The 57,671-nt window shown below is 56.4% G+C and carries 46 protein-coding genes and 1 pseudogene (1 of these 47 running past the window's edge); 21 read left to right on the top strand and 26 right to left on the bottom strand.

The window, feature by feature from the left end:
* From BM151_RS20680 to BM151_RS20670, 3 genes are all read right to left on the bottom strand, one after another.
* A protein-coding gene (locus tag BM151_RS20680; protein WP_177213243.1) for an OmpP1/FadL family transporter crosses the window boundary here: on the bottom strand, window positions 1–692 show its 5' portion. It extends 487 nt beyond the left edge of the window; the window shows 692 of its 1,179 coding nt (coding positions 1–692); the start codon lies at window positions 690–692; the stop codon falls past the left edge of the window.
* Between the two features lie 63 nt (window positions 693–755).
* Window positions 756–1,511, bottom strand: coding sequence for an SDR family NAD(P)-dependent oxidoreductase (locus BM151_RS20675; RefSeq protein ID WP_090063128.1), 756 nt, complete (start codon window positions 1,509–1,511; stop codon window positions 756–758).
* A gap of 51 nt (window positions 1,512–1,562) precedes the next feature.
* Window positions 1,563–3,050, bottom strand: coding sequence for an aldehyde dehydrogenase family protein (locus tag BM151_RS20670; protein WP_218151395.1), 1,488 nt, complete (start codon window positions 3,048–3,050; stop codon window positions 1,563–1,565).
* Between the two features lie 1,019 nt (window positions 3,051–4,069).
* Here BM151_RS20670 and BM151_RS20665 point away from each other — a divergent pair.
* Together BM151_RS20665 and BM151_RS20660 are read left to right on the top strand one after the other, a co-directional pair.
* Window positions 4,070–5,359, top strand: a complete 1,290-nt coding sequence (locus BM151_RS20665) for a cytochrome P450 (RefSeq protein ID WP_090063125.1) — start codon at window positions 4,070–4,072, stop codon at window positions 5,357–5,359.
* Between the two features lie 84 nt (window positions 5,360–5,443).
* Complete coding sequence (locus tag BM151_RS20660; RefSeq protein WP_090063221.1) at window positions 5,444–6,688, top strand: NAD(P)/FAD-dependent oxidoreductase; 1,245 nt, start codon at window positions 5,444–5,446, stop codon at window positions 6,686–6,688.
* An 18-nt stretch (window positions 6,689–6,706) separates the two neighbouring features.
* Here BM151_RS20660 and BM151_RS20655 read toward each other — a convergent pair whose 3' ends face one another.
* Window positions 6,707–7,492: a MerR family transcriptional regulator gene (locus BM151_RS20655; protein ID WP_218151394.1), complete on the bottom strand. Its 786-nt coding sequence runs from the start codon at window positions 7,490–7,492 to the stop codon at window positions 6,707–6,709.
* 161 nt (window positions 7,493–7,653) lie between these two features.
* Between BM151_RS20655 and BM151_RS20650 the strand changes: the two genes are divergently transcribed.
* From BM151_RS20650 to BM151_RS20620, 7 genes are all read left to right on the top strand, one after another.
* A complete protein-coding gene (locus tag BM151_RS20650; RefSeq protein ID WP_177213242.1) occupies window positions 7,654–8,727 on the top strand; it encodes a nitroreductase family protein in 1,074 nt (357 codons plus the stop codon).
* A 103-nt stretch (window positions 8,728–8,830) separates the two neighbouring features.
* Complete coding sequence (locus BM151_RS20645; protein WP_090063117.1) at window positions 8,831–10,498, top strand: GMC family oxidoreductase; 1,668 nt, start codon at window positions 8,831–8,833, stop codon at window positions 10,496–10,498.
* A 71-nt stretch (window positions 10,499–10,569) separates the two neighbouring features.
* Complete coding sequence (locus BM151_RS20640; RefSeq protein ID WP_090063114.1) at window positions 10,570–12,066, top strand: aldehyde dehydrogenase family protein; 1,497 nt, start codon at window positions 10,570–10,572, stop codon at window positions 12,064–12,066.
* A gap of 114 nt (window positions 12,067–12,180) precedes the next feature.
* On the top strand, window positions 12,181–13,221 hold the full coding sequence (locus BM151_RS20635) for a TRAP transporter substrate-binding protein (RefSeq protein WP_090063111.1): 1,041 nt from the start codon (window positions 12,181–12,183) through the stop codon (window positions 13,219–13,221).
* 54 nt (window positions 13,222–13,275) lie between these two features.
* Complete coding sequence (locus BM151_RS20630) at window positions 13,276–13,764, top strand: TRAP transporter small permease (RefSeq protein ID WP_090063108.1); 489 nt, start codon at window positions 13,276–13,278, stop codon at window positions 13,762–13,764.
* A gap of 3 nt (window positions 13,765–13,767) precedes the next feature.
* Window positions 13,768–15,078 (top strand): TRAP transporter large permease, encoded by a 1,311-nt coding sequence (locus BM151_RS20625; RefSeq protein WP_090063106.1) that lies wholly within the window; start codon window positions 13,768–13,770, stop codon window positions 15,076–15,078.
* 94 nt (window positions 15,079–15,172) lie between these two features.
* A complete protein-coding gene (locus BM151_RS20620; protein WP_177213241.1) occupies window positions 15,173–15,931 on the top strand; it encodes a FadR/GntR family transcriptional regulator in 759 nt (252 codons plus the stop codon).
* Here BM151_RS20620 and BM151_RS20615 read toward each other — a convergent pair.
* Window positions 15,916–17,331, bottom strand: coding sequence for a hypothetical protein (locus BM151_RS20615; RefSeq protein ID WP_177213240.1), 1,416 nt, complete (start codon window positions 17,329–17,331; stop codon window positions 15,916–15,918). The genes BM151_RS20620 and BM151_RS20615 overlap by 16 nt on opposite strands.
* 85 nt (window positions 17,332–17,416) lie before the next feature.
* On the opposite strand from BM151_RS20615, the gene BM151_RS20610 reads away from it, so the two are divergent.
* The 3 genes from BM151_RS20610 to BM151_RS20600 all read left to right on the top strand — a co-directional run bounded on the left by BM151_RS20610 (window position 17,417) and on the right by BM151_RS20600 (window position 20,590).
* A complete protein-coding gene (locus tag BM151_RS20610) occupies window positions 17,417–18,139 on the top strand; it encodes a FadR/GntR family transcriptional regulator (protein WP_090063096.1) in 723 nt (240 codons plus the stop codon).
* Between the two features lie 142 nt (window positions 18,140–18,281).
* Window positions 18,282–19,436: an acyl-CoA dehydrogenase family protein gene (locus BM151_RS20605; RefSeq protein ID WP_090063093.1), complete on the top strand. Its 1,155-nt coding sequence runs from the start codon at window positions 18,282–18,284 to the stop codon at window positions 19,434–19,436.
* 11 nt (window positions 19,437–19,447) lie between these two features.
* Window positions 19,448–20,590, top strand: a complete 1,143-nt coding sequence (locus tag BM151_RS20600) for a CaiB/BaiF CoA transferase family protein (protein WP_090063090.1) — start codon at window positions 19,448–19,450, stop codon at window positions 20,588–20,590.
* Window positions 20,591–20,756: 166 nt separating this feature from the next.
* On the opposite strand, the gene BM151_RS20595 is transcribed toward BM151_RS20600, so the two are convergent.
* From BM151_RS20595 to BM151_RS20565, 7 genes are all read right to left on the bottom strand, one after another.
* A complete protein-coding gene (locus BM151_RS20595; protein WP_090063087.1) occupies window positions 20,757–21,722 on the bottom strand; it encodes a PDR/VanB family oxidoreductase in 966 nt (321 codons plus the stop codon).
* A 73-nt stretch (window positions 21,723–21,795) separates the two neighbouring features.
* Complete coding sequence (locus BM151_RS20590) at window positions 21,796–22,989, bottom strand: CaiB/BaiF CoA transferase family protein (protein ID WP_090063084.1); 1,194 nt, start codon at window positions 22,987–22,989, stop codon at window positions 21,796–21,798.
* Window positions 22,986–24,221 carry a CaiB/BaiF CoA transferase family protein gene (locus BM151_RS20585; RefSeq protein WP_281245341.1) on the bottom strand — a complete coding sequence of 412 codons (1,236 nt, stop codon included), beginning with the start codon at window positions 24,219–24,221 and terminating at the stop codon, window positions 22,986–22,988. Before BM151_RS20585 ends, BM151_RS20590 begins: the two co-directional genes overlap by 4 nt.
* Complete coding sequence (locus BM151_RS20580) at window positions 24,218–25,543, bottom strand: Rieske 2Fe-2S domain-containing protein (RefSeq protein WP_090063080.1); 1,326 nt, start codon at window positions 25,541–25,543, stop codon at window positions 24,218–24,220. Before BM151_RS20580 ends, BM151_RS20585 begins: the two co-directional genes overlap by 4 nt.
* A 53-nt stretch (window positions 25,544–25,596) precedes the next feature.
* Complete coding sequence (locus BM151_RS20575; RefSeq protein ID WP_090063075.1) at window positions 25,597–25,923, bottom strand: hypothetical protein; 327 nt, start codon at window positions 25,921–25,923, stop codon at window positions 25,597–25,599.
* Between the two features lie 12 nt (window positions 25,924–25,935).
* Window positions 25,936–27,069, bottom strand: coding sequence for a thiolase family protein (locus BM151_RS20570; RefSeq protein WP_090063072.1), 1,134 nt, complete (start codon window positions 27,067–27,069; stop codon window positions 25,936–25,938).
* On the bottom strand, window positions 27,066–27,488 hold the full coding sequence (locus BM151_RS20565; protein WP_090063069.1) for a Zn-ribbon domain-containing OB-fold protein: 423 nt from the start codon (window positions 27,486–27,488) through the stop codon (window positions 27,066–27,068). Before BM151_RS20565 ends, BM151_RS20570 begins: the two co-directional genes overlap by 4 nt.
* A gap of 138 nt (window positions 27,489–27,626) precedes the next feature.
* Here BM151_RS20565 and BM151_RS20560 point away from each other — a divergent pair, with 138 nt between their 5' ends.
* The gene (locus BM151_RS20560) at window positions 27,627–28,655 is read left to right on the top strand and encodes a CaiB/BaiF CoA transferase family protein (RefSeq protein ID WP_177213238.1); all 1,029 of its coding nucleotides are present in this window, start codon (window positions 27,627–27,629) and stop codon (window positions 28,653–28,655) included.
* Complete coding sequence (locus tag BM151_RS20555; protein WP_090063063.1) at window positions 28,652–29,836, top strand: MFS transporter; 1,185 nt, start codon at window positions 28,652–28,654, stop codon at window positions 29,834–29,836. Before BM151_RS20560 ends, BM151_RS20555 begins: the two co-directional genes overlap by 4 nt.
* Here BM151_RS20555 and BM151_RS22035 read toward each other — a convergent pair.
* Both BM151_RS22035 and BM151_RS20545 read right to left on the bottom strand, forming a co-directional pair.
* Window positions 29,805–30,320, bottom strand: a pseudogene (locus BM151_RS22035) (transposase); the annotation flags it as partial. The gene BM151_RS20555 and the pseudogene BM151_RS22035 sit on opposite strands and share 32 nt — an antisense overlap.
* Before the next feature lie 115 nt (window positions 30,321–30,435).
* A complete protein-coding gene (locus tag BM151_RS20545) occupies window positions 30,436–31,443 on the bottom strand; it encodes an IS30 family transposase (protein ID WP_090063058.1) in 1,008 nt (335 codons plus the stop codon).
* Window positions 31,444–32,027: 584 nt separating this feature from the next.
* Between BM151_RS20545 and BM151_RS20540 the strand changes: the two genes are divergently transcribed.
* Together BM151_RS20540 and BM151_RS20535 are read left to right on the top strand one after the other, a co-directional pair.
* Entirely contained in the window at window positions 32,028–32,552 is a 525-nt protein-coding gene (locus BM151_RS20540; RefSeq protein ID WP_090063056.1) for a hypothetical protein, read from the top strand.
* On the top strand, window positions 32,549–33,823 hold the full coding sequence (locus tag BM151_RS20535; protein WP_218151393.1) for a DNA phosphorothioation-associated DGQHR protein 1: 1,275 nt from the start codon (window positions 32,549–32,551) through the stop codon (window positions 33,821–33,823). The genes BM151_RS20540 and BM151_RS20535 overlap by 4 nt, the downstream gene beginning before the upstream one ends.
* Before the next feature lie 127 nt (window positions 33,824–33,950).
* Here BM151_RS20535 and BM151_RS20530 read toward each other — a convergent pair whose 3' ends face one another.
* From BM151_RS20530 to dndB, 11 genes are all read right to left on the bottom strand, one after another.
* On the bottom strand, window positions 33,951–34,913 hold the full coding sequence (locus tag BM151_RS20530; RefSeq protein WP_177213237.1) for an HNH endonuclease: 963 nt from the start codon (window positions 34,911–34,913) through the stop codon (window positions 33,951–33,953).
* A 34-nt stretch (window positions 34,914–34,947) separates the two neighbouring features.
* The gene (locus BM151_RS20525) at window positions 34,948–36,798 is read right to left on the bottom strand and encodes a DUF262 domain-containing protein (protein WP_090063048.1); all 1,851 of its coding nucleotides are present in this window, start codon (window positions 36,796–36,798) and stop codon (window positions 34,948–34,950) included.
* On the bottom strand, window positions 36,795–37,295 hold the full coding sequence (locus tag BM151_RS20520) for a hypothetical protein (RefSeq protein ID WP_090063046.1): 501 nt from the start codon (window positions 37,293–37,295) through the stop codon (window positions 36,795–36,797). Before BM151_RS20520 ends, BM151_RS20525 begins: the two co-directional genes overlap by 4 nt.
* Window positions 37,292–39,235, bottom strand: coding sequence for an AAA family ATPase (locus BM151_RS20515; RefSeq protein WP_090063043.1), 1,944 nt, complete (start codon window positions 39,233–39,235; stop codon window positions 37,292–37,294). The genes BM151_RS20520 and BM151_RS20515 overlap by 4 nt, the downstream gene beginning before the upstream one ends.
* Window positions 39,232–39,432 carry a cell division FtsX domain-containing protein gene (locus BM151_RS21495; protein WP_143093137.1) on the bottom strand — a complete coding sequence of 67 codons (201 nt, stop codon included), beginning with the start codon at window positions 39,430–39,432 and terminating at the stop codon, window positions 39,232–39,234. Before BM151_RS21495 ends, BM151_RS20515 begins: the two co-directional genes overlap by 4 nt.
* Complete coding sequence (locus BM151_RS20510; RefSeq protein WP_218151392.1) at window positions 39,416–41,302, bottom strand: DEAD/DEAH box helicase family protein; 1,887 nt, start codon at window positions 41,300–41,302, stop codon at window positions 39,416–39,418. The genes BM151_RS21495 and BM151_RS20510 overlap by 17 nt, the downstream gene beginning before the upstream one ends.
* 241 nt (window positions 41,303–41,543) lie before the next feature.
* Window positions 41,544–42,707 carry a cysteine desulfurase family protein gene (locus tag BM151_RS20505; RefSeq protein ID WP_090063040.1) on the bottom strand — a complete coding sequence of 388 codons (1,164 nt, stop codon included), beginning with the start codon at window positions 42,705–42,707 and terminating at the stop codon, window positions 41,544–41,546.
* 4 nt (window positions 42,708–42,711) lie between these two features.
* Window positions 42,712–43,086: a DNA sulfur modification protein DndE gene (gene dndE / locus BM151_RS20500; protein WP_090063038.1), complete on the bottom strand. Its 375-nt coding sequence runs from the start codon at window positions 43,084–43,086 to the stop codon at window positions 42,712–42,714.
* Window positions 43,076–45,031, bottom strand: a complete 1,956-nt coding sequence (dndD, locus tag BM151_RS20495; RefSeq protein ID WP_090063035.1) for a DNA sulfur modification protein DndD — start codon at window positions 45,029–45,031, stop codon at window positions 43,076–43,078. Before dndD ends, dndE begins: the two co-directional genes overlap by 11 nt.
* On the bottom strand, window positions 45,028–46,494 hold the full coding sequence (dndC, locus tag BM151_RS20490; protein WP_090063032.1) for a DNA phosphorothioation system sulfurtransferase DndC: 1,467 nt from the start codon (window positions 46,492–46,494) through the stop codon (window positions 45,028–45,030). Before dndC ends, dndD begins: the two co-directional genes overlap by 4 nt.
* Window positions 46,491–47,597 carry a DNA sulfur modification protein DndB gene (gene dndB / locus BM151_RS20485; RefSeq protein ID WP_090063029.1) on the bottom strand — a complete coding sequence of 369 codons (1,107 nt, stop codon included), beginning with the start codon at window positions 47,595–47,597 and terminating at the stop codon, window positions 46,491–46,493. Before dndB ends, dndC begins: the two co-directional genes overlap by 4 nt.
* An 857-nt stretch (window positions 47,598–48,454) precedes the next feature.
* Between dndB and BM151_RS20470 the strand changes: the two genes are divergently transcribed.
* The 3 genes from BM151_RS20470 to BM151_RS20460 all read left to right on the top strand — a co-directional run bounded on the left by BM151_RS20470 (window position 48,455) and on the right by BM151_RS20460 (window position 54,205).
* Window positions 48,455–52,384, top strand: coding sequence for an NACHT domain-containing protein (locus BM151_RS20470; RefSeq protein WP_143093136.1), 3,930 nt, complete (start codon window positions 48,455–48,457; stop codon window positions 52,382–52,384).
* A gap of 214 nt (window positions 52,385–52,598) precedes the next feature.
* Entirely contained in the window at window positions 52,599–53,195 is a 597-nt protein-coding gene (locus BM151_RS20465; RefSeq protein ID WP_090063022.1) for a DUF6088 family protein, read from the top strand.
* A 2-nt stretch (window positions 53,196–53,197) separates the two neighbouring features.
* Window positions 53,198–54,205: a nucleotidyl transferase AbiEii/AbiGii toxin family protein gene (locus tag BM151_RS20460; RefSeq protein WP_090063021.1), complete on the top strand. Its 1,008-nt coding sequence runs from the start codon at window positions 53,198–53,200 to the stop codon at window positions 54,203–54,205.
* A 17-nt stretch (window positions 54,206–54,222) separates the two neighbouring features.
* Here the strand turns inward: BM151_RS20460 and BM151_RS20455 are convergent, their stop codons facing one another.
* The gene (locus BM151_RS20455; RefSeq protein WP_090063018.1) at window positions 54,223–54,462 is read right to left on the bottom strand and encodes a WGR domain-containing protein; all 240 of its coding nucleotides are present in this window, start codon (window positions 54,460–54,462) and stop codon (window positions 54,223–54,225) included.
* A gap of 574 nt (window positions 54,463–55,036) precedes the next feature.
* Here BM151_RS20455 and BM151_RS20450 point away from each other — a divergent pair.
* Together BM151_RS20450 and BM151_RS20445 are read left to right on the top strand one after the other, a co-directional pair.
* A complete protein-coding gene (locus tag BM151_RS20450) occupies window positions 55,037–55,405 on the top strand; it encodes a hypothetical protein (RefSeq protein WP_090063016.1) in 369 nt (122 codons plus the stop codon).
* Between the two features lie 124 nt (window positions 55,406–55,529).
* On the top strand, window positions 55,530–57,395 hold the full coding sequence (locus BM151_RS20445; protein ID WP_090063013.1) for a ParB/RepB/Spo0J family partition protein: 1,866 nt from the start codon (window positions 55,530–55,532) through the stop codon (window positions 57,393–57,395).
* Window positions 57,396–57,671 lie beyond the last annotated feature (276 nt).

The raw sequence follows: 57,671 nt of genomic DNA, 5'->3' as shown, positions 1-57,671 counted from the left end.
TCGGCAAGGTGATTCTCGTAGCCTTCGAGATCGCCCATGTGGATCTGGCTGAAATAGCTCGCGGACACCCGGAAATCTTCGTTCAGATTGCCCATGTAGCCGATGCTGAAACCGACGCCGAAAGAGCCGGTGTCGCCTTCGTCGGGCGCCCCGTAAGCCTGAAGGCCGGACAGTTCGAAATACTGTCCCGCCAACAAAAGCGAAGCGCCAATGGCATGATCTTCGTTCAACTTATAGGCCACAGAAGGTGCCAGGACAAGTTGCATCAGCGTGGCGCCCGTGTCGGTCACGCCGGGCGCTGGCGGGATCGGTTCGCCGTAATCCACCATCACGCCAACGCCATAGGTCGAGAGGCCAAAGGCCCATTGGTCGTTGAATTGATAGGACACGCTCGGAAGCGGGGCCGCAATGATGGGATCATCGCTATAGTCCCCGCCCAGAACGGTCGAATTGATGTCCACCGAAAGGGCGACCCCGGTGAGATCGACGCGGTTACCGGTAAAGGCAAAGCCCGCCGGGTTGAGCGCCCCGATCTGGGAATCCGTCGGATGGGCGGCCCCGGCCCCGGACATGCCCAGCGTTTTTGCGCTGTAGCCCGAGAACATGAGACCGTCATTGGCCAGCGCGGCCATCGGCGTGGCGAGCGTCAGGCCTAGAACGCCAAAGGCGCGATATGCGTTAAGTTTTGTCATTTTTCCTCCCTGATTTAAACCCCGACCGCTCATTTCCTCCTTTGAGCGGTCGGGGGAAACGCTTTACTGGCTGAAGAAAATGCCGCCATCGACGATGATGTTCTGGCCGGTGATGTAGCCGCCTTCGTCGGAGGCGAGGAAGGCCACCGCATTGGCGATGTCTTTCGGCTCGGAGGCGCGTTCAATCAGGCGCATGGAGCTTGCGACGCCTTCAAAGGCTTCGTGCTGATCGGTGTTGGCCTTGGCGTTTTCCGAATGGGTGTAGCCGGGGGAGACGGCGTTCACGAGCACACCGCTTTTGGTCACGGCCATTTCGCGTGCCATGGCGCGGGTCATGGCGGCAACGGCGCCTTTGGAACTGACGTAATGCAGCATCATCGGAATACCCAGATGCGCAATCACGGAGGCGATGTTGATGACACGACCAGCTTCGGATTTGCGCAGCGCCGGCAGACAGGCGGAGGTGGCGATCCAAGGGCCCATGACGTTGACGTCCATCAGCTTGCGCCAATCGGCCTCTTCGATGGCTTCCATCGGCGTGTAGTTCAACCCGGTGAAAATGCCCGCGTTGTTGACCAGAATGTCGATGCCTCCGAATTTTTCCTCGGCGGTGGCTGCGGCTGCGGCCATGGAGTCCTTGCTGGTCACGTTGGCCTCGACACCGATGGTGTTGCCGCCCATTTCAGCGGCGGCTTCAGGCGCACCTTTGATGTCGGCGATGACGACATTCGCGCCTTCCTTCTGGAACAGCTCGGCGATGGCGCGGCCGATGCCTGTTGCGGCGCCGGTGATGATGGCAGTTCTGCCTTGAAGTTTCATGCGGTTTCTCCTGATTTTCGCAAGTCTTTGGGTTTTGCAAATCTGTTGTGATCAGCCAAATTGTGCGTCTTCGAGGGCGATGACGACGGATTTGGTTTCGGTGTAGAGGCTGACGCCCTCTTCGGCGACTTCGCGGCCCCAGCCGGATTCCTTGAATCCGCCAAACGGCATGGACGGGTCCACGATCCCGTGGCAATTGACCCAGACCGAGCCCGCGTTGAGTTTGTTGGCGGTGATATGCGCGGTGCGCAGGTCGTTGGTCCAAAGGTTGGCCGCAAGCCCGTATGCGGAATTGTTGGCCTCCTTGACCACCTCATCCATGTCCTCAAAGGCGGCAACCGACAGAATCGGGCCAAAGATTTCCTCTTTGACGATGGACATGTCCGCCGTTGTGTTGCCAAAGATTGTCGGCTTCACGTAATAGCCTTCGTCGCCCGCGGTCTCGCCGCCACAGACAAGATCGGCGCCCTCGGCCTTGCCCTTTTCGACATAGCTCATCACGCGGTCTTGCTGCGCTTTGGACACAAGCGGCCCAAGCATATTGGTTTCGACCCGACCATTGCCCATGGGCAGGCTTTCGGCCACCTGCGCCAGGCCCTCGACGACGGGTTCGTAAACCGATTTGTGCACATAGAGGCGGGTGGCGGCGAAACAGATCTGACCGGAGTTGAAGAAACAGGCCAGAGCAGCCCCGGGAATGGCCTGGGACAGGTCGGCATCGGCGCAGATGATCGAGGGCGATTTTCCGCCAAGCTCAAGCCCCACACGTTTCATGTTGCCGAGGGCCGCGGTGGCGATTTTCTTGCCAGTGGCGGTCGAGCCGGTAAAGGCGATCTTGTCGATGCCCTCGTGTTCGGCCATGGCCTGACCCGCGGACTGACCGTAGCCCGTAACCACGTTGACCACACCTTCGGGCACGCCCGCCTCATGGATCAACTGCACCAGACGCAGCGCGGACAGGGACGTCATCTCGGCCGGTTTCAACACGACCGTACAGCCCGCCGCCAAGGCCATCGCGATTTTCCACGAGGCCATCGCCAGCGGATAGTTCCACGGCGTGATCGCGCCGACGACCCCCACGGGCGCGCGTTGGGTATAGGCGTGGAACAGGCGGCCATCGCCTGAGACCGGCACCGTCTTGCCGCCCAGTTTGGAACACCAGCCGCCCATGTAGCGGAAAATTTCGGCTGAAGCGGGCAGGTTGACCATCATCGCCATGCCGACCGGCATGCCGTTGTCATAGCTCTCCAGAAGCGCCAGCTCCTGGGCGTGCTCTTCGATCTTGCGGGCGATGTCTTCCAACAGCCTGCCACGATCAATCGGGCGCATCCGGCTCCAGGCGGCGCTCTCAAGCGCGGTACGGGCGGCGGCAACGGCGCGGTTCACGTCCTCTTTTCCGGCGGCGGCAATGACCGAAATCTCCTGGCCGTTCGAGGGGTCCTCGACGGCGATGGTTTCCTCGGATGCGGATTTCACCCAGACGCCATTGATCAGCATTTGGCCAGTCGGGGTTTGGATCAGGTCCTTGATATCAGTCATGTGATGGTCTCTTTTTAAAGTGGCACCCGTGAAGCGGGCAAAAACCGGGCGACCCATTCGCGAAGCGAACAGGCATACCCTTGCGACAGAGCTGAGGGCGACGCGAAGGCCGACCTCACATCAAGTGATCAGATGTGGAAACCCGCTGATACGAGCGGTTGTGTTCATTGTGCATCCTCCCATCGCGGCCCGATGCGACCTGCATGACGCGCTCTCCCGTGCGCTTTTCTCTGCCATGCGATCAGGTGTCGGGCCTGTCACTGGACATGAACCTAGGCGGAGGGCTCCGGATATGTCAATCATTTTTGCGTAATGGAAAAACGCAAAATTCGAGGGCGTTCTGTCTCGGGGTCGTTCTGATTTTCTTTGCGCCCGCAGCAAGACATTGGAATAAAATGGATTGTTCCGGCATATATCAGGATTTTCCCGGCTTGCGGGCCGGTTTTGCCGTTTTATACAATTCCCCATGGAATATCCGGCAGGGTCGCGGGGGCGATTCTGTTGTCGGTTTCCATGTGTTCTCGGGGGGCATTTCCGATAAAAGGAGGTGCCATTCAATATTTTGATTCTTTCGTGCAGCTTGCGTGACGCGGAGTGTGAAATGTTTCATTTTCGCGCCTCATCCGTTTTCAGGGCACCAAAGGTGAATTCCTATAAAAACAAAGTAAAACAGCATGTTATTTGGGGTATGCCACATTATTTTGCCTCAGATTTTGCCTTCGATCAGGGTCCGTGATATGAGGGGTAATCTTGTAAATCATGTATTTTGTACAAAAAATGTTGACGTGAACTCCGTGACGATCCTAATTTGCGTATGCTTATATCGCAAAATGTTGAGGAGCATTTGCTGAAGCTCTGGGAGGAGAAATAATGCACATAACCGCGAAAAAATGCGGAGCGCGTCACGTCTGAGACGGGTGATCCGCGCGAAACAGGGGATGTTTCGCGTCTCTTCTTTCCTGCAATCGAAATGGGCCTCAGGCAAAAGCTTGGGGTCGCTCTAGATATGGAGTAAACACATGGCTCAGACCATACCCACCGAACTGGTTGCCCCACTTTTCAATCCGCTGACCTTCGGCGAGGGGAAACGTGACAAGGCGCATGAAATTCTGCGCAAAATCCGTGCGGACTATCCTTTGGCGAAAGCGGAAGTGCCCGGTTTCGATCCAATGTGGATCGTGTCCCGCTACAAGGATGTGCGCGAAGTGCTGCGCAATGACGATGTGTTCCGCTCGGCCATCGAATCCAAAACCCTGGTGCCCCAGAGCGGCAAGCAGCTTGTGGCCGAATTTACCGGCGGCGAAAAGAACATCCTGAAAACGCTCGTTCATATGGATGGCGAAGAGCATATTCGCCACCGCAAGCTGACAGCCCCGGAATTCTCCCCGGCCGGGCTTTCCAAATTTGTTCCGCAGGTGCAGGAAAGCGCAGATCGCTGGATCAAGGTGATGGAAGAGCAGGGGCCGGAAATGGATTTCGCCAAGGAAGTGGCCTTCCGCTATCCGCTTGAAGTCATGATGGATATCGTGGGTGTGCCGCGCGAAGAGCACCCGCGTATCCTGGAGCTGGTGCAGTGGTTCTTCAACTTCGCCGATCCCGACCTGATGCGCCCCGGCGCCGACCCCACCGATCCCGATGAGCTGGTGAAAACCTGGAACCTCGTGAACCAGGAATTCGGCAAATACTATTCCGGGATCATCGAGGATCGTCGGAGCTGCCCGGTCGATGACGTGGCCTCCATCCTGGCCAACAGCGAAAAGCATGGCTGCCCGATGGACCCGCGCACGATGATCTCGTATTTCCTGATCTTCTCTTCGGCCGGGCACGATTCGGCTGCGGCCACGACGGCGTCGTCGATGTGGTACCTGGCGGAAAACCCGGATGTCCTGGCGCAGCTGCGCGCCGATCCCAGCCTCGTTCCCTCCTTTGTCGAGGAATCGATCCGCTGGGCCTCCCCGGTGCAGCAGTTCATCCGCACCGCGGCTGAGGATTACGAGTTGAACGGCCAGCAGATCAAAAAAGGCGATCAGCTTTACGTGTCCTATTTTTCGGCCAACTTCGACGAAGAGGTCTTCGAGGACCCGTATACCTTCACCGTGGACCGCCGCCCGAACCGGCACATCGCCTTTGGGGCCGGGGATCACATTTGTGTAGGCTCGAACCTTGCACGCCTTGAGCTTAAAACCTTCTGGGAAAAACTGATCCCTCGGCTTGAAAGTGTCGAACTGGCCGGCGAAGCCCAGATGGCGAATTCCGAATTCGTTTGCGGGCCCAAGAAAGTGCCGATCCGCTATAAATTGTCCGCTTGACTAAGCCGACCCACTCCCTGCCTGCGTCCCGGCGAAAATTCACGCCGGGGCGTCTGGCGTTTCATGAAGGATAAAGACGAAACAATGACCACCAGCACAGATCAGAACATTCTCATCCTTGGCGCAGGTCAGGCCGCTGGCACGGCCGTGGCGAGTTTGCGACAATTTGGGCATAAGGGCCCGATCACATTGATCGGCGACGAACCCGCTCCCCCCTACCAGCGCCCGCCGTTGTCCAAGGCGTATTTCAAAGGGGAGCTTCCCGAGGAACGCCTGTTCGTAAAGCCGCTTTCCTTCTACGAAACCCAGAACGTCACTCTCAGGCTCGGCACCTCCGCGAAGACGCTCGAGCGCGCCAACAAGACGGTCACGATGGAGGACGGCACAAGTCTGTCCTATGACAAACTGATCATCGCCACAGGCTCACGGCCCCGAACCCTTCCCGTCAAAGGAGCCGATCTCGATGGGGTCTTGACGCTGCGCAGCCTTGCGGATGTCGAAAAATTGCAAGTCTACGCCACGCCGGGCAGGCGTATTGTCGTCATCGGTGCGGGCTATATCGGTCTCGAAGCCGCGGCAGTGGCCCGCCAGATGGGGCTGGAGGTCACTGTGCTGGAGGCGTCGGAGCGGGTTCTCGCCCGCGTCACGAGCCCGACGATTTCGGAATTCTATCAAACCGTTCACCGTCAGAACGGCGTAGATATCCGCGTATCAGCTCGGATGGAGGGGCTGGAAGGCGATGGCTCTCATGTGACCGGCGTGAAAATGGCGGATGGAGACATCATCCCGGCGGATGTCGTGCTCGTCGGGATCGGTATCCTTCCCAATCAGGATCTGGCAGAGGCCGCCGGGCTGCTTTGTGAAAACGGCATCAATACGGATGCCGAGGCCCGGACCAATGATCCCGACATCTACGCCATCGGCGACTGTGCCAATCGTGAGATCGTGCAATACGGCTATCGCGGGCGGCTTGAAAGCGTCCATAACGCCATCGAGATGGGCAAGATCGCCGCGGCCTCCATTTGCGGCAAGCCGGCGCCAAAGCTGGATGCGCCGTGGTTCTGGTCGGATCAATACGATCTCAAATTACAAACCGCGGGATTACTCACAGGGTTCGATCAGGCCGTGGTGCGCGGCGATATGGAGGCGCATAAGTTTTCGGTCTGGTATCTCAAAGGCGGGCGCTTCCTGGCGGTTGATGCCATTAATGTCCCGGGAGATTTCATGGCGGCAAAGCGCCTGGTGGGCAGCGGAGCGATCCTCGATCCCCAAGAGCTGGCCGATGTGATGAGCGACCTGAAAAGCCTAGTGCTCACGGCGGTCAGCTGAGGCGCTGCGCCCAAAGCATCAAGCGTCCTCCTTGTCTTGAACGATTGCAAAATCAGGACCAATTTTCGCCAGAAAACTCTTCAGGCGGAGCAAGCCGAAAAACTCCAGCATCAGAGGCAGGGCTTGCTCCAGCATATCAACCGCTTTTTGTTCATTGATACGCCCCTCGACGCGTTCGCGAAACAAATGCGATTCATGTGTGGCAACATATTCTGCCGCATGGCGGTAATAATCGAGAATATCAACCGAAAACCCGTGCGCCTCATCAAAACCCGCTTCGCGCATTTTCTGCCAGATGCCAAGCATGCGCGCATCTGACAGGCTCAGCATCGGACCATTCCTACCTTCCAGCAGGGTGACAAGCCCCTTGTTCGCCATAAGATGCGCATCGCTGAAAGAGAACGGGTTCTGCTCCGACAGGCTCTCAAGGCTCACATGCCCCGACCCGTCATACTCCACGCGCGAGGCCAGCAATGTTTCCAGACTTTGAAACGCATGGGCATCAAGCCCGCGTTCTATTTGCTTTCCGCTTAAGAAATCCCGGATTTGCGGCAGCGTCATGCCGGATTTTTTTTGCAGATCCCGCACCGCGCGGATCGCCTCGACATGGCTTTGATCATAATCGGCAACGTTTGGCTTGGGGCGCACTGGCTCCGGCAAAAGCCCATACCGAAAATAAACCCGAATGGTTTCCCGATTGACACCTGTTTCTGTTTCGAGATCGCGCATTTTCATGGCAAACTTTATAGGGTGCCTGCCTGTGGCGCGCCAGCCGTTTTCAGGGCAAATGAGCTGTTCTTCCATCAAATTCATTTAATGGAAGCACCAATTTCCAGAAAAAACTCAGGATGGAGAAAAAATAAGCGTCCGGCCCAGATTTATAAGGGTATTGCGAGGTGGTAAATAAAGTGCATATTGGTAGAACCATTCAAATATCAGACAAATCGGAAGCCATGACACGGACCATGACACAGGCACAGAATTCCCATAAATCCGGCAAGGAGGCTGGCCGCGCAATTCGCAGCGGGCGCATCGGGTTTTGGCAGAAATTCCGACTGCTCCAACGCGTTGTCACAAACTATGCGTATGACGCCCGCCGCTTTCGGCGCCACGCCTATCTGTATGAAGCGCGCCGCAGGGAGCAGCTCTGTGCCAGGGTGCTCGCAGATGCGCATTTCCTCGAATACGGCATGGCCTTGCGCAATGCCCGCCCGGGGTTTGGCGTGCAGCGCGCGGTGCGTTTGGCAAGGGATTTGTGCCAACTGCATGATATGGATGCCCAGGACGGTCGTGGTGCCGAAAAGTCAAAAAGCATGATGGCAATCGGTCGATCGGTTTTGTCGTCTTATCTGGAGTTCAATGCCCAAACGCAGCAAGGCGATCTCGACGAAGTGCGCGCGCGCGCTCATCTCTTGCAACAGCATGTGACAACAGAAAACCCCGCGGGGACACGGACAGTCACGCGCGAAGCAATACAATCCGCCTCAGAAATTGATTTTGCCGGATTTGCGGCCGCCCGTCATTCCGTGCGGCAATTCATCCCCGGAGCGGAGCCTGTCGAGGAGATCAGGCGCGCCGTCAGCATTGCCCGCACCGCCCCTTCAAGCTGTAATCGCCAAACCTGCCGTGTTCATGCCTTCACTCAACCCGAATTGATGGAACGCGTGCGCAAACATCAGGCAGGCAACCGGACATTTGGCCATGAGCTTTCCGGGCTGTTGGTCATCGCCAGTGACTTGCACAACTGGGAAACGGTTGGTGAAAGATATCAACCCTGGATTGACGGCGGGCTTTTCGCCATGACGCTGCTCTATGGCTTGCATGCACAGGGCTTGGGGACATGTATGCTCAACTGGTCTGTCGAAAAAACACAGGACAAACTCCTGCGCGCAGAGCTTGGGCTTGGCGACGAACACCTCGTCATTGCGATGATCGGAATCGGTTGGTTGCCCGACAGATTTTCGGTTTGCGCGTCTCATCGTCTGGAATGCGATGATATTTTGCAACTAAACCAGATAGATAAATCACCCCCGCATTAAAATCACTCACGGTTTTCAGAGCGATTGACAGACAGGTGATATTTTGAGTTAAATGGTCAGGCCATTAAAAAAACAGTCCAAGATTTGGCAAGCGGGAGGAAACATGTCGGACATCCACTTTGACTATGTGGTTATCGGTGCCGGTTCGGCGGGTTGCGTTATTGCAAACCGTCTGTCGGCTGATTCAAAAATGCGCGTGGCACTGGTTGAGGCGGGCGAATCCGACCGGCGTTTCCCTCTGAATCTGAAGGTGAAACTGCCCTTTGGAAATATTTTCCTGTTGCCTGATGATCGCTATAACTGGAAAGACGAATTCATCGCCTCGGAAACGGGACCTGACCGCCGTATTCCCTGTCCGCGCGGAAAACTGGTCGGGGGATGTTCCGCCGTCAACGGGACGGTCTACATGCGCGGGCATTCTTCCGATTATGACGAATGGGAAGCGCTCGGCAATACGGGCTGGGGGTATACCGATGTGCTGCCCGCGTTCAAAGCACATGAAAACTCGGCATTGAACGTCAATCACGCGTATCATGGCACAGATGGCGAACTGAACACCGGGACGGTTCCGACCCCCAACGAGATTTCCGGGGCCCTGATCAATGCAGGTGCCGAAGCCGGACATGACGCGGTTATGGATTTCAATGGCCCCCAACAGGACGGGTTTGGCCTTTTTTCCGTCAATCAAAAGAAAGGCATGCGCCAAAGTTCAGCAGAAGCCTTTCTGTCTCCGATCCGAAAGCGCAAGAACCTCACGATTCTGGATCAGTCTCTCGTCGAGAAAATCAATGTCGAAGAGGGCCGGGCCAAGAGCCTGACAATCACGCGCAAGGGCCAGCGTCAAACCATACATGCCGCATGTGAGATCATCGTGTCCGCCGGGACGATCAATTCGCCGCATTTGCTTATGCTATCAGGCATCGGGCCGAAATCCGAGCTGGAACAACATGGGATTGATGTGATTGCCGATCTTCCGGGGGTGGGGCAAAACTTGCAGGATCACCCCTCCGTTGGCGTGGCCTTTGAGGATATCGCGGGGAAAACGCTCGCCTTGTCATTGAAAACACTTCCGAAACTGGCGATTCAGGCGCTGCGCTATATGTTGACCCGCAAGGGGGTTTTTGCCTCCAACGTTGCCGAAGTGGGCGGCTTCATGCGGTCCCGGAAAGGGCTCAACCGCCCGGACATCCAGATCACATATCTTATGGGTCTGAAAACCGCCGCGTCCTTCGTTCCGCGCAAACATGGTTTTGTCGCTCTGGTCAATATCTGCCGTCCCAACAGCCGCGGAAGGATCGAGCTGAAATCCGCCTCACCGAAGGACCGGCCCACGTTGTTCGCAAATTTTCTGGACACGCAAGAAGATGTGAACACGCTGGTTGCCGGCATTCGCGGCATTCGCGAGATCATGACAAAGCCCGCCATGGCACCCTATGTCGGCAAGGAGTTGCAGCCCGGAGCGCAAGTGCAGAGCGACGAGGACCTTCAGGCCTATGTGTGCAGCACGGTTGCCACGGTCTATCATCCTGTCGGCACCTGCAAAATGGGTCCTGACACCGATCCGATGGCCGTCGTGGACCCTCAGTTGCGGGTCCACGGGATCAAGGGTTTGCGTGTCGCGGATGCGTCGATCATGCCCAATATCGTGGCCGGAAACACATCGGCCCCTGCCATGATGATCGGCGAAAAGGCCGCCGCCATGATTCTCGCCGATCATGTGCAGAGCGCCCGCACAGCCGACAAAACAGCGACAACGACACACGCTGCCTGAGCCGAGCGACAGGCACACAAGACTCTGCAAGGGGCTGACCTCTGCGAGATCATTATGCACGGGAGAAGAATATGACGATCAACACTCAACGTTTGCAAGAGGCCATTGCGCTTGCAAAGTCGCAGCCGGGGCAACTTCTGATAGATGGCAAATGGGTTGATGCTCTCTCTGGCGAAACCTTCGACACGACGACTCCTGCCAATGGGCAGGTGATCCGCGCCATTGCCAAAGGTGGTCCGGCCGATGTCGATCTTGCGGTTGCCGCTGCGCGCAAGGCCTTTGAAGAGGGCCCGTGGTCCAAATTTTCGCCGTTTGACAGGCAGGCCGTTCTCCTTCGGCTTGCCGATCTGGTTGAAGCCAACTGGGACACCATCGCGACGATGGATTCGATTGATCTGGGCAACCCGATCGTTCGGACGAGTGCCGCAAAGCGGCGCTCTGTTGGTTTGTTGCGCTATTATGCTGGTCTGGCCACGGCGATACATGGTGATACGATCACCAATTCTTTCCCCGGCAACCCGATGTCCTACACGCTCAAGGAACCTGTCGGTGTCGTCGGCGCGATCAACCCTTGGAACGGTCCCTTCGGGATGAGCGTATGGAAAATTGCGCCTGCGCTCGCGACGGGGTGTACCGTCGTGCTCAAGCCCGCGGAACAGGCTCCAATCTCTCCCATTATCTTCGGTCAGCTCTGTCTGGAAGCGGGGGTTCCGCCGGGTGTGGTGAACATCGTTTCGGGGATGGGAGATGCAGGCGCTCATCTGGCGGCGCATCCCGATGTGGATAAGATCGCCTTTACCGGATCGACCCAGGTTGGTCAGCGTATCATCGCGGCCTCCGCCGGCAATGTGAAGCGTGTGACCCTAGAACTGGGCGGCAAATCTCCGAACATCGTTTTTGCAGATGCCGATCTCGACAAAGCGGTGCCAGCCGCAGCGATGGCGGTTTTCCTGAACTCGGGCCAAATTTGTTCGGCGGGCACCCGGCTTTTCGTCGAAAATGCGATCTATGACGAGCTCGTAGAAAAACTGGCGAATTTTACCAAGGCTCTCAAAGTGGGCGACCCGCTCGATCTCGCAACCGAGCTGGGTCCGGTCGTTTCCCAAGAGCAAATGGACCGGATCATGGGCTACCTCGACCTCGGACGAGAGCAGGGCGCCAGTGTCGCAGCAGGCGGCACGCGGGTGAAACATGGCGGGCTTGAGAGCGGGTATTTCATTGAGCCGACGGTTTTCTGCAATGTTGATGATGACATGAAAATCGCCCGTGAGGAAATTTTCGGGCCGGTCCTCTCGGCCCTCAGGTTCAGCGATGTGGATGACGTTCTCAAACGCGCCAATGACACAAATTTTGGCTTGGGCAGCGGTGTGTGGACGCGCGATATCGGGCGCGCCACATATATGTCGCGCCGCCTGAAAGCCGGCAGTGTTTGGATCAATTCTTATCAGCTCATGGACCCTGCCGTTCCGTTCGGCGGTTACAAGATGAGCGGCTATGGCCGGGAATCCGGGACGGAACATGTCGAGGAATTCCTCAATACAAAATCGGTATGGATTCCTGAGAATTGATCTAATCTTAAAAATGCAAGGAGTGTCTCGCTAAGGAGGAGTGGGGCACCCCGAAGGCACAAACGCACAGCTACGGCCGATAACAGTCGGTGGCGTTAAATCAGGGAGGAGAAAATGATGACATCATACATGAAGGGGGCTATTTCAGCGGCTTTGTTGACCGCTGCAATGCTTGGGGCGGAACCTGTATGGGCCGCGGATGAGGAGGTTACGTTATCCGTATCGCTTTTCACCCCGCCATCGAGTGATCTCAACAAGTCTTTTCGCAGCATTCAGGAAGCCCTGAATGAAGAGACCGGCGGACGCATTACGTTCGAGATGTATGAGGCCAGTCAGATGGGGCCTGCGCCGCGACAGTATGATATGGTGCGCAAAGGCGTCGCCGATATCACTGTGGCGCTTTTGGGGCTGACACCGGGGCGGTTTCCGATGATGGAAATGCTGGATATGGCAGGCGTCGTAGACACGGAACTTGGCGAAAATGTCGCGGGTCCGGCCTCCGCCGCTGTTCTTGACCTTTCCGAGACCTATCTTTCAAAGGAATTGGCTGGTGTAAAGCTGTTGAACATTACGGTTCTGCCCAATCCAATCATTATCACGAAAGAGGAATATACAGATCTTGACGATCTGAAAAATCTGCGAATCCGTCATCCTGGCCCCACCCACGCAAAGACGCTTGAGGCACTTGGTGCCGTGCCGACCTTTGTTCCCTCGACGGAAATGTCGGAAGCGATTGCGCGCGGCAATATCGATGGCATCCTGACGGGCTATACCGGTATTCGGTCTTTCAAACTTCTGGACAGCGCGAAATATGTTCTCGAGCTTGCCTCGGGCGGCATGACCTTTGCGGTCGTGATGAACCAGGACGCCTATGACAAGATGCCCGACGATCTCAAGGCGGCTTTTGACAAACATTTTGGGCCGGAAGGCCAGCAGTTTTGGGGCCGCGTTCTGGCGCGCGGAGAGATTGAAGCGCGCGAAGAGCTTGTGGAACAGGGCCTCGTGATCAGAGGCCTGAGCGCAGAAGACTCTGAGAAATTCTCCGAGATTTCCCAACATCTGCGGGAAGAAACCGCTGCGGAACTGGATGCAAAGGGGCTGAACGCCTCCAAGTTTCTGACCGATCTCGAAGCCACGGCGGCGACATACCGTTGAGAATGATCCTGCACCAGGTCGAGAGGTCTGGTGCATAAATTCAGCAGAGGTCCCATGTCTTATTTCAGCAAGCTCAGCCGCGCTATGTCGATCGGTGCGGCGTTTTTCATCGCGATCATCATCCTGGCAACCCTCTACGACGTGTTGACAGGCTTGATCACCGGCCGCCCCGTGAGCGGTGTCTATGAAATTGTCGAAACATGTCTCGCCTTTACGATCTTTCTGGCGGTTCCCGAAATTTTTCGTATCGAAGGCAATATCCGCATTGATCTGATCGATTATGTGGTGCCGCGCCCGGTTTTGCGGCTCATACGTGCAATCGCGCGTGTCCTGACGTTTGGGTTCGCTCTGCTGATTTCTGTGGCCGTCCTGTCGCCCTTCCGCGATGCGATCATGTTTGGCGATACGAAATATGAAACCGGCATCCCCGTCTGGTTCATCTGGCTTCCTATCGTGATCGGCTCGGCTTTTGCCACTTTGGCGACCGTCTTTGTGATCATCTGGCCAGACTATGAAGCCAAAACCTACTCGGGAAAGGAATAATCCATGACGGTTCAACTGATCGGCCAGCTCGGCATGCTGGCTTTGATTTGCCTTGTATTTCTTCGGGTGCCCGTGGCGGTTGCCATGGGACTTGTCGGGTTTTTCGGCTATGCGGCAATCAATGGATTTTCTAACGCGTTACAGGTGACGGGGCAGGTGCCCTATGATGTGGCGACGCATTACACCCTGTCGCAACTGCCGCTTTTTGTGCTGATGGGCGATCTCGCTGTGCGCTCCGGCATGTCTTCGCGCCTGTATTCCGCCACGCGCGATCTGTTTTCCGGCCTGCGCGGGTCTCAGGCCTACGCGACACTCGGAGCAAGCGCCGGCTTTGGCGCGGTGTCCGGCTCGTCCATTGCAACGGCCGCCACGATGACCCGTGTCGCCGTGCCCCCCATGAAGGAGGCCAAATATGATGACCGCCTTTCCGCAGGCTCCATTGCCGCGGGGGGAACATTGGGCATCCTCATTCCGCCTTCCATCGCGCTGGTCATCTTTGCGATGATCGCAGAACAATCCGTTCCGCGCCTGTATGCGGCCAGTTTGATTCCGGGGCTTTTGCTGTGTCTGCTCTATATTCTCGTCGTCGCCTTGCTTCTGCGCCTCTCCCCCAATTGGGCGCCGGTGGATGGGACACGCAAATCCCTGTTCGACAGGCTGCGCTCTCTCGGACAGATCTGGGAAATCGTCTTGCTGTTCCTCGTGGTGATCGGCGGGCTTTATTCCGGCATCCTGACCGCGACCGAAGCCGCCGCTGTCGGTGCGCTTGGCGCATGGCTTTTGGGTGTGATCACACGGCGCCTGTCCTGGAAAGACACACGTACCGGCATCTATGACACGATCCGCACCACCGCGATGCTTTTCGTGATCCTGTGCGCGGCAAACATATTTACCTATTTTGTGGTGCTCACGCAAATCCCTCAGGGGCTCGCCGCCCTGGTCGATGGGATGGATCTCCATCCGATTGTCCTGATGTTGCTGATCGGTGTCTTTTATCTCATTCTCGGGTGTTTTCTGGAAGCCTTCGGCATGATCCTCATCACGGTGCCGATTCTGATGCCGCTGGTGCAACAGGCGGGCTTTGATCCGATCTGGTTCGGCATCTTTCTTGTGATCATGATCGAAACCGGGATGATCACGCCGCCCGTTGGCATGAATATCTTTGTCATGCAAAGCCAGTTGCCGGACATGCCCTTGCCGCGTCTTTACCAGAGTGTTTTGCCATTTGTGCTGGCCCCGGTGGTGTTAAGCGTGATCATCATTTTCTTTCCTGCCATCGTCACATGGCTTCCCACGCTCCTGTTCGAGAGATGAAAGCGACAGGACAGCTGTTGTCGGCACGTTGCTGAGAGGATATGCGCATGCTAACCTTATAAAAATGGTCTGCCCATTAGATGGAAGTGTCCCCGTGCAAGAACAGAAAAAATTCAAACCCGTGCGTACAAAACGTGCCTTCGAAGAAATCTGCGACCAGATCCGGCATGAAATACAGACCGGGACCCTGTCGGCCGGAGACAAATTGCCATCAGAGCGTGAATTGGCCGATGCGTTTGAGGTCAGCCGCTCTTCGGTACGCGAGGCCTTTCGGATGCTTGAGATCGGTGGCGTTCTCTCCCTGCAAAAGGGGGTGAAGGGCGGGGCCGTCGTCATGCAGGGCAATCCCAAGCCAATCACGCAGACGATGAAAGATCTTCTCTCGCTTGGCGGCTTGTCCCTGGCGGATTACACAGAAGCGCGTGTCTGTTTACAGCGCGAAATCATCCGCCTGGCCTGCGAGCGCGCCGATGAGGATGCGTTGAATGCGCTTGAGGCCAATGTCGAAGAATTGCGCCTGGCCGGGGATGGCATCGATGTCGATGAACGCACCCGCCTGACGCGCGAGTTTTATGACATTCTGGCGCGGACGACAAAAAACCAGGCCATGGAGGTCATGATGAATGCCTTCACGGAACCGCTGAGTTATTATTTGCGCCGGATTGGGCCGGACCGTACATGGGATGTCGCAGCGTCCCGTGCCAAATTCCTGGAACACCTTCGCGCGAGGGATGTAGAGGCGGCCATTGATGAAATGGTTGCGCATATGCAGAGGCTTCACAGCTATCTTCTGTCTCAGGAAAATGCGCCGGTCGTGACGGGGGCCGCAGCAAACCGCTACCAAAACACATAGAAGGCGACCGCCGCGGCACATTCGACCGCGAGGCAAAACAGCCAGTTCCATTTCACCCCCGCGACGATCGGAGGGTGATCTGTCGCATTCGCGGCGATCGCGAGCGTCGATGTGGCCGGAGAAACGATCAATGCGATCGCCCATCCACTCAAGGCAGAGAGCAGCAACAGCTCCGGCGCAATATCTATTCCCGCCGCGACAACGGCACTCACGCCAATCGTGGACGCGATCATTGGATTGAGCCCCAGCACGGCCCCGATAAGAATCAACAAGCTCAGGACAATCGCAAGGCCAGACCCGCTCAAACCGCTTGCCACTATAAGCTCGGCCACGGCCGGGCCGGGGATCATCGTCGATACGATAAGGCCAAGAAGTCCCGCGGAGGTGATGATGGCCAGTTCATTCACGACCTTTGGCGTGTCGGTGAAAGTGTCCTTGCATAGACCGGCAACGGCCACGCGCGCCCCTCCCGTTTGAGAGATCATGGCCCAGCCAAAGGAAAACAAGGGGACGATGATGAGCATGGCCCCTCTCAGAGGCAGGCCGAACAGGGTTTCTATCAAGGCGGCCCCGCCGCTGATCGCGATCAGCACAGCCAGCAGACCGAACAGGCCCCAGACGCGCGCGGCCCCCGGACGGGTCGATTTCGATTGCATTTTGGGGCTTTGAACATAGTCAACGCACCAGCCGATCGTCAAACTCACCGCCGCCGCGGCCAGCCCATATGGCAGGAACTCGGTCCAGCTCGTCCCGGGAACCAATGTCAGAAGCATATTGAGACCCAGGCCTAGCGGCGACCAGAAAATATTGGCGGAAAAGCCGCGCATGACCGCGCTCGAGATACGCCGAATCTGGATTGTGCGTACCGGATCGTCGATGGCACGGGATTTTGGACCACGCAACGCCACATGCATGAGCAACAACAATCCGCCGATATTGAGAAGCACGCCGAAAATATGCCCTCCGAAACTCAGAAAGGCGAACCGCCTGGCAGGGGGTTGATGCACGATAAACTCCCCGGCCTCATGCACCATCCTGCTCGACATTGCACTGATGCGCAGGGGGATGAGCACGGTGATCAGGGCCGGCAGATATGAGGCGCGTGCCGCGATTGTGATGAGCCCCGGACGATCGTAATCGCCCATGAGATACAGGCCAAGCACCACGACCAGCGCCAGAAGCATGAGCCTTGCGGTCAGTTTGACCCTGTCGAGTTCCAAAAGCAATGCACCCATCAACATCACGAGCGAAATGGCCGATAGGATCAATTGGCCAAATATGATCTCTGACAGCGCCAGTATGGCGGTGCCGAGAATGCAGGATGCGGAAAGGGCATGGCGAAAGTGGGACAGGGCGAAGCCTCCTTTGAATGGTTCTACCAATATTATATAAAAAGGCAACAGGGCGTTTGTTCATGCCTGAGTTGATGTGGTGTAAATCGCAATGTCTTGATAAAAGGGAGGTGGAGTTTTGAGAAGGATTGGCATGACGGGCCCCCAAAAAGACAGTTCAGCAACGCCATTCAAACCCGTTCAATCTCATCGGACATTCGAAGTTGTCTGCGAACAGGTGCGCGAACGCCTCTTGCGTGGGGACTTGAAACCCGGTGACAAACTGCCGCCAGAGCGTGAACTCGCCTCCCAACTTGGGGTGTCGCGAAACGTGGTCCGTGAAGCCCTGCGCAGCCTGGAAATCGCCGGAGTTGTCGCCTTGAAAAAGGGCGTGAAAGGTGGTGCCTTTGTTCAGGAAGGCGCCGCCAGCCGGATCACCCAGGCTTTGAGCGATCTGATCACCTTGAACGCGATCTCGCTGAAAGACCTGTTCGAGGCGCGGATCATGATTCTGGAAATGGTTGTGGATCATGTGTTCAAAACCACCAACGCGCCGGATCTTTCCCGTCTGGAGGCGACGGTGGAGGACACGCGCCGCGCCACGGAAAGCGGTGATATTCCGCGCCGGATCGAATGCGCCTACCAGTTTTACCACGAACTTGCCGCGCTCACGGGCAATTCCGCGATTATTTTTACGGTCGATTCTCAAACCGAGCTTGTTCAAACCTTTTTGCGCTACCGGGTCGCGGACATGTCTGCGGCGGCCTTGATGGCGTCCCGGGAAATTTTCATCAAGCTCTTGAAGTCAGGTGAAAAAGAAGCGGCAAAGATCGAACTTCGCGCGCATATGACACGGGTTCACACCAGCCTCTGGTGACCGGCGAAACGCCCGAACGCGCCGCTCTCCATACGGGTTTATAGGCTCTGAAGGTCGGTGCCGGCCATGGTTTTCCGTGGCTTTCCGATCTTGACGCAAAAAGGTACTACCTTTAATCCTTTCTGAAAACAGGGAGGAAACCATGCTCGACTCACATGACCAACGCGCCGAACACGAGATGTTTCGCGAAGAAGTGCGCAAGCTGGCCGAAAAGGAATTCGGACCGATTGCGCAAAAGATCGACGAAGAGGACGCGATGCCCGACACGGTCGAGCCGCTTTTGGCGGACTTCGGTCTGATGCAGATTCAGGTGCCCGAAGCCTATGGCGGGCCCGGCGGCAATCTCACCCTGACCTGTATCGCCAAGGAGGAAATCGCCCGAAAATCCTTTTCGATCTCGCATCTCGTCGGCGCGTCCGACTTTGCCATGGTCCTGCCGCTGTGCCATTTTGGCACCGAGGAACAGCGACAGAAATACCTGCCGCAAATCGCCGCCGGGGGCCTGTGTTCGGCGGTCGCCATGACCGAACCCGGCACCGGCTCGGATGTGTCGGGGATCAAGACCACGGCGCGGCGCGAGGGCGACGAATGGGTGATCAACGGTTCCAAGACCTATATCACCAAAGGCGACAAGGCCGAGTTTTACATGGTCTACGCCCGCACCTCCGAGGGCAAAGGCGGCAATGGGATATCGAGCTTTATCGTCGAGCGCGGCGCACCCGGCCTGACCATTGGCAAGAGCCCGAAAAAGATGGGGCTGCGCGGGATCAAGAGCGTGGATCTGTTCTTTGACAACCTGCGCGTGCCTGCCGACGCCATTGTGGGGGCCGAGGGGCAGGGGTTCAAGAACGCCATGACCTGTCTCAATTACAACCGCCCGACGGTGGCCGCCTCTGCTCTGGGGGTGGCACAAGGGGCTCTCGACATGGCGCTGGCCTATTCCCGGGAGCGGGTGCAATTCGGCAAACCGATCGGCGATTTCCAGAGCATCGGCTTTCTGCTCGCCGATATGAAAATCCAGATCGAAGCCGGGCGGGCGCTGTTGTACAAAGTCACGGCGATGGCCGATGCGGGCGAGACGGCGGATCTGGCGCAGATGGCCTCAATGGCCAAGGCGTTTTGTTCCGACACGGCGATGAAAGTGACCACCGATGCGGTGCAGGTCTTTGGCGGCGCGGGGTATCTGGTGGAAACCGGTGTCGAGCGGCTAATGCGCGACGCGAAGGTCACGCAGATCTACGAGGGCACCAGCCAGATTCAGCGGATCATCATTTCCCGCGCGATGATGTCGCAATGAGCGACGTAGGTATGACGCAGAAAACCACCCCGGATCGGCCTATCCGGGTCGTGGATTTCACCCTGGTGATGGCGGGGCCGTTTTGCACCCGTCTGCTGGCCGATCTTGGCGCCGAGGTGATCAAGGTCGAGCCGCCCAGCGGCGACACGATGCGCGCCCGCCCGCCGATGCGCGACGGCCAGAGCCGCTATTTCGGGCATCTCAACTGTGGCAAACGTTCGCTGGCGGCGGATCTCAAGACCCCCGAGGATCTGGCTCTGGTCCGGGATCTGATTGCCACGACGGATGTGGTGGTCGAAAACTACCGCCCCGGTGTGATGGATCGGTTCGGACTTGGCTATGAACAGATGAGCGCGCTTAATCCGCGCCTGATCTATTGTTCGATTTCGGGCTTTGGTCAGACGGGCGAGGCGGCCAGACGCCCTGCCTATGCGCCGATGATCCATGCCGCTTCGGGCTATGATCTGGCGCTCAAGGCGTTCTCCCCGGACACCGACCGTCCCGCCCCCACGGGCATGTTCACGGCGGATGTTCTGGCCGGGGTCTATGCTTTTGGCGCGATCCAGACCGCACTCTATCAGCGGGAGAAAACCGGGAAAGGTCAACAGGTTGACGTGGCACTCATGGACAGCCTGATGTCGATGATGGTCTATGAATGCCAGGAAGCCCAGGCGCCGCAGGCGCGCAAACGTCACCTCTATGGCCCGTTGAAAACATCGGATGGGTTTGTGGTCGCCGCGCCTTTGAGCCAAAAGAATTTCGACGCGCTCGTAAGCCTGCTTGGATTGCCGGACTGGGCCAGGGACGACCGTTTCGCCACGGCGCCGGGACGGGAGGCGAACTGGGCGGAAATCATGCGCCATGTCGAGACGTGGACCGTCACACAGAGTGCTGAGGCATGCGAGGTCGCGATGTTGGCCGCGGGCGTGCCCTGTGCCCGCTACCGGACCATGGCGGAGGCGATGGCGGACCCGGCCCTGTCGGAACGCGGCACCCTGGCGACGATTGAGGACGCTGGCGGCGCCTATCAGGTCTTCAATCCACCGTTCAGAATGTCGGGCTGTGCGGCCCATGCGCGGTCTTTCGTGCCGCCCCTCGATGAGGCGCGCGCGGAGTTGGTGCAGGAGCTTGCCAGCAAGACCCACCATCCCTGAGCAAAAGGCCCGGCGGATTTCCCTCGGTGGAGATTCCCCGGGGTCTTGATCAGGAGCCGCTGAGCGCAATGGCTCTCCAAACTCAGCGGCTCCTGTGTCGCCTGATATGACAAAGCCGACGCGCGGAACGCGTCGGCTTTTCCTCGGGAAGGCTGTGGGAGGAGGATCAGAGATCCAGCACCAACCGAGGAGTCTTGGACCCGGAACAGCAGACCATCATCGTCTCGCCCGAGGCACGTTCCTCATCGGTGAGAATGGCGTCGCGGTGATCCGGGCGGCCTTCGAGCACGCGGGTTTCGCAGGTGCCGCAAACCCCGTCATTACAGGCAAACGGCACCGCGACGTTGTTTTCGATCAGCACATCGAGGATGGATTTGCCCGCCGGGATATCGAGCACCATGCCGGATTGTTGCAAGACAACCTCATAGCCGCCGTCGAGCGCCGCTTCTTCGGTGGCGGAAAAATACTCCACATGCACCTGCTCGCGCGGCACGGCCTTGCCCGCGGCCTCATAGGCGGCCAACATCGGTTCCGGTCCGCAGCAATAGAAATGCGCCTCGGGCGAGGCGGCAAAAATGCCCTTGAGGTCCAAAAGCGCCCCGCCTTTTTCGTCGTCGAAATGATCGAACACCTGGCCCTTCACCTGGACCTTGTCCGCAAACGCCTTGATCTCATTGAGAAAAGCCGCCGCCGCGCGGGTGCGGGCCGCGTAGTGCAATTCCCAGGGCTTGCCCAGTTCGCTCAGCCGCTGCAACATGCAGACCATCGGCGTGATCCCGATCCCACCGGCGATGAACACCGATTTTTCGGCATCCTCCTTGAGGGGGAAATTGTTTTTCGGGGCGGAGACCTTGAGCTTGTCCCCCACCCGCAGGGTCTTGTGGATATAGCGCGAACCGCCCCGGCTTTCGGGGTCTTCATGCACCGCAACCGCATAGCTTTTGCCATCGGTATAGGGTTTGTAGATCGAATAGCTGCGGCGCAGATCGGGCGTCAGGATCAGGTCGATATGGGCGCCCGCCTCATAGCGGGGCAGGGTGGACCCATCGAGCGGGGTCACTTCGACGGAGATGATCGTGCTGGCCTCGTAGCGGATCTGCGTGACCCGGACCGGAATTTCCTTATCTGGCATTTTTGTTGTCCTCCTCCATGGAATGGTCCCCCCGGCGCCGGGCCGGAAGGACAGTCAGTCAAAACCAGTCAGTTTACTGCAACAGGCCGCTGTCGCGGAACCCCGCCAAATCCTCGGGGGTAAAGCCCAGGATTTCGGTGAGCACCTGATCGGTGTGCTCGCCCAGCCGGGGCGAGGCAAAGCGCAGCTCGGTCGGGGTTTTCTCGAACCGATAAGCGGGACCGTTGTATTTCAACGTGCCCATCTCTTCGTGATGCAGCGGCCAGAAATGGTCGCGCGCGTCCAGGATCGGGTCTTCCAGAAGATCAGAGCCCCGATAGGTCACACCCGCCGGAACGCCCGCTTTGTGACAGGCGGTCATCAGTTCAAAGGGATCACGCGGTGTGGTCAGCTCCGACACGCGCGCCTCGAGCGCCTCGCGGCCCTGCGCGCGCGCCGCCGTCAGAGCTTCCGCATCGCCAAGCACATCGGTCAGCGCCGCCCATTGGGCCTCGTTTTCGATCTCGATGGCGATCCAGCGCTCGTCGCCTTTGCAGCGGAACACCGAATGCAGAATCGCGCCCGCTTTGACATTGCCCGACCGCTGCGCCTCATGGCCGGTCAGTTGCAGTTCGACCAGCTGCGGTGCGACCAGCTGTGCGGTGGCCTCGATCTGGGACATCTCCACATATTGGCCTTCGCCGGTGCGTTCGCGGTGGATCAGCGCCGCCATCACAGCGGAGAGCGCATAGCGCGGCGACACGGAATCCGAGTAGGCGCCCTTGGGCACGGCGGGGGGCATGTCCGGCCAGCCGGTCATGTGTTGGATGCCGGCAAGCGCCGCGCCTTGCGCGCCGTAGCCGGGATGCCGCGACCATGGCCCGTCCGCGCCATAAAGCGAGGATGACAGCATGATGATGCGCGGGTTGATTTTACGCAGGCTGTCATAGTCCAGCCCCCATTTCTTCATGATCCCCGGGCGGAAACTTTCGGCCACCACATCGGCCCACTCGATCAGCGGGCGAATGATCTCCAAAGCATCCTCGTGGTTCATGTCGACCCCGATGCCCAGTTTGGAACTGTGGAAATCGGCAAAGAACCCGGAGCGGTTGATGCCCGGCTTGTCGTCGATGAACGGCCCGCCAAGGCGGATACTGTCGGGGTGTTTGAAGCTTTCGACCTTGACCACCGTGGCGCCATTGTCGGCCAGTTGTTTGGTGGCGATCGGACCCGCCGCCGCCCAGGTGAAATCGGCCACTTTCAGACCGTCAAAAATACCCTTGCTCATGCGGTGGCCTCCTTGATCCTGGCGAGTACCGCCTCTGTGTCCGCGCCGGGCTGGGGCACAGGCCCCATGCGCGCCACGTCGGTTTGCGACATGCGCACCCAGTTGGCGGGCAGTTCGACATCCACGCCAAGCGCCTCATCATGAAGCGTTTTGAACAGGCCACGGTCGCGGAACTGGACATTCTCGAAGATGTGTTTGATCGAATTGATCGGCGCCATCAAAATCCGGTCCCGCACCGCGCGCGAAATCAGCTCGTCGGTGGTTTTGGGTTCGATAAAGGCTTTGATCACCGCCGTGACCGCATCGTAATCCTCTTGCGGGATTGCGAACTGGCCTTCGCCGTTCCAGTCGTGCCGGGTGAGAATGTCGTCGGTGACGCCGTCCTCTTCCATCCATTTGAGCAGCGCCGCATAGGATTTGATCCGGGCCGAGCCGCCACCGCCACCGACAGGCCCAAAGACGACATAGCCGTCCTTGCAGGGCCAGACGAGCCGGGTGAAGAACCGGTTGGCGCGTTCCTTGCGGATCGCCCCGCCGCGCATCTCGTTGAGGCCGAGGATCTGCCAGGCCATGGTGGTGTTGAGCAGGGTCCAGATCACCACCTCCTGCACCGACACATCGACCCGCTGACCTTCGCCCGTGCGCAGCGCATGGTAATAGGCCATGAGTGCGGCGTTGCTGGCCTCCGCGCCCGCCTGGCTCAGACCGACCGGAAGACCGATCCGCACCGGCGGACGGTCCGCTTCGCCATTCTGATAAAGGTGGCCGCCAAGCGCCTGAAGCGTGGTGTCGGTGGCGGGCATGGCCTCATAGGCATGACCACGCCCAAAGGGCAGAATTTCGGTCCAGATCAGCTTGGGATTGGCCGCACGGGCCACCGCCGCAAGCCGGTCCATCTCGGACAAGCTCAGCCGCTGAAAATCACAGATCACGATATCGGCGCTTTTGGCCAGATCGGCGAATTGCGCGTCCGTGGCCGGGGTGCCCAGATCGAGCGTGACGCTTTTCTTGCCAAAATTATAGGCCAGCCAGCTTGCGCTGATCTCGCCTGCCCTGGTTGGAACCCGCGGCAGGTCTTGGCGGGCCGCTTCGCCGCCCTCGGGTTCGATTTTGATCACCTCGGCCCCAAGGTCCGCGAGCACACGCCCGCAGACCGCGCCGGACAGCGAGGAAATCTCCAGCACGCGCACCCCTTGGAGTGCGCCGCTGGATGCCACTGTATCCGTATTCATAGGACGTAACCGAAGTCCTTGCCGATTTCCGCCTTCATGTGCTCGGCGCCGGACTCGGTCCATTTTTCTTCTTTCGGAAGTGTCAGGGAGACAGAGCGCACCATGTAAAGGTCCGGGTCGTCGAAACGGTCGGGAAGTTTCCCGGTTTCGGCAAAGGCCCCGGCCAGTTCAAGGAGCATCCGGCGGGTCATGGCGATCCCGGTATCCGAGGTGCAGAGGTTTTCCTTGCTGCGGTCATAGATCTGGGCCACCCCGGACTGACAGGCGGCATCCTGCACCCAAAGGCCCGGAAGGCCGGAGAACCACTGGGTTTTCTGCAGCTCGTAGTCGAAATGATACCCGGTTTCGCGGCGGAATTTCGACACATAGCGACCGTAGGGAACTTCGGGGCCCTGATTGTCATGCGAGCCGACGGAATGATGCCCGCCGTCACGGCCCTTGTAGCCTTCGTTGAAGACCTTGACCGATTTCGGGTGCAGCGGTTCGACCGGGCGGTACGAGAACATCAGACAGATCGAGTTTTCGTCATCCATAGGCACCCAGGCGTGGCCCGACAGCTCGTGGAATTCACCGGCCTGCGGCGGCACCATCGAATAGAACGGCATCACGAACTGGTTCACGCGCCAATAAAGCGTGTCCTCGTCCACGACACGGCGCGAGGCGATGGACATGCCGAAATCCTGACGCACGGATTCGAACGTCGGACGCAGATCGCGCGCCGCAACCCAGTCGTTGATATAGCCTTTCTGGTCGATACGGCCATGCAGGATCGGCGCGTGGGCCGAGTCGATCTCGCCTTCAAGCGCCTGCAACCAGTTGCATTCCTGAACGCGGAATGTCACGACCACGTTTTCCTCGGGCACCATGTTCCATTCGAAATTGGGCAGCGGCGGACGGGTCGCCTCGTCTTCCTTGCCCATATAGGTCCAGACCACGCCGTTGCGTTCGACACAGGGGTAGGATTTGATCTTCACACGTTCCTTGAGGCGGGATTTGACCGGCTCGGCGGGCATGTCGGTGACATTGCCTTTGGTGTCGAATTTCCAGCCGTGATAGACGCAGCGCAGGCCGCAATCTTCGTTCCGGCCATAGATCAGCGGCGCGCCACGGTGCGGGCAGACATTGTCGACCAGGCCGACATCGCCTTCGCTGTCGCGGAACACGATCAGGGTCTCGCCCAGCAGTTTCACGGTCTGCGGTTGGGCATCCTTTTCCAGATCCTTCGAAGCAAAGAAGGGGATCCAGTAGTTACGGAACAGGTCGCCCATGGTGGTGCCGGGGCCAACGCGGACCAGGGTTTCGTTGTCGTCTTTGGAAAGCATTTGGGTTCTCCTCTCAAGTTATGGGGCGGCCCTCTCCTTGGGCCGATATGGGGTCAGGCGGCGGCCAGCTCCTGGGCATCCTTGTCAAGCAGGCCTTCGACCGTTTCGGAAATGCCAAGGAACTCGGCCCACCAGCCGGGATCGGCGGTTTCAAGCGGTTCACGTGGTACGGGCGGCGGATCGCCGGCCTTCAGGCGCTTGAGGATCTCGGCGTAGCGCAGGCGTTCGATCTCGAGATAGACCTGCTCGACATCCTGGCCCTCAGCCACGAAGTCGCCCAGTTCGGGATAGGACAGTCGCCGCACCCACACGCCTTCGCTGACCTCGAAGGGCTGCGCCTGAACGATATATGGGATCGAAAGATAGTCGCGTAATTTCATAGTGTTACCTCCTCATGTCGTCGGGGAGACCCGGCGTCGCGGCTCAGGGGTGAGCATCACGAAGGCCGAGTCGTCGTAAGGGCCGATCTGGACGAGGCATGGCCCCGATTTTGCGACCTGGCGGGCCCCCGCCTTGTGCGCGGTTTGCAGATAGGCCTCACGCAGGTGCCCGATGCCGTGAAGCCGCCCTTCGCCAAGGCTGCCGCCGAAAGTGTTGAGCGGGAGGGTGCCGTCGAGATTGCCCTGGCCGTCGCGAATGAACCGCGCTGCCTCCCCCTTGGGGCAAAGCCCGAAAGCCTCGAGCCACTCGTAAATCATCGTCGAAAACCCGTCGTAAAGCTGGGCCTGCGTCACATCGGCGGGGGTGAGCCCGGCCATCTCGAACACCCGCTCGGGGCGCTGGAACCCGGCCCAGCCGCTGACATAGGCCGGGGTGGCCCCCGTCGGCAGATCCTCGGCCCGGCACATGACAAAGGCGCCTGCGCCACAGACCGGCATGTCGCAATCGAACAACCCGTGCGGCGTGGCGATCATCTGCGCGCCCAGATAGGCCTCGCGACTGACCGATTTGTCTTTCCAGATCGCCTGCGGGTTCAGCGCGGCATGACGGCGGGCCAGGGCCACGACCTCATAAAGATCATCGCGCGTGACATTGTTTTGCGCCATATAGCGTTGCGCCCGGGCGGCAAACCGCGCCCCCGCGATGTTATAGGCAAAGGGTTTGATGAACTGATCGCTGCCATAGGCGGTGGGCACCTCGGCGGTGGCGTAGTTCAGGCCCTGAATGTTATAGAGCGCCCGCATCCCGACCACATAGCGGCACTCGCCCGCGATCAAAGCATGGGCCGCGCTCATCACCATATCGGCCGGGTAGCGGCGGTAGAGATCGGTGGCATAGCTCAGCCTGGTGAACCCCATCACGGGGGCGATGGTCTTGGCGCAGACCTCATCACCGCCCTCGGCATGGGGCGAGCCGGCATTGGTGGCAAAGGGCGCGCCGATATAGCCATCCACCTCGTCGCGCGACAGGCCGGCATCCTTCAGCGCCGCGAGAATGGCGTCCTGGGCAAACCCAAGGATCGAGCGCTCCGATTTGCGCGCGATGGCGGAGCTACCGAAACCGGCGATGACGATATCCGTGGTCATGGCTTGGTGCCTTCAACGCAGATGGCCTGCGGATAGGCCCAACCGTTTTCATCCATTTCAAAGCGGATCTGCATCGGGCTGTCGGGGGCCGCACCTCGGGCCGAGCCGCTTTCGTCGATCATCGCGATGACCGCGCGCGGATCTTCGACCAAGGCGCATTCCACGAGACAGATCGGCGCCTTGTGTCCCGGCAGCGCATCCAGATGAATGTCGGTCCAGCCGCGAAGCGTTGCGCGCCCCGACAGCGTCACCCAGTCCAGCGTTTCGGTCAGACAGTCCGGGCAGCGCGGTTTCGGCGGAAACGGGATGCGCCCGCAATCGCGGCACTGCGCCAGCCGCAACTCACCGGTTTTCGCGGCCTGCCAAAAGGGCAGGGTTTCGGCGCTTGGCGCGGGGGTAGGGCGGTGCGTTTGGCTCATATGTGTTCTGCTGGCGTCTTCTGCTTGGTGAACGTGGTGGTTTGCGATGTATCCTCAGTGTATCGTTGTGTATATAATGGTCAGACCATTATATCAATAATAAGTGAAGCCTTTTTGGTCACGGGGAGGAGAGTGCACATGAAGCCACTGAAAAATATAGAAGTAATTGAGTTTTCGGGGCTCGGGCCGGGGCCTTTTGCGGCTATGGCTTTGGCCGATATGGGGGCGAAGGTAACGCGAATTTCGCGGATGCCTGCCGCCGGGACGATTCCAAAGCCGGGGCAGGGCAGTTTCCTCAACCGGGGCCGCCAAGAGATCCATCTCGACCTGAAAACAGACGCCGGGGTCGCTCAGGCCTGTGCATTGGTGCAAAAGGCCGATGCGCTGATCGAAGGCTTCCGGCCGGGCAAGATGGAAAGCCTTGGCCTTGGGCCCGACCGCCTCATGGCGCTGAACCCGCGTCTGGTCTACGGGCGGATGACCGGATGGGGCCAGAGCGGGCCGATGGCGCATCTGGCCGGGCATGATCTCAACTTTCTCGCCCTGAGCGGCGTCTTGAACACCTTGGGCGAGGCGGATCGCCCGCCAATGCCGCCGCTCAATCTGATCGGTGATTTCGGGGGCGGTGGCATGTATCTTGCGTTTGGCATGCTCAGCGCGCTGTGGCAGGCGCGCGAGACCGGACAGGGCGCGGTGGTCGATGCCGCGATGATCCATGGCGTCACCCATCTGGCCAGTTTCGTGCATGGCAAACGGGCGCAAGGGGCGTGGATGGACCAGCGCGAAAGCAATCTCGTCGATGGCGGCGCGCCGTTCTACCGCTGTTACGAGACCCGCGACGGGCGCTACATGGCGGTGGGCGCGATCGAGCCGGTGTTCTTTCGCACCCTCCTGCGCGTTCTGGATCTGGAGGACCGTTTTGCCGATTGCCAGTCCGATCGCACGCGCTGGCCGGACATGGCGGCGGCGTTTCGCGCGGCCTTTGCGGCACGCGATCTGGCCGACTGGAGCGCGCGGTTCGATGGCGTGGATGCCTGTGTCACCCCGGTCCTGACACTGGATGAGGCGCAAAACCATCCGCAAATGGCCGCCTGTTTCGTGGATCGGGAGGGCGGGCCGGAACCCGCCCCCGCGCCGCGGCTTCTGTCCCGGTCCGACGCCTCATGAACCGCCGCAGCTTTCGCGCCCCCTTGTGGGAGGCGGGCTTCGTGCTGGCGTTCGGCTATGCCACCGGGGTCGAGTTGGGAAAAATCGCGCCCTTCGCCGGAGAGATCGCCGCAAACGCCGGGGTGGGGCTCGGGTTTGTCGGCTTTCTGACCTCCGCCCTCACGTTATTCGTGGCGCTGTTTGCCGGGTTCGTGGCGCGGCCCGTGGCGCGCTACGGATTGGCGCGGGTGCTCAAGCTTTCGGCCCTGTTGATCCTATCGGGCGCCGTGATGCTGGCCCTGCCACTGGCGCCATACATGATGATGGCGGTGCGGGTGTTCGAGGGCGCGGGCTATGTCCTGGCCGCCGTCGCCGCCCCCGCATGGTTCGCCGGCGCGCCGATCGGGCGGGCCCGGCCGGTGTTCATGGCGCTCTGGGGCAGTGTCGTGCCGCTGGGTTTTGCGGCCTCGGCGGCGATGGCCGCGATGCTGCCCGCCGCATGGTCGCCAACCGACGGGTTCGCGGCGATGGCGGCGGTCGTGGCCGCATTGTCCTTGCCGGTTTTGGTTTTGCCGCATCGGGACGCGGAGCGGCAAGGCTCTGCCCTGGAAACCCCGCCACCCTCGCCCCTCAGACTGTCGGATTTGCCCTGGGGGATTGCCGTGGCCTTTGGGCTTTATGTGATCCTGTCGATGGGGTTCTTTTCGTTCCTGCCGCTTTATGATGCGCAAAATCCGGCGCATATCGGCGGTCTTCGCGCCGGGTTCGTGCCTTTGATGGTGCCGGTCGGCAATTTCTTTACCGCCTGGCTTCTGGCGCGGCTCAAAGGCGATGCGGCGATTGTGATGGCGGCCTCTGGATTTGCCCTCGCGGCGCTCTCTGCCGGTCTGATGTTCCAAATGGCCTCGCCTGTGCCGATGTATGCCTATGCATTTTGCGCCGGGGTCAGCGCCTCGGCAACGCTCAGCGCGGTGTTGGTCGTCTCGCGGTCAAGCGCGGCCTCGACCCGGCTTCTGGCGGCCTTGGCACAGTTCGGCGGCATCGCGGCGTTTCTGGGCGCGCCCGTCTCCGGGATGATTCTGGAGCGAGGGTCGTGGCAGGCCATGGGCATGACGCTGGCGCTTGTGGCGCTTTGTGCCGGAGGCTGCGTGTTGCGGGAAAGGTATCGCGCGCCACGTCATCTGGGCGAAACAGGATACTGACATCACGGTCAAATTTTGGGGGCAGGCGCTTTCTGGCCCGCCGCGGTTTGCGGGACTTGCGGTGTTCCGGCAGATACCACCAAAGCTCCTGCGCCATGCCTTCCTTGGAATAGATGTAGCGATAGATTGTCTCTTGGCAGACACGTAGCGGTGCGCGCTCATGGATCATCCGGTTTCCGATCTGCTCGGGCGTCCAGCCGTTCTTGAGCCGTTGAACGACGTCTTTGGCGAGATCTGGATGCTTGATCAGCTTGCGCTGCCGAGCACGGCGGCCATCAGCTTTCAATTGCGCCGCCGCGCCATAATAGCCCGCGTATTTTGGCAGGCTCTCGTCGACAAAATAGTTCCGCTGTAATTCGCGGTACAGCGTCGCTTTCGAGCGCTTTAACACACGCGCCATCTCGCGAACTGGCACTTTAGCACTCAGCCAGCGCTCGATTTTACGCCGTTCTTCGATGTTCAATTGCTTGTAGGAGCCACTCATGGCACAATCTCCTTATTAGATAACCCATTGGTTTCTAATAGGAGTCGCAGTTCAAGGTAGCGCGCGCCCATGTGAGTTCCATTTCGATTGCATCGGACTGCGTGGGAAAGATACGTCATCGTCGCTCCAGTTTCAGCAATTCATCTCTGAACGCCTCGGCCGGTGTTCTGTAGCCCAGACATTTACGCGGGGTCGCGTTCAGACGATCGCAAAGCGACTTCAAATGTCGATTTTGGAGCGACAGCAGGGCAGTGTCCCGAGGAAGGTATCGGCGGACCCGTTTGTTCATGTTTTCTACCGAACCTTTTTGCCAAGGCGCCTGGGGGTCACAGAACCAGGCTTTTGTGCCCATACCGTTTTGCAACTCGCGCCAGGAAGTGAACTCAAACCCCCGGTCAAACGTGATGCTGCGTCGGGCTTGTGCGGGCAGGGGAGACATCTCGTCGATCAGCTTATTCATCAGAGGTCGTGACTTGCGGTCGTTGTTGCGCAGCAAGACCGTGAAGCGTGTTTTCCGTTCCACCAACGTAGCAACGTTTGCGTTGCCCTGTGCGCGCTCAAAGATCATCAGATCACCCTCCCAGTTGCCGAATTGGCTCCGGTCATTGATCTCGTCAGGGCGGTTATGAATGCTTGTTTCCAAGGGAAACACACGATCACGGGCTTTGCGCGCGTAACGCGGCTTCCGCTTTCTTTGGCGCTCAGAGAGGTGACGGCTGAGCTCTTGAGACTGGCCACTTTCAGAGTAAACATATCGGTAGATTGTTTCATGACAGATCCGGTATGGCGCACGCGGTTCGATCTTGAGCCGGCCTGCTATCTGTTCGGGCGACCAACCTTCCTTCAATTTGGCAATAACTTCATTGCGCAAATCCTCATGACACTCCAGCTTGCGACGCTTCAAATGCCGCCGATCCGCGAGCATCTGCGCTGACAAATGCCAGTAACCATCAGCTTGAGGAACTTCTTCATCATGCCACCAATTGCGCTTGATCTCGCGGTGGATTGTTGAGCGGTCTCGACCAAGTGCCTCAGCGATCTTTGTCTTCGTGGCCTTCGCCTGAAGCATCGTTGCCAGAATTCTACGTTCATCGAGGTTCAATTTGCGGTAGGGTCGTCTCATCACATCCTCCTGATCTGCATCAGAAATTTATCGAGTGATGCAATCCAAAATGGAATGTGCCCCAGCTACAAGAATGTGCCGCATAAGTTTTATTATGTATAATATAAGTGGTGAAATTTGCTTTGTAATGCTCATTGTCGGCTTTTCGATATGCGCTTAAGCTAGTAGGTGGTCGGGCGTACGAAATTATCAGTGGGACAGAGTTCAATATTGTGCATTCAAGAAGGGTTATTGCTGTCCGGTATGCTCGTCTGCATGAGCCGTGCTGTGAAGGTGATAGTAATCGATCGGGAATTGTCGATCTGGGCATCAACGGTATCTACCATCGGTCAGTCTATGTTGATTGATACGGGGTCAGCGGAACATGAATGCTAACAGGTTCCAAACAAAGCTAAAATTAGTGCTCTCAGGTGTCTTGCCACTTAAAAGAACGGCCCTAAAATGCGTCCAATATTGGTAGAAGTGAAGGACTCTAGTCCCTTGTCAGGAAGGTCGATGCAGAGGTTTCAGTGGGCATGAGAATATTTCAAAAATTTCGAAGAAAAAAGAAGCAGACAGACACAACTCCTGAATGGAGCGCGCTAATGAAAGCTCTTTCCAAACGCCTATTTAGTCCGATTGGTCAGCCTTCTTACGTCTTCTTTTTCTTGGCCTCAATGATGATCGGTGCGACAGGGGTTTGGGTTGCGTTGGCTGAGGCATGGCTTACGCTGGCAGCTCCGAGCCAAACTGGAGTACCAAATTCAACGCAGTCGAGTATCTGGCAAGATCCAAGCGTTGCTAAGTCAATTCTTACTTTCTTTGCTGGACTAGGATCACTATCCTGTATGCAAATTATTGTAGTTGAAGATACACAAAAGAACCTTCGTTCTTTTGCGATTGTGCTTCTGCTGGCCATAATATCTCTAGCAATCATGGCTGCTCTCAAAGATCATATCTCACAAGGTGATGCCTCTTTCTATTTGATTTCAGGCACAGTTTTAGCGATCGTCACGTGGTGGATTGCGAACTGGGATGACGGAAAGTACTCTCAGCTCCCTGCGGTCGAGGCACTCGGTGGCGAGTTAGACGATGGCGTCGCAGGTGACAGCGGTGGATTTAAGCTATGAATATGGAACAGGATTCAGCTGACTTCGCTCGGTTTCCAGCAATCCGCGTTGAACAGCCATTGGGTGAGTTCTATGCCGTCGCCATTCCAGCTAGAACGCTACTAAAGGTTTGCTATACGGACCGCCTTCGAGCAGTGATCGACGGCGATAGCTATCGATTGGATGGGTCCCAGAGGGACATTGACCATAAACGTATCAAAGAAATTGGTCGATACATCGGCACGTCCGAGGTGGCGTTTCCCAACTCAGTAATCCTGGCGGCAAATTATGCCATGGCGGATGGATTGTCTGTGAGTGACTCTTCTAAGAAGTGGAGAGTGGAAATGGAATCCGAAGAAAGTGGATGCTGTCAGTTGATCATCCCAAGTTCAGAACCGTTAGCGCCAATTATTGATGGGCAGCATCGCCTATTTGGGTTTACGGAGGCCGCTGAGCGACGGCTCGGAATGCCCATACTTTGCTCGGTGTTTCTGGACCTCCCACGCCCATATCAGGCATATCTTTTTGCTACAATCAACTCTACCCAAAAACCGGTAGACCGCAGTCAAACTTATGAGCTCTTTGGATACAATATTGATGAAGAACCACCAGAGTTCTGGTCTCCTGAGAAGCTCGCAGTTTTTTTGTCCCGAAAACTCAACACAGATCCATCCAGCCCATTGTATCGTCGCATTTTGGTAGCGGCGGAGAACGATTTTGCGATCACTCGCGCCGAGGCAAAAGCCGATAATCGATGGATGATATCCACTGCGACTGTAGTTGATGGGATTACTCGTCTGATCTCGACCTCACCCAAAAGAGATGCTGATGAACTAAGAACAGGGCGAGAAAATAAGAGATCGAAGTTGGGCTCGTCTACACACGTCGATAGATCGCCGCTTCGTTCTATTTACCTAGAGACTCGTGACAAAGTATTGCTGGGAGCCGTGTCGAACTTTTTCAAAGCAGTTCTGAAGGCCTATGGAACTGAACTGGGAATCAATTCGTATCTCACAAAAACAGTGGGAATGCAGGCGCTATTTGATACGCTCAGGGCCCTATCGCCGTTGGCATTGAATGATATGGATTTTTCCGAAGATTGGTTTCTTGAGCGACTGATGCCTATTGCTGCTATTGATTTTTCGCACGAAGCGTTCCAGCAGGCCTCTGGGCAAGGTCGCACTCAGATCCGAAGGGTCCTATTTTTCCTTCTAAAATTGGAACAAAACCTTACAGATGTTCAAACGGAGGAAGTAGAAAAAATAATCGACCAAGCTCGACGAACCCTATGAACCTGTGGGGTCTAGGCGTTCAAGTATTGGGAGAACATGAAGACCTTCTTGGCCGCAGCTATGTTAAATGGGTTTCGGTGATGCTCGGTGCGGCATAGATGTTCGTTCTAAGCCTTACGATCCATTCTCATTGAGCCGCCAAAGATCCGGGGCCGAAGTACCCTTTCTCATAACCGCCAAACTTTCTCCTTTTTTGCTCAACAAGCTGCAAAAGGCTTTCTCTGTTGATGCCCGATTGCCCACCAAGAGCAAACGCAAGCTCGATCACGTCAGCGAGCTTCTCTTGGCGGAGATGAGTTTCTTTCGTCTGCATCAGGCTTAGATAATCGATTTCGAGCTTTTCATAGAGCGCTGAAATCAATACTTCGCGTTCGAGTTTCTTGAGTTCTGGGCCTTGGCGAGCGTCTTGATGACAAGTTGCAACGTTGTCACGGATCAAGGTATTGCGGCGCCTGAAATCTGTGTTGTCTTGGTTCCGTTTAGCTCGGTTGCAAGAAAAGCAGAGTGCTTGCAGATTCTGACGGTCATTTACGTCAATCAATTTTCCATTCATCTTGACCTTCCCGTCCTTGTTGGCCTTTGATCGGGGAACAATATGGTCAATATCGATAGGTCGAACTTGCGAGGAGATCCCGCAAAGTTGGCATTTGCCTCCGGCCAACTTTAGAACTTCATATCGGATCGATGCTCCTGCCTCGTGAGCGCGTTCGCGCGTCATTTTCCTCTCAAACCACCCAGTGATCTTTTCATCGCAAATGGCTACTGCTTGGTCAAAATCCGCTTGGTTCGTTGGATAGGTCAGTAATCGAAACCTAGAGCCTTTTCGCTCGTATTCGACCATACCGTGTTTGGTAAGTGTCTTCTTTGGCCAACGCATTACGACCCGTTCGTAATACTCCTGCACAGCAAGGTCATGGCCTGCAAGAGCGGTAGCGAGTTGACTCTTTGTACTCTCGCCTCCGTTTAGAAGAAGCTCCTTTAGGATAACTGGCTGATAAACATCTGTCATCGACATTCTGTTTTCTAGAAAATCAAGAAGGTCTGGTTGCTCCATAAGTTCCTCAAGTTGAAGTGGTTTCTCGATTGCCATTTGAATAAACGTGCTCTCTGGCCCGGACGCGCTCTCAAATCGAGAAAATGGCCAGGCATCTTTCCAGTAGGTTTTGCTGGCGTGTTTTGAAGTTCTCGAGGTTCCAAGTCTCATACTCACCGATTGAGCGATTGATGGCCAACCCTGATTTGGAGAAGACGGCTCTCTTCTGTTCAAATGGTTTGTTGGCGACAGCGTCGTTTTCCGCTTGGCTCATGACCGTGAGATTCCCGAAGTTGTTTATGTATGGTGTGAGCTCCGGATCGAGGTTTGCCGCGTTGGAAGCTTCGATGTGTTCCAGAGTGATGCTCCGAAAATCGATGACCCGGGTTGCATCTCTGCAAACTGGTGCCCCTTGAGGGTTTTCATCAAACCAGCGGCTCATGTGTTCGACCATGACCAAGGCGTATCTCAATGGTTTTCGGGTATCTCGACCGTACTCCATAGTGAGAAGGCGCTCCCTGAATAGCTCTTCACCTGCGTACGCGTCGACCAATTTGGCCAAGTCGGCCTTTAGATCCCCTATGCGAAAGCCTTCCGGATTTGCTCTTAAAGCTCGTATATGCTCAGAAAACACCGGTTCCAGAGCGTGAATGGGTGCCCTAACTACAACGCCATACCGGAAGGCAAAACGCTCGACGATATCGCAAAATTTCACGTAGTGTTTTGGGGGCAGGCACGATGCTGCGTGCAGCAACGGTAGGCAGTAATTTTGACCCAATACCGAAAAGAGAGCGTCAAATCTGGATCGAAACACAGGTGTAAAGCTAACGTGCGCGGCTTGGCAGAGCTGGCCACTTGCTATCTTGGTGAGTTCTTCAACATCTTTTCTAAGGTTGCAAACGGATCGGAAGACATCCCTTGCTTCCTCGATAGTTGGTTTCTCGTCGGATTGCAGGTGAGGGAAAAGCTCCTCTTCGATTTGATCTACAGATCCGTTCTGGGCGCGGATAATGCCGGTGCGAGAGCAAAAAGCAGCGTCGAGTGCGACGTCAGGGGGCAAACCGCTTCCCGTTAGAATGCTATCCCAGTCAGCGGCCATGGCGTCGATATCGGCCCCCTCGAGTTTCTTCACCGCGAAATCCAAAGTTGATGCGCGGAGTAGATCGCAGTTGGTAACTGGTACTCCACGGCTGTTGAGGACTCGATAGATACGGTTTGCTTCTCGGTTTGTTCCCGCGGCAAGCTGAACGATCAGCCAGTCCTTCAGGAATACAACATATAGGCTGTCCAATACCCTTCGTGTGTCTTCAGCATTCTCTGCGCGATCTTCAAGCTCATCAAGGTACGCTTCGATTGCAGAATTCGCATGCTCTAACCGTTCGTGAGAAGCACGGGACGGAGTACGGTCTTCCTGCGCTAACAAGCTCGCAAAGAAAGGATCATCCGCTTTATTCAGAATCAGCTTTCGAACTGATTTTTGCGATTTGAATTCTATATCATGTGCACATTCGAATGCCCGAACCAGATTGCTAGCTCGTGAACCAAAGTAGTCGGCAAGCTCTTCGACATCTCCGGCGGCTAGTGTTGCGACATGTGCTTTCTCATAGCGGCGTCTTAATGCGGTGATGAGCAAGAATACTGTCGCCAACCTTTGTTGACCGTCAATTACCGTCAGATGGGGGCGCGATGTGCCCGGTGCTTCTCCAGGGCTGGTAACTACGGCTCCAAAAAAGTGTGGCTGAGGAACCGATAGCTGTCTTCGTTTTCGGCAACGGTCCACATCATTAATGAAAAGGGAAACAGCTTCGTCGTCCCAAGCGTAGCCCCGCTGGAAATCTGGAACTGAAAGGGTGCCAAATCCGCCGAGGAGGGCTGAGATAGTTGTTTGCGATGGTCGGAAGCTGAGAGCAGCGAGGATTGGTTGACCTTCGGTGCCAGTCATCTGTTCGATACCTCCCGTTCCCACAGATCATGGAACCGGAGCAGAAACTCTTGTGCACTCACGGGCTTTGGCTGAAGCTTTTCAACAATGAAATCAAAACCGCCGGCCGCATAGAGGTTGGCCTTTGCAATCCCGGCGCCCTCGCTAAGCCGCGTAGGCGAGTTGACATCGAGCAACTTGGCAATCTCGCGCTCAAAATCCCTGTCCGAGTAGTCTTCAGTATCCAGCCGGCGAAGCTCGGCTTCAACGATCAGCCCCGCGATAAACTCTTTGCTGTTTTTAAATACCTCAGGATATCCATCGATAAAATTAGTGCTCTCAAGGTCGCTTTCGCGTCCCAGCCCTGAAAGGCATGTTCCAGCCAGAAGACACGCATAGTATGCATCAAATAAAAGAAGTTCTCGGCTTTTGTCCTTTTCTTTCGGAGTACCATGGAACATCCTTTGGTCACGATATCCGAAGTAATCGCGTACGTCTTTGTGAAGGACAAAACTCATACTGAACCCCCAAGGTTTGTGTGGAAGCTTCGAAAGTCCTTCTGTCCCTTCTTTTGCGCGGGTCGCCCAGTTACCGGATCAATCGAAATCGTGATGAACTCTACGTTTTCGTCGCCGCGGCTGAAGAAGGTCTCGGCGAACCCCTCGCGTTCACTTGAGATCACAAAAATAATCATTTGCTCAAAAAGAGGTGGGATTAGTTCCCCGACGGTTCGGCGGATTTCTACGTCCAGCGAGACCGCTGGTGAATCGACAATGAATGGAAACCGATGCGGCGCCTCCGCAAGCAGAGCGGTAAGAAAGGCATACGAAACGGCAAGTTTTTGACCTTCGCTCACAGATGTTTTCAGCTCCAGGTCGTCGGTTGTAAGCCGCAGGCTCCCATCAATCGAAGCAACCCTCAGCTGCTCGTTTGCCAGGATATCTTCAAGATTTTTGTTGGTTGATGACTTGATCCGTCTTCGAAGGCGAGTGATGGCATTACTTTCCACGCTCTTTACCAAGGCTTTGAGCGCTTCGGTCTTTTGGATAAATTCATATGTTCCGGCAGCCGTGTCCCTCTTCCTCTGTCGAGCTTTAACTTCTCTCTTGCACGCGGGGATGTTTGATTTCCAGGCAATGTCGCTGAAGTCGAAATGATCGCCTGCTAGCTTGTCCAGGGCTTCGAGCAGACTTTCCAAGCGGAAAGAGATCTTACTTTTCTCGTCTTTGAATTCTCCGATCTCCGTCAGGCCAGCCTCTTCCAATTCATCCTCTATGCGAAGCTTGCGTTGCTCAGCCATCTGCAAACGATCTCGCGCCGTTCGTAGCTGCTCTAATGCATTGCCTAGTGTTTCGCCACTCTGCCCTGAGTCCCTCAATGCCAACTTCATCTGATTGACAACAGCGATCTGGTCGTGGCCTAGAAACTCCTTTGCATTTTTCCGGATGGTTTCCCGTTCGACGGGGCCAAGCTCTCGGCCGCAAATGCAGCTATGATTAGCGTCGTCTGCGAGCTGTAGAAAAAACTCTTCTGACATCGTTCGCGGGAGTTTGAGCTTTTGCATCGTGCCCCCAAGAGAGTCGAGGCGTTCGCGAACGGTATCGTGAAACAGTGGGGGCGAACGAAACAATTCGGTAGAGTGTGCCGTCAACTCAGAAATCGCAGACTTATCTTGAAGTATCTGTTGGTTGATCTCGGCTAATTCGTCCGAATATTTCTCTTGTTGACTGGACAGCTCTCCGATCTTGCTCTCCAGTTCGGCAATTGCTTTTTCGGCTTCAATCCTTCCGGATTGAAGCTTGCGTTCATCACGTTGTAGATGCGCGAGCGTGGTCTCGGCTTCTTCGAGTTCTCTGGTGAAACGATCAATTGAATTCTTTGTTGTCGCCGCAGAAATCGATGCCGCGTTGTTTCGCCGCTTTTTTACCTGAGCGTCAATATCCCTCTCCAACTCGCCGAAGCTGTCAAGCTTATAAAGCGCTCTGATTGAGTTATCTGCTCGTTTGGCGCCAAGTTCTATGATTTCAGCAGCAAGTTCGCCATCGAACACAAATAATTCGGTAATACCTTTTTGCAGAGTATCTCGCAGAACGGTCGGCAACCGTCCCGGCTTGTTGCCCCCAGACCGGATCCCTACAGACGTTGTGCTGTACTCACATCTTCCTGTACGAAAATCGAAACTCATTTCCACACGCCAAGGCTCGTCGTCAATCATCAAAGATAGCTCGAACATGCCGTGTTCGACAGTGTCGTCAGCCTTGAGGCTATTTACCTCGGCTGAGGATAGAGTTGCTCCTGTCAGCGCATCACGAAAAAGGCGCATGGTCGTGGTCTTGCCCGTTCCGTTAGGCATCTGAAGAAGCGTCCACCGCTTTGGTTGCGATGACAAGTCGATCTCGATATCCCTGAGGTATCCTCGAAGGTTTTTTGCTCTCCAACCAGTAATTCTGACCTTCATTTTACCTTTCCTTGATGAGGCAGGGGAAGATCGCCAATAAGATCAAAAAGGTCAGATTCATCAAACTGACCGACCAATTTGTTCTTTATCCTCTGTTCAAATTTTTTTCCGTAAGGAGTGCCTTGCAGTCCAGCTCCTTTTAAAGCGTCTGCAATTGCCTCCACGATGTCGGGATCGATTTCATTTTGTGAGCTCATAATTCCCTCCATCCTGAGGCGCCACTGCCGACAACCCCTTAAACCACTCATAGCGTTCGACATCGGCTGAACCGCTTTCGGTACTTTCGTTGGGCTGCACAGAGAAGTCTACAAAATCTAACACATGCGCTCGCTTCTCTGGATTCTCTGGATCCGTTCTCAAACATCTCCCAAGCCTTTGAATGGTTTCAAGTTTTGCTCTTGAGGATGCGAATAGAACGATGTTCTGAACGGATTGAATGTCGATACCTTCAGAGAGCCGGTGGCAGCTAATAAGGCATTCAAGGCTTCCATCTGCAAAGCGCTTGAGATTGTTGCTTTCATCAGATTGAAAGTAGGTGTGAAACGGTATCTTGGCAGTCATCAGCAATGCTTGGATGTCTCTGCCAAACTCAGCTGTTTCCACGAAGATCAAGCATCTTTGAAAGAGCTGAGGATACTTGTAGAGGAACTCTTTAAAGGCGGGGATTTTCTCTTTCGTTGTTTTGCGCACGCGCGCGATATCTCTATAAAGAACCTCATCACTTTGCGGCTCGCCAGCGGCCCTTTTCGCGTGATGGCGTTTGATCAGTAGCCGGATTTGGGATTTGTCCTCATCTGACAGAGTGTACTCAAGGGCTGTGTAATCAAAGCTACAAAGGATGCCTTTTTCGATCGCATCTTCTAGGCCAAACTTAAAAATCACCGGACCAATTTCGTCGCAAATGAACTGATTGCCTTCTTGATCGTATTCGCGCTCCGGCGTCGCGCTAAGGCCCAACCGATATGGGAACCTTCGAAGTTGTCCAGATAGGTCTTTCACCATCGATGGGGATCCCATCCCATGAACTTCGTCACAGACTAGCAAAGAGCGAGCGACATCGCTGTCTTCGATGTGGAGTATTACGTTCTTGAGCTGTTGCCGGGCGATCAGCAGCACTTTTGGCAGGCGGCAGGTCATATAAGATGACGCCTCTTTCCACTTCCCAAAATGACGGAAGACCGCAAGATCAGAATTTGCAATTGCGGCGCGATACCATTGACTGAGCAGGTCAGTACCTGACATTGTGATTACGACCGCAGTGATCTCTCGGCGCTGCAATAACTCGTCCAGAATCTTGAATGCCGTTCTGGTCTTTCCAGTGCCCGTGGCCATTTCGAGGACACCGTTCCCAGCTTCAAGAAATTTATCGACTGCTTGGGTTTGATGTGCCCATTTGTCTCCGCCCGAACGACGTGCGATTTGTCTGGGTGCACGATATGGACGGCCAAGGCCGTCAGTAAATTGAACTAGGTTCTTTCGGATTGCATCAGGCAATGGGAGGGTGCGCACATTTGGATCTTGGTTTTGCCAAATCCTTTCAAAACGTTGCGCGTGCTCAGATACTCGTCGAGCCTCTCGTTCATCGACCCAGGAGTAGAAGACGCTGATGGATTCATAGTTGCGAAATGCCTTGGCGCTGTCGTTCTGAGACCCATGGAAAGCGACGCTGTGCCCGCTCTCATCAAAGAAGATGCCAAATTTATCGTGGAAATCGCCGTCAAGGTCACCTCTGGGTACTGCAATGCGTATGTCCAAAAGGCCATCCGCGATCATCCAGGCCAAAGCAGACAGCGTTTGTGCCTCCAGTGCGTGTGGTAGATCCTCGACGACGCTTCGCAGGCTTTCGTAGAGGAGACTGTCCGTTTTGGCTTGATCTCCCTGGTTGAGTGCAGCCCAATCCTCTGCACCCATATGCGGGCTTACGACAAACCTTGCCCTCCCACCATTTCCTGCGAAAACAGCTAGTCCTGACGAAGCTAGTCTTAGCCAGTTCGAGGTGAAATAGCCGACCCCACGATCGTAGCGATTGGCGGCAGCCAACGCAGGACCATAGAATTCGGATATCATGCCGTTGCTTGACGTGTTCAGTGTAGGAAGTGTGGGCAACTGGCGAAGGGTCATGAGTGGTCGATGCTTTTCTTAGGGCGAGGTGTCTACCGGGGGAATGCCTGACAGGGGCTTAATGGACATGAGCCTAGCAGTTACATCTTGTCTTTGAAAATATGAACATAAACGAATTTTAGAACGGTGCAGCACCTATCCTATACGTTGTGTCGTTCTCGAAGAAAATTGCCGCTGAGCGCTGACATCATCGGGTCCGCAGACGCAGCAACTCCGTTGTCGCACGTTCGAATTGGGCAACGATCTTTGGGATGTCTTCCGCCTTCGTTTGGCGCCCTAGCCCTAGGCGGAATGCGTTTCTCGCACGTGGTGTTTCTCCGAACATCGCTAAGAGAACATGTGAAGTCGTTACATGTTCGGTTGCACAGGCGCTGGAAGCGGAAAAACACAGATCGTCTTTGAGCTTGTGCATCAACGCTTGCGGCACAACACCGTCGATTGTCAGCGAAAGTGAGTTGGGTAACCTTGCTTCAGTCGTACCATTTATTTGGAGTGAGATTCTTTGCTGGAGTTCGGCTTGAAGCTGGTCTCGAATGCCTCCAATACGCTCAACATCATCATCCATGTCTTCGGCAATAAGCGCGAAGGCGTGGCCAAGCCCGGCAATCCCAGGCGTATTTAAGGTCCCTGCCCTAAGCCCCTTCTCTTGCCCCCCCCCCAAGAGAACCGGTTGAAGGTTCACGCGGGGTTTCCGCAGAGAGCGGTAGAGTGCGCCAACGCCCTTCGGTCCATACGCTTTGTGGCCGGAGAAGCTTGCCATATGGATGGAGGAGTTGCGAAGATCCAATGGGACAAATGCTGTGGCCTGCGAGAAATCGGTGTGAAACAGTGCACCGGCAGCTTCCGATAAACGTGCGGCTTCAGCGATGGGCTGCAAGACACCTGTCTCGTTGTTGGCGGCCATGATGGAGACGAGGCCCGTTTGTTCACAAAGCGCTTCGGAGAGCTCTTCCAATGAAATCTGGCCCCCCTCGCCTACGGCAAGGCGTGTGACCCGCGCGCCCTTTTCTTCAAGGTGTTCGAAACAAGCCAGGACAGATGGGTGCTCGATCGCCGATGTGATGCAGTGCGTTCGGCCAGTTTTCTCGAGCTGCGGATAGGCGCCGAGAATTGCGAGGTTGTTTGCCTCGGTCGAGCCGCCCGTGAATATGATTTCGGCCTCTTTGCATTTCACGAGATCGGCAACCTGAGACCGTGCTCGCTCAACAACCCTGGCCGCCGCTGCCCCTTGGCTGTGCTCAATGCTGGAAGGGTTGGCGTAGACATCACGGCTTACACGGAGAACAGTTTCCAGAACATCCGGGTCGATCGGTGTCGACGCATTATGGTCAAGATAGATCGGGTCGGCCATAGCGTTAGATGCTCCCGGCGAGTAGTTCTGCCGCGTCCGCCGGAGACTTTATCCTGACCGACAATTGCCGAATTCCTCGGTCAATGTGAAGGCGGAGCCGGTCTAGAAGAACGCTGTCTTCCACGTCCACTGGCTCCGACCCAAACTCAACAAATCTCAACATGTCCAAGAAAATGGGTTGGAAATCTCCAAACAGCGTATAGGCATTGAATTCCTGGCCATCTTGCACCTCTGGAGATGTGCCAGGCACAGGACCTGCTTCGAATGATGTTAGCATCGCCATCCTGCAAACCAGATTAGGGGTTAGTCCGGCTTTTTGGGCGACAATCCTGACTTGGCCGGTGGCTGCTGATGAAATGCGGAACTTGCTAATGTGCATAAGATGGCTCTGCTTCTTCGACGCTCTTTTGGGATGATGAAGTCAAAACTGTGGTTGTTAAACCTCCGTCTACCACGCTGATTTCATAGCGCCGGTGTACATGCGGTTCGATGATCGTAGCGAGATCAGGTGTTAGTTCGGAATCCGTGCAAAGCATGATGACTTGGGCGCTGGTATGCGGGATGTAGTTTTCCATCAGGCTGGTACGGTGTTGCCGGTCCAGACGAGACAACGGGGTATCTATGATCATGGGGAGTTCTCGTCCGCTTGTCTTCCCTAGTGCCCAAAGCATCGATATTGCAAATAGCTGACGTTCGCCGGCGGACAGCTCGGAAGGGGTGATCTCCTCCCCGGAAGTACGGTACAACCGAATGTGGAAGGTGTTGGGATCTACTGAGACTTTTTGCACGACCCTCTTTCGAGTAACCAGACCGTTGAACGCTTCAATAAAATGGTTTGAGAGCGAGGCGAGCCGCATTTGCACAATGCGCTTCTCATAATCGTTCAACGCTGTTTGAGCTCGGGTGGCAAGGTCTCGTTGTTCTTTTGCTCTCGCGATGTCGAAGACGGCTTCTTGCGACTTGCGGAGTTCTCGCTCAAGTCGTTCAGCAAGTGCCCTTTGCTGTGTTGCCTCGGCTTGCTTGCGCTTCAGCTCCGTCTCGAGTGCACCCAGTTCGTACTCAGCTTTCTTCAGTTCTTCGAAAGCAGTTGCGGCGGCGCCTGGTCTGAAATTCTTTATTTGAGCCCGAATGGCTGCGCGCTTGTTTTGCAATTCGCTTAGTGTTGCGGCAAGCCCAGCAACTTTGACCCGGTCGTCCGCAATGGTGTTGAGCTTACTAAGTATCCACTCGGGGTCAGAACTAAGGGGCACTGCCCGTGCGTCGGCTTGAGTACCCGCTGAGAAAGCTCTCAGCGTTTCGAAGTGGGTGTCCTGCCACTCATCTGCTGCACTGTTGATCATCGCGGCTTCGAAAGAAGCGATGAATTGAGTAATCGTCCTGTGAGACTGCACTCCTTTCGCTCGTTCGACCTTAGAAGAAAAATTCTTCACCAATTTGGGGGCGAGTGCAAAAGGAACGGCGCCATTCGCGAGGTTTTTTAAGGTCGCGGTATTCTTTGAAAGCTCAGTATCAACCTTCTTCAACTCGTTGGTCAGGGTCTCGCGACTGAGCGCAACATTGCCGCCCTCTCGTTCAAAGAAAAGTTGAGCGGCTTCACTGCGTCGAGCAAGTTGAGCACGTTGCGAAGATAGAGAGCCTATTTGCTCGTCGGCAATCACGAGCTCCGTTCTCGCAATTTCCAGATCTCTCTTGGTCGCTTCCAAATCTGGTATGTCTTGGCTGTCTGCGTTACGCGCTTTGTAAAGCGCTAGGTCGCCGCGAAGTTGATCGATGAGGTCGATACCGAGCAGAGATTTTATCGCGTCCGTAAGTCCAGCGTTGTCCTGATCATCAGCGATGTCTTGGATTTTCTCGCCGTCAAAGAAGAAGAGCTGTGACACTCCGGCCGGTATGATGTCCTCCAGATAGTGATTCCAGTCGTCTCGTGGGATTTCGTCTACCGGTGCCCCATTGCGGTTAAACTGGAGGCTTTCGACGACACTGGCTCCTCGAGAAGCCCAAGCTCTGCGAACGGTATAGGTATCATCCTTTTCAAGATGATGACTTGTAAACGTGAGCTCTACAAACGCACTTCGTTCCGAAGCGGTGTTGTTAATCCGCCGAAGAAGGTACTGCTCGTATTCTGTTTGTCCCACACGCGCTCCAAGAGCACGTTTGCCATAGAGCGCTAGGCGTACTGCCTCCAGAAAGGTCGTTTTGCCCGACCCATTGTGACCTACCACCAATATGACGGTTTTTCCTGATGCCGGATCAGGAACGAGGTCAAATTCATGATAGCCACCGTAGAGGCCAAAGTTTTGGAGGTGTAGAGATTGTAGTATCATGTTTTAGTCTCAAACAGTGGGTCAGGGGAAACGTCTAGCTTGCGCTGATCCAGTCGTTCCTTGCGCTCATCGAGGACTTCCCCTTCTTCCCGCCATTCCTTCTCCAAGATGCCGGCAATTTTCCTGTGAATGAGTGTGCGCCGTTTCAATCCGCGAACCGAACGCTCAGCCTCAAGAAGTTGGGCCAAAAGACGCGGAGGTAGTTCGTGAGTATTGCACACATCCGCAAGCACTTCGGCATCTCTGGCTTGAAATTCGTAGCTATCAGACCCATCCACTGGCAATTCACGCCCAGTAGTTTCTTTCACGATCTCAGAGACGGCATCGCCCCAATCTCCTTGCTCGCTCCGCCATAACCTTCGAATTTCGCGAAGCTCTTCATCCTGGATCAGAGCAGTTTTCTCGCCTGGGGGGGCTTTCTCATTCACTAACTTCTGCGCCTCAAGAAGCTTGCGCAAAATCTCCTTCCGGTAGTCGAAAAGATAGGGGCCAGGAATAGGTGTTTCTGCGTCACCTACGAAAGTGACCGATCCATTCCGGCGTCGGAAATCACGAAACTCGCGTTTCCGCTGTGGGTCTTGCGTCGCCGCAAGCTCGTCTCGAAGGTCCAAGAGGGGCTCCAGCCACTCTTCGCCATTGTCGACCATGGCTTCCATAGCTTTGTCTTTGGTGACGACGGTACAGACCCAGCAACCGAAACGGGAATTCCCACAGCTTTCCGTTTGCTTGTCGACGACAAGTGGGCACTCGCCTGCCTGGGCGTTTCGGTACATGGCCAGTAGATCGCGGTTGTCAGATCCCCAAGGCGACTGGTTTTGTAGGAGGAAGGCCCAGACATCATCCACACTGAACGCCTCGATTGGCGTGAACACAAAGGCCCCCGGCAAGGTCGAATGACGCGACAAAGCCGTTCCATCGATCTTGTGTAGCGACATTACCTGAGCGCGTGTTGCGCTCTCTGAAGACCGTACGCCCAAAACCATGACGACCTCTCCGTATTCGGCAACGCGGTTCTTGATGAAGGCATTGGCCGGGTCGATTTTCAGCCGCTCGGTGCACCAACGAAAGCGTTTTGACGGTGCGGGATACCCGCGACCGATCAGGTTCACCCAGAAGCTATCCGAGATCTCCGGAACGACTTTTTGTGCGGTGATCGGCATTTTCTGATCTTCCGCCGCTGCGTTGATCGCAGCCAATGTGTCGTCGATGTAGTTCACGATGACAGGCGTTTCGACCAGTGTGTCGGAGCTCAAGACGAAAATGGGTTTGCGTCGTTCGTCTTCGGGAAGCGCACGAACAGCGCCCCAAATCAGCTGTAAAGCACAGGTTGAATCTTTCCCGCCACTATATCCGATCACCCATGGCCGGTCGTCTGCCCTGTAAACTGCGCGGATGTGCTTCTGCAGGGCGGTCAGGTCGAGGCCGGCATTCATTGCTAAGTTGTTATCTGTGTTTGATGTCATGCGATGACCTTCTCCTCAGCCAATGACGCCAAGTAGTCGTCTTCATTCGCTTGTTCTTTTTCGTTCAGCAGCAGGCCCACAGCTCCAATCAGGACGTTTGCTGCAAGATGCACGGATTTCACACTGCCATCCATGCCACGTGCACCCATCACGCGAGGACGCCACAATTGGACATTGCGCTTGCTCCAATCGATCCCTGCAAGGGGAGCGAGACTTTCCGCCCATCCATCTGGTTTGGCTGCGATCAGCCGTGCCCCCAAGACGCCAAACGCCTGCAGCATGACGCCGTGGGCATGAACTGTTTCTTTGCGTAAGTCGCCAGCCGTGATCACGCCGCGCGTCAGTTTTTGCCAGTCAGGCATGACTTCGGAAACCTGGCGCCAATATGCGATGACCGTGCTTTCGGTATTTTCACCGAACCGGTCCGCGTCTTGTCCCGCGAGCCATTTGTTGGCTTGATTTAGACTCGACAGGGTGAAGAGATTTTTAGCTCGGTTTGAGAGCGAGGTTTTTTCTAGCTCGGTGAAGGCTTGAAAAAATGGAATGTCCTCCAGGACGCGCGTGCTCAAACGCGCCAATGGGTTTCTGCGGTCATAGAGAACATTCAAAGATCCGGAGGGACGCACCGCATTCTTGTTGAGGTCTGCGAACATTTGCTGACAGCGCTCCAAGCCCTCATCCACAAAAAGCACAACCGAGATCGTTTCATTTTCGAGCTTGGGTCGCGTTTTTAGAGCTTCTTCAATTGCCGCGCGGCGATGTTGTCCATCATTCAGGATGATACGAGCCGTCATCGACAGCCGCAGCTCGCCGACATTGCGGAACTGAAGGCCGTCGCTGGCGGGGAAGAACTCCAAATCACCGTCTATGGATGCACAGAGAGACGAAAGGGTATATTCTTCGAAATTTTCCGAAAGGTAGGAAGCGATTTGCGGGACACGGACATTCGACAAAACGCGTTGAGCGCGCAGGTCAGCTGGCAATTCCTGGCTGTCGAACTCGAAGATCTTTGACACCATTTTGAGTGGCACCATGACGACGTAATATTCTGACCCAGCCTGAACGCCACGAATTGCGGCAAAGTTATAGTAATTTCCGCTCATCACAGACCTCCAATGCCATGGAAGTCTATGGAAGTTCTCACGGAAGTCAATGTCTGCTTGTTAGTGTTTCTTAGAGTTGGCTAAGATAGAACAGTTGTCGCGGACAAGAGATCGAAACCTACCTTTAGTGTTGCGCTCCCTAGTCCATATGGGGCCCGTATACGAGAGAAATCGTCACCTTGGCTCCAAGACAAAGGGCTACTTGCGGTCAGCGCTTGGACATGACGGGCGCGGGGTCGCCATCCCTCACAAAATCCCAAGTCGCTCCCCTCCGGATGTTTTGCACGAGACGCAGTCGAATTGCGACAAAGCATTGCCCACCTGGCTGCCGAAAGGTCGGGTATCCGAGGCGCCTCCGATACGGTACTTCCAGCCGTCGTTTAATAAGGAATTCAAAGAAAGCTTCCTGTCGACCGATCTAAAGGTGCTGGCGGACTGTCGCGACAAAGATTTTCCGCCTTGATCTCGGAGGTCTGCATCGACAAGCTACTTTTCAAGATGACTTCGGATGCCGTCCCACCGTCTCGGTATCACACGGCCAAATTTCTTCACGAAGACGAGGCGCGCTGGGTATTCTTTAGCAGGAAGGTATAGCAGCGCGGGGAGCGCCGGTTGAGACGACGAGAGCATCTAAATCTGCGGCGTCGTTCTGGGAGAGTGATCAGCCTGCTTGAGTGGTTCAGCTTGGGTGTTCGTGCTGAATCAACCACTACGTTCCGGCCTTGTAAATTTTCCACTACTTGCACCGGGAGAGGACGAATACATATCAGATGGTAACTATAAATTTCGGGCATTGAGGTCTTCTTATCTCCAGACATTTCCATATCCCCCGCACGCTTCGTCTTGAAGGCCGGCTGATGCCGGAATCGGAGTTGCTTACAGTGCCTGGGATCGCGATTCTCCTCGCCGAACCTGGGGCCGGAAAGACGAAGCTACTCGACAGTGTCGCAGAACGGGGCGGAGCAGTTCGCGTTCGAGCCAGTGCCTTTCGAGCCGAGCAGGGCAATACGACTCTTATTGTTGATGCGTTTGATGAGGTGGCCCGGATCGGGGGCGGACGCGTTTTTGACATTCTGCATCGTATACGAGATGCTGAGCCTGATCGTCTCCTCTTGTCCAGTCGTTCAGGTGAATGGGAGGATGCGAAAACCCGGCTTGTTGGCGATCTCTTTGGTGTTGATCCAATTGTTGCCCATCTCGTTCCGCTGGACAGCGGTGAACAGAGATTGCTTTTCGAGCACCTCCATCCTGATAGTTCGTTTGAAGCCTTCCATGACGACATCTGCCGCTTTGATCTTCATCATCTTCTAGGCAATCCGGAGTTCCTCCGCCTTTTCGCAGGCGCTTATGTCGAGGCGAATGGGCGGCTCCCTTCACGGGCTCATGTTTTCACGCTGGCAATGGAGCATCTTGCGAGAGAGGTGAACCCGAACGTCGGGGCCGCAGGCGCGCCAACAAGACACAAACGGATCGCCTGGGCAAATGAGGTCTACGCGAAGCTTCTCCTTTCTGGTGCAGATGGCGTGGCTGTGGGGGATATCGCCGAGGACGGTCTCCATCCGCAACTCGAGACGATCGGATTGGACGGTGATGGGCCCTCGTCCATCTTCGCAACAAAGCTTTTTCGACCCGGAATGTTGCCCAACCAGCATGAACCAGTTCACAGGATCGTTGCCGAGTACGGTGCCGCACAGCATCTCGTCAGCCGTATCGATGATCCCGCTTGCAGGTTCACGATGGCACAGTCCCTCGCGTTGATCGCCCCGAATGGCGTGGTGCGGGACGATCTTCGCGGCCTTCTTGGGTGGATAGCGGCCATTGGGTCGCAGGCCATTCAAGATATGGCGATCAATCTTGATGCCTATGCGGTTCTGTCTAATGGCGATCCGTCACGGCTTACCGTAACGTCCCGGATCAGGCTTCTTGATGCACTGGCCGAGCTAAACAACGACGACCCTTACTTCCGGCGCAGCGACAGGTGGCGCACGTTTCAAGCTTCCGGGTTCTTCACGCAGGACATTATTCCTGCGCTTCGCCCCCTCCTTGTCGCGCCCGATGATGGGCATCTCAGAGAACTTTTGCTCGAACTGCTTATTGGGGCTCCGGCGGCCACAGGGTTGCGTTCTGAACTCGAAGCTATTCTCTTTGATGACGAAACTAATTTCAGAACACGCCGGGAAGCGTTGTCCTGTCTTCTGAATGATAGCGAATTTGTCACAACGGACGCTCTGCAAAGGCTTGTCGCTCTTGGCAATTCCGATGCGTTGCGGCTCGCTTCCGTTATTTTAGAGCATTTGGGAAGTGGAGCGCCTTTCGAATATCTGCATGCCACTCTTGATGCGGCTGTAGCGCTATATCCGACGGACCGCCGATCCAGACAGTCACGTAATTTCGAAGAGCGATACTTTTTAAAGCCTCTCATCGGGCAAATCGACAAAGAGACCTGCATACGTTTGTTAAACGATATGACCTCGAGGCTGCGCTGTACCTGTGGGCAGGAAAGGCATGAGTGCTATTGTCGTGACGGCGTCAGCAAAATTGCAGGCATGCTTCTCGATCGCTATTTCGAACAGGTTTCAGGGCCTTATAACCCAGACCAAATTTGGACATGGGTGCGAAATCTTCATTTCCACGGGCGAATGAGCGCCAAGCAAAGTCAGGCAGTGGACGTTTTGCAGCGTAACGATGTGCTGCGGCGTGCACTGCACGAACGCGCCTTTGCTGGCATGCGGAGCCAGGACGACATTTTCAATGTGCTTTTTGATCTGCTCGGTGACTATGGACATTCCGGTCTGCAGGAGCGCGAGGGTGATGCACGCCATCTGGTTGATCTCGCGTTCCGCGAAGACAATATTGGGCTGTGGATACAGTTTGCGCCGAGCCATCGCTACTTTGGGGACACCGCAGTACGAGGGTCTGATGCCCTCCGGTGCCACTGTCGAGAGCAGGCTCTTGAAAAGCCCGCCTTCATGAGGGAATGGGCGCGAATGAACCGTGTCAGGAAGGCGGTTTGGCGGGAACAGAGGCCTCGTCGCTACAGGTTTGAGACGCGCCGCCGCCGCCGGGAACGGCGGATTTCTGCAGCCAATCTCGCTCTCTTTCACGCGAACCGGGCGGCGATAGAGAGCGGCGCGGACGTGCAGTGGACCTATGATCTTGCGCGCGCCTATCTCATTCAACCGGACAAACTCCCAGAGGTGACGTACGATTTGTTCGATGCGGAAGATACGCTACGGCAAAGCTTGGTAACCTTAGGGGGCCGGTGCCCTTCGATTGAGGCGGTCGGCAAAGATGATGCCCGGGATTGGGTTCGGATCTTCGTTGCTGGGGCGGTCGCGGAGTTCCGTGCGACTGGAACATTGGAAGCTGTTGCTCCGGAGATTCTTCGCGCAATCCTTCCCGATACAGGCGGTTACAAGACCTTTGCTGAAGGTGAACACCAGGCATTCCATAAGGAGGTTCAGTGCCGTGCGCAGCTTATCCATGACGAATGCGAGGCCTATGCGCGCGCCTACATCGAACCTTCTTTGGAAGCTATGAATGGATGGCCCGATCCGCACATTCTCCAGCGCGAGCCCGCGCTTCATCATCTGCGTGCTACGCTTCCACTTGAATGGCTGAGGCGGTTCCCCGAGCTTTCGATCCGCACACTGGAAACGCTGTTCGACATGGCGGCGGGTTTTGGAGATCGTGATGGACTTTTGGAGTTGATCCGTGAGCGCTGCATGGCTCTTGATGAGGGCATGCTTCCCCACAAGGATGAGAAGCAGCGACAGTTCTGGTTCATGCGCAACTTCTGGTTTGCAGATGAAATCGACTCAAGTGTCTGGGCCTATATGACACGTGATCCGGATATTGTCTTCTGGTTGGAGCGTCGACGTGAAAGTGGTCGCGAAGGAGACGAGATCTGGTCGGTGCTGTCCGCGCCGAAAATTGAGCGTATTCTGCTCGCATATCTACCGCATTGGCCTGTCGTTCCTCTGCCTTCGAGTTGGGGCACTGGTAGCCCGAGAGGAGAGACGGCCTATCGCTATCTGAGGAATCTCGTTTGGCGGATCGGCCGTGACGAGGCGGCGGTTGCCCTGCCGGTCATCGGGCGGTTGCTTGGTGAAGCGATCCTCGCTCCCGCTCACAATGATCTACGCAGCATTCGTGCGGAACTGCGTCGCAGGTCAGCGATGACGGCCTCTCGTCCCAACCCAGCTGAGACCGCAGCCTTTATGGATGTCGGACTGCCCGCCAGTGTTGAACAAATGCGCGCGCTTGTGCTGGAGTTGTTTCAAGAATTCCAGAAAGACATCCGAGCCGGGCACACTGGGCTGAGAGATCCGTTTTATGATGGCGACACCCGGCTCAATGAGGTGCGCGGTATGGCACGCGTCGCCGCTTGGATGAAACCTCGCCTGAGCCCTTTCGACATCCATGACGTCGTAGAACACCAGCTTGAAGAGCGAAATCGTTGCGATCTGACGGCGACACGCATGGTAAATGGTGTACCTAGAATGCTCGTTATTGAGGGCAAGGGACAATGGCATCGCGATCTCTTCGGAGCAGCCGTGACGCAATTGGCTGAGCGCTATGCGATGCATCCGGACGCAGGCGAGCAGGGTATCTTCTTGGTTCTTTGGTACGGTCCTGACGAGACCGTCGCTGGATCTGTGGGTCACGCATTTCAGTCAGCCTTGGAGCTTCAAAGTGCCATCGAAATGGAGTTGCCTGCCGTGCTGCGCGGTCGTGTCGATGTGTTTGTGCTGGATGTCTCGCGCCCGATTGTCACGGCCGCCTAAGTCCATTCCGGGGTGCTGCAACAGGTGGGCCAGTCTCTGGACTGGATTTGAGTTGTCGGCCGCCATTGCGACGTTGTCACTTTCTTTGAGGATGGCGCTATCTGTGTTCAGCCGTAAGCGGTGCACCGCTTACGTTCAGCCTGGGAGATTGGTCGATATTCCCAACATTGACTTTCAGAAAAACATACATTATTTTCTAACAAGGAGATGAGCCATGATTACGTCAAAGATCAAACAACGCATCATCGGGAAGGGTCGAGGTGCCATCTTTGCGCCCTCGGACTTTCTGGACATCGGGTCCCGCGCCAGCGTGGACCAGGCGTTGTCGCGCCTTGCCGATCAGGGCATGATCCGGCGCTTGACCCGTGGGCTCTATGATTATCCCAAGAAAAGCCCGCGCTTCGGCTATCTGTCGCCGTCTGCGGATGACATCGCGAAGGCGGTGGCGCGCAAGGACAACCAAGTGCTGCAGCCCTCCCCTGCTATGGCGGCCAATCAGTTGGGGCTGTCTACTCAGGTGCCGTCCAAGCCGATCTATATGACCGATGGCCCGACCCGGACAAAAACAGTCGGTCGGCAGGTGATCCAGTTTCGCAAGGCGTCCTCCAAGACACTGGTTGGCGCGGGCCAGAAGACCGGTGCCGTGTTTCAGGCGCTGCGTTATGTCGGCAAGGACCGGATTGATGATCAGATGATCGGGCAACTGGCCCGTGCGCTGAATGATAAGGACCGGGTTTTGCTCTCCAAGCAAAGTAAGCATGTGCCTGCCTGGATGCACCCGGTTGTGCAGCAAATCGTGGCGCACGCCTGAGTATGGATCAGTTTGCCAACGACACCCCCGAACAACGAGACGAAGCATTTCAGGAAGCCGCGGCACAGCTTGGAATGTCCAAGGCAATCGTCGAGAAAGACTTTTGGGTCTGTTGGTCCCTGAAGCGTCTTTTCGCCCTGCCCGCCTTTGGCGAGCATATGATTTTCAAGGGAGGGACATCCCTCTCCAAAGCCTACAATATGATCCATCGCTTCTCAGAAGACGTGGATCTGTCCCTTGATCGGGCGCAGCTGGGGTTCGAAGGGGATCGCGACCCGGAAAACCCCGATCTGACGGGAGGAAAGCGAAAGTCCTTGCTCCAAGAACTCCAAGAGGCGTCAGAGGAGGAAGTCTCTGGGCCGCTTTTAGCAGCGATTGATGCCGCTTTCGGTGCCAGCTTGGATCAAGACTTCTCTTTGACGATTGATCCGAACGACGCCCAAACTCTTCTCTTTGCCTATCCGTCTTTGACGGAGACCTCCAATGGCTATGTCAAACCGATTGTGCGTTTCGAGTTCGGAGCGCGTGGGGTTCACTTGCCGGCCGAGGTTCGCGAAATTTCTCCATATATTCATCAAGCCTTTCCTGGTCTTCTGGGATCAGCTGGGGTGGATGTGAACGTGTTGGGCGTTGAGCGGACCTTCTGGGAAAAGGCCACGATCTTGCACATGCTCTACCATCAGGATCCTGCCAAACCTCTCGCCGACCGAATGTCACGCCACTACTACGATATGGCACAACTCATCGCTCATGAGGCCAAGGCCCGCGCGCTCGGTCGCTTGGAGCTTTTGGAGCTGGTGGCTCATCACAAGTCTGTCTTCTTTAAAGCCGCCTGGGCAAACTACGATGCGGCTCGCCCGGGAACGCTGAGATTGATGCCCAATGAGGCTCTCACCGCTGCTCTGCGCCGGGATTATTCCGGGATGCAGGAGATGATCATCGGGGATGCGCCGCGTTTTGATGACATCCTAGACTCGATCAAAGCCTTCGAGGTTGAAATCAACAGCTGATGCTTTGCCGAACTGGCTTAGTGTGTATCGCGCCGCTGGTAGCCCCGGCGGCATTTCTGTGCGGACAGTCTGTCCAAAGCGGCTTCTGCTTCTACCTTCGTTGTCGTGTAATCGACCAATCTTTGTCCACCGGCTGAGCCGATCCGGCCCCATTCCCTGATCAGGCACCATTCGCCGAAGAGCGTTTGGGCGACGTTCATCACGTAGAACCGTCTTTGGTGTTCCGCGGGGTTGATCTTTTCAAGTCGAACAAACATCGCAATCTCCTTTTCAAAGCCTAGCAGGCTTGGAACAAAAAGTGAATCCCCGCATGTCAGTGTGTGGGCACGCCAGCGCATAACGCTGACCAGGCTCTTGGCTGCGCCCGGAACCGCTCAGAGGCATTTCCGCCCATTCGGGAGACGATCCTTCGTGCATGTCACAGGTGAAATCGCGGGCGAAACCGCGATCGCTTGAAGCAGCGGTCAGCCGCGTCTCCGCTTCGCTCTGACCCGGCTGGCAGGTTTCCAATCCTGAAAACCGCCTGCCATCCGACCGGCGCCCCGAACAGGGGCTCTGGTGTCGCGTGCCGCGCCAGCCTCCGCAGAGAAATCCGGTTCCTCCCACGTGCGGGTCCCTCCCGATTTCACCGCTCCGGCCCCCTGTGTCGGGTCGCCGTCCGGCCGCAGGACGGGCTATCGCCCTCCCCTGCTCTGCCCAACCGAAAAGCACGGGGGCTTTTCGGACTGACAGATCAGTCGAGGCCTCCGCCACTGGCGGTAAGCGGGCCAAGGCCAAATGGTCGGAGAAAACGAGCACCGCGCCGCTCCCACTTTGAGAAGGAGTTAGGCCATGGGCCTTGATCAATATGCATATGTCAAAACCCCCGAGAGCGGTGAGGAAGGCGAAAGTCCAAAATTCGTCTGGCGCAAGCATTCCAAGCTGCAGACTTTCATGGAAGCTCTCTACACCGAGCGAACCGGGCTTTCGGCCTCCGATTTGAATTGCGGTGAACTGAGGTTGGAAGCTGCCGACATCAACACACTGGAACAGGCGGTGAAGGGAAGCGCCCTGCCCCGTTGCGAGGGCGGGTTCTTCTATGGCCATCAATTCCAAGACGAGCAGGCCAAGGAATACCGTGATTACGATCTGGAGTTTTGTGCATGGGCGCGGGCCGAGATCGAGCATGGATCGACCGTGATTTATTCCTGCTGGTGGTGACGCCTCTGCGCCGGGTCGCATGAGTGGCCCGGCTCCCCCTTCCCTACCCCTATCAACAAAACCAGCCGCCGAGCGCCTGTGTCGCTCTCTGGCGGGCCTGACTGCCATCCGAAAGGACAAACCAATGACCAAGCAACAACCCATCCAAACCGACGTCGCCAGTGCCGTGATCCTGCAAATCCCCTTGGAGATGCTCTACATCTCCGATTTGAACCCGCGCAAAGTGGTCTCTGACGCCCACATTGAAAGCCTTGCAGATAGCATTGAGCGCTTCGGACTCATCCACAATCTTGCGGGCGTCATGGACGAAGACGGTAAGGTCGGCATCGTCGCGGGCGGCTGCCGACTTCGCGCCATCCATATGATTGCGCAGCGGTCCGAAACGCGCGCTTTCGCCACGGTCCCGGTCAAGCTGGCAACTGATGCCGCCGAGGCTGAAGATTGGGCCAGTGCCGAGAACGCCGCGCGCGAAGATATGACCCCCGCGGACGAAATTCGCGCCTTTGGCCGCATGAAATCACGCGGCGCGACCGTGCCGGAAATTGCGCTCGCCTTTGCTGTCACCGAAGCCCGTGTCTATCAGCGGTTGGCCCTTGCCGGTTTGCCCACGCCCGTTCTGGACGCGCTGGCCGCAGGTGAGATCAGCCTCGGAAATGCCAAGGCCTTCACCCTCTCTGACGACGAAGCTCTGACCCTGAGCCTTCTGGATCAAGTCAAAGGGCAAGCCGTTTCCGAGAGTGCGATCAAGAATGCGCTGCATCCCGATGCGATCAAGGCCACCGACCGCCGTGCCAAGTTTGTCGGCCTTGAGGCCTATGAGGCCGAGGGTGGCACAGTCACCCGCGATCTCTTCTCCGATGAAGCCTTCCTCGCCTCCCCTGCCCTTCTGGATCGGCTCTTCACTGAACAGCTGGACGCAGCCTGCGCCGATCTGGTCGAGACCCAAGGCTGGGCATGGGCCGAGGCCCGCCCTGAGGCCTGGCTCAATTACTACGAGTTGGACCAGATGAAACTGGCCCGTCTCTACCCAGTCGAGGGCGACCTGACCGAAGAAGAAACAGAGGAATACGATGAATTGGCGGAGCTCGCCAACGGGGGTGTGCTGGACAAGGACGGCGAGGCGCGGCTCTCGCAATTGCAGTCCACGCTCGACGGTGACTATTCCGAGGATCAGAAAGCCTATGCGGGCTGCATCATCCTTGTGAACAGTTCGGGCAAGGCTGAGATCACCGCCGGTCTGGTCCGTCCCGAGGACAAGAAAGCCGCCATTGAGGCAGGCGTCCTGAAAACGCCGCAGACAACCAAACCCGACACGCCAAAATCCCCCTACTCGCAAAAGCTCGTTGCCGATATGCAGGCGATCCGGCTGGCCGCAGTTCAAGCCGCTCTTCTGGCGAAACCCGAACTGGTTCTGGACCTGCTGGGGTTCGGCTTGTCCGAGGCGTCGGGAAGTTTCGAGAGCGTCTTTGGCATTCGGCTGGATCGTCCGACCAATGCGCCGAGCGTGGAGGATGGGTTTGCCCGTGAGCCGCGCCTCGAGCACGGGATTGATGCCAGCGAATATTGGCAAAAGGGCACCCGAATTGAAGACCTGTCGGAAGCTTTCACCGCGTTCCGCGAGACCGGAAAGAAAGCCCGCAATGCCCAGATCACCGAGGCAATCGCCCGCACCCTGCCCTATCAGACTGGCGGCGCGGAGTTCTTCGGCCTGATCGCCGATGAGGCCGGGGCTGACATTCGCAAGTATTGGACGCCCACGGCAGAGAATTTCTTCTCTCGGGTGTCAGCCGGTCATCTGGTCGATCTGCTTTGCGAGTTCCTCGATTGCGATGCGCGAGACGAACGTGTCGCCGCCTTCGCTAAGCTCAAGAAGGCGGAAAAGGCTGAGAAGATGGAAAAGCTCGTGAACGATCCAACCACCCAAAAACTCATGGGGCTTTCCCCCGATCAGAAAACCAAACTCGACACATGGGTGCCCGACTGCGCCTGACGGCTCCTTCGTGGGAAGGCCCAACTGGCCCCGCATCACGCGGGGCTTTTTTGTTCGCAGATGCGGTGAAACACCAAGCCTGGAGGATTGTCCGGTGGCGGGGCAAAAGGCCAAGCCCCCTGCCCCGCCACCGGACCGGCGCTGTCCGCGCGGGAGCACCGCATAGGACGGTGCAGTTCTGGACGCCAGAGAGTGGACACATTGGGGTGTTGTTCACTCGCTTTTCGCGTCACTATGATGCGTTGATGCGTTGATGCGTTGATGCGTTGATGCGTT

Origin of the sequence: Celeribacter neptunius (assembly GCF_900113955.1) — a bacterium.
In the GTDB taxonomy this organism is placed as follows: domain Bacteria; phylum Pseudomonadota; class Alphaproteobacteria; order Rhodobacterales; family Rhodobacteraceae; genus Celeribacter; species Celeribacter neptunius.
The sequence above is the reverse complement of the archived record's forward strand: the minus strand, read 5'-3'. Positions and strand labels throughout refer to the sequence as shown.

Coding starts and splice junctions, on each gene's coding strand:
- BM151_RS20675 (WP_090063128.1), bottom strand. CDS start 1,511: ATGAAACTTCAAGGCAGAACTGCCATCATCACCGGCGCCGCAACAGGC.
- BM151_RS20670 (WP_218151395.1), bottom strand. CDS start 3,050: ATGACTGATATCAAGGACCTGATCCAAACCCCGACTGGCCAAATGCTG.
- BM151_RS20665 (WP_090063125.1), top strand. CDS start 4,070: ATGGCTCAGACCATACCCACCGAACTGGTTGCCCCACTTTTCAATCCG.
- BM151_RS20660 (WP_090063221.1), top strand. CDS start 5,444: ATGACCACCAGCACAGATCAGAACATTCTCATCCTTGGCGCAGGTCAG.
- BM151_RS20655 (WP_218151394.1), bottom strand. CDS start 7,492: ATGGAAGAACAGCTCATTTGCCCTGAAAACGGCTGGCGCGCCACAGGC.
- BM151_RS20650 (WP_177213242.1), top strand. CDS start 7,654: ATGACACAGGCACAGAATTCCCATAAATCCGGCAAGGAGGCTGGCCGC.
- BM151_RS20645 (WP_090063117.1), top strand. CDS start 8,831: ATGTCGGACATCCACTTTGACTATGTGGTTATCGGTGCCGGTTCGGCG.
- BM151_RS20640 (WP_090063114.1), top strand. CDS start 10,570: ATGACGATCAACACTCAACGTTTGCAAGAGGCCATTGCGCTTGCAAAG.
- BM151_RS20635 (WP_090063111.1), top strand. CDS start 12,181: ATGATGACATCATACATGAAGGGGGCTATTTCAGCGGCTTTGTTGACC.
- BM151_RS20630 (WP_090063108.1), top strand. CDS start 13,276: ATGTCTTATTTCAGCAAGCTCAGCCGCGCTATGTCGATCGGTGCGGCG.
- BM151_RS20625 (WP_090063106.1), top strand. CDS start 13,768: ATGACGGTTCAACTGATCGGCCAGCTCGGCATGCTGGCTTTGATTTGC.
- BM151_RS20610 (WP_090063096.1), top strand. CDS start 17,417: ATGACGGGCCCCCAAAAAGACAGTTCAGCAACGCCATTCAAACCCGTT.
- BM151_RS20605 (WP_090063093.1), top strand. CDS start 18,282: ATGCTCGACTCACATGACCAACGCGCCGAACACGAGATGTTTCGCGAA.
- BM151_RS20600 (WP_090063090.1), top strand. CDS start 19,448: ATGACGCAGAAAACCACCCCGGATCGGCCTATCCGGGTCGTGGATTTC.
- BM151_RS20595 (WP_090063087.1), bottom strand. CDS start 21,722: ATGCCAGATAAGGAAATTCCGGTCCGGGTCACGCAGATCCGCTACGAG.
- BM151_RS20590 (WP_090063084.1), bottom strand. CDS start 22,989: ATGAGCAAGGGTATTTTTGACGGTCTGAAAGTGGCCGATTTCACCTGG.
- BM151_RS20585 (WP_281245341.1), bottom strand. CDS start 24,221: ATGAATACGGATACAGTGGCATCCAGCGGCGCACTCCAAGGGGTGCGC.
- BM151_RS20580 (WP_090063080.1), bottom strand. CDS start 25,543: ATGCTTTCCAAAGACGACAACGAAACCCTGGTCCGCGTTGGCCCCGGC.
- BM151_RS20575 (WP_090063075.1), bottom strand. CDS start 25,923: ATGAAATTACGCGACTATCTTTCGATCCCATATATCGTTCAGGCGCAG.
- BM151_RS20570 (WP_090063072.1), bottom strand. CDS start 27,069: ATGACCACGGATATCGTCATCGCCGGTTTCGGTAGCTCCGCCATCGCG.
- BM151_RS20565 (WP_090063069.1), bottom strand. CDS start 27,488: ATGAGCCAAACGCACCGCCCTACCCCCGCGCCAAGCGCCGAAACCCTG.
- BM151_RS20560 (WP_177213238.1), top strand. CDS start 27,627: ATGAAGCCACTGAAAAATATAGAAGTAATTGAGTTTTCGGGGCTCGGG.
- BM151_RS20555 (WP_090063063.1), top strand. CDS start 28,652: ATGAACCGCCGCAGCTTTCGCGCCCCCTTGTGGGAGGCGGGCTTCGTG.
- BM151_RS20545 (WP_090063058.1), bottom strand. CDS start 31,443: ATGAGACGACCCTACCGCAAATTGAACCTCGATGAACGTAGAATTCTG.
- BM151_RS20540 (WP_090063056.1), top strand. CDS start 32,028: ATGAAAGCTCTTTCCAAACGCCTATTTAGTCCGATTGGTCAGCCTTCT.
- BM151_RS20535 (WP_218151393.1), top strand. CDS start 32,549: ATGAATATGGAACAGGATTCAGCTGACTTCGCTCGGTTTCCAGCAATC.
- BM151_RS20530 (WP_177213237.1), bottom strand. CDS start 34,913: ATGGCAATCGAGAAACCACTTCAACTTGAGGAACTTATGGAGCAACCA.
- BM151_RS20525 (WP_090063048.1), bottom strand. CDS start 36,798: ATGACTGGCACCGAAGGTCAACCAATCCTCGCTGCTCTCAGCTTCCGA.
- BM151_RS20520 (WP_090063046.1), bottom strand. CDS start 37,295: ATGAGTTTTGTCCTTCACAAAGACGTACGCGATTACTTCGGATATCGT.
- BM151_RS20515 (WP_090063043.1), bottom strand. CDS start 39,235: ATGAAGGTCAGAATTACTGGTTGGAGAGCAAAAAACCTTCGAGGATAC.
- BM151_RS21495 (WP_143093137.1), bottom strand. CDS start 39,432: ATGAGCTCACAAAATGAAATCGATCCCGACATCGTGGAGGCAATTGCA.
- BM151_RS20510 (WP_218151392.1), bottom strand. CDS start 41,302: ATGATATCCGAATTCTATGGTCCTGCGTTGGCTGCCGCCAATCGCTAC.
- BM151_RS20505 (WP_090063040.1), bottom strand. CDS start 42,707: ATGGCCGACCCGATCTATCTTGACCATAATGCGTCGACACCGATCGAC.
- dndE (WP_090063038.1), bottom strand. CDS start 43,086: ATGCACATTAGCAAGTTCCGCATTTCATCAGCAGCCACCGGCCAAGTC.
- dndD (WP_090063035.1), bottom strand. CDS start 45,031: ATGATACTACAATCTCTACACCTCCAAAACTTTGGCCTCTACGGTGGC.
- dndC (WP_090063032.1), bottom strand. CDS start 46,494: ATGACATCAAACACAGATAACAACTTAGCAATGAATGCCGGCCTCGAC.
- dndB (WP_090063029.1), bottom strand. CDS start 47,597: ATGAGCGGAAATTACTATAACTTTGCCGCAATTCGTGGCGTTCAGGCT.
- BM151_RS20470 (WP_143093136.1), top strand. CDS start 48,455: ATGCCGGAATCGGAGTTGCTTACAGTGCCTGGGATCGCGATTCTCCTC.
- BM151_RS20465 (WP_090063022.1), top strand. CDS start 52,599: ATGATTACGTCAAAGATCAAACAACGCATCATCGGGAAGGGTCGAGGT.
- BM151_RS20460 (WP_090063021.1), top strand. CDS start 53,198: ATGGATCAGTTTGCCAACGACACCCCCGAACAACGAGACGAAGCATTT.
- BM151_RS20455 (WP_090063018.1), bottom strand. CDS start 54,462: ATGTTTGTTCGACTTGAAAAGATCAACCCCGCGGAACACCAAAGACGG.
- BM151_RS20450 (WP_090063016.1), top strand. CDS start 55,037: ATGGGCCTTGATCAATATGCATATGTCAAAACCCCCGAGAGCGGTGAG.
- BM151_RS20445 (WP_090063013.1), top strand. CDS start 55,530: ATGACCAAGCAACAACCCATCCAAACCGACGTCGCCAGTGCCGTGATC.